This window comes from Rhizobium sp. Leaf321 (genome assembly GCF_001423215.1).
Lineage (GTDB): Bacteria > Pseudomonadota > Alphaproteobacteria > Rhizobiales > Rhizobiaceae > Neorhizobium > Neorhizobium soli.
Window position 1 is genome coordinate 200669 of record NZ_LMOF01000007.1, and the last position, 54574, is coordinate 255242.

Consider the following 54574-nt stretch of genomic DNA (forward strand, 5'->3'; position numbering starts at 1 on the left):
GTCGAGGAGTTCGGCTGCCAGCCAATCCTGTTCGTAGGGTCAGGTCTGTCGAAACGCTATATGGGCACCCCGAATTGGGAAGAGCTGCTCGCATACCTCGCGGACAAATGCTCCGACATCGACAAGGGCCTTGGGTTCTACAAGCAGTCGCTCGGCACACCGATCAAGATCGGGGAAGAATTTGCGAAGCTTTACCAGGCTTGGGCTTGGGACAAAGGGCACAATGAGTTTCCCGAGGACATGTTCGGTGACGATATTGGACCACAAGCCTACGTTAAGTTCATGATAGCCGAACGCCTTGAAGCGCTCAGACCAGCAATCATTGACGATATGAATCCTGAGCACCTCCACGAGATCGAGGCGCTTTCGAAGATAAAGCCTCACGCTCTGATCACGACGAACTACGACGAGATGCTAGAGATGATTTTTCCGGATCACGAACGCATCATTGGCCAGCAGATTCTCAAAGGACAGCAGGTTTGCGTCGGCGAGGTCTACAAGATCCACGGCTGTGTGACCGACTACAACAGCCTAGTGTTCACAGCGACGGACTACGAGGAATTCGCCAAGAAGAAAAAATTTCTCAGCGCGAAGCTACTCACGTTCTTTAACGAGCATCCCCTGATTTTCCTCGGGTACAATGCCGGCGACCCAAACATTCGGGGCATTCTGTCCGATATTGACCAAGCGCTTCCGGATAAGGGCGGGGTGATTCCCAACGTCTACATTCTACAGTGGAACCCTGACTTGACTGCAGACAGTTGGCCTGCGAAGGACAAGGTAATTCCGACAGAGGATGATCGCAACGTCCGCGTCAAACTTATCGAGGCTTCTGATTTCAAGTGGGTGTTTGACGCGTTCGCCGCGAACCCAGCCTTGAACCACGTCAATCCAAGGGTGCTGCGGTCTCTCATTGCCAGATCTTACGATCTTGTCCGGCACGACATTCCCAAAATGACTGTCGAAGCAGACTTCCAGATGTTGAACTCCGCCGTGGAAAGCTCGGAGTCATTCGCGAAGCTGTTCGGGATAGCGAACATCAGTGACTACACGACCGCATCGGCTCAGCATCCCTTGAGCGCGACAGAGGTCGGCAAGATGCTCGGTACCGGTTCTTGGCACATCACAAATCATTTGATCGATACGATCGAAAAACAGACGGGCACCAACATCAAGAAGTCCGACAACCGATATCATCGAAGTGACAAAATCAACACGACGAAATTCCACAAGTATTCGAACGAGGCTGTCGAGCTGCTGAAGAAAGTCCGTGACGCTCAGGAGTACGTGGTTGATCTCGGGCACGAAAAGAAGAAGTGATCAAGCCGGTGGCTTGAAGGTGACGTCCGTGTTCGTCTGACACGCTGACGCGTCCACCAGATTCTGACTGCCGATGATCAGCCCTGTGTCGTCGGTCACGTCCCACCGTGCGAGAACATCGGACGTCACCGTCCGGGGACGTCCGTCGATCTCCGACCGGACTGCTTTCTGTACGTATCCTGCGAATGTCTTCTTGATGTCAGGCATGGTTTCGCTCCTAGATCTGGTCTGAAGTTGAGTTGCTGAGGCAGAACGATCGGTTCGCAGACGAGGGCCATCCGGCGACGCAACAGATCTTCCTCACGAAGCGCTTTGAAAGCAATTTTGAGCCTCGTCGGGTTTGCTCCGATAGCCGCGATGGGGTCGGGAAGATGAAGATCCTGGTTGATCGAAACCTGGTAGTCTTCTCTGCCGAGAATTTGTCGCATCTAGCAGGCAGCCCCGAGCTGGGTGTCGCCTTCGTCAAGAACAACGTTGACGACTTTTTCCAGGCACAGAACGAGTGTGGCCTGGACGACGACTTCAGGCAGAAGCTCCTGATCGTCTGCAAGATCCGATATCTCCGGCGAAGAAAAATGAAGCCCCCGCAGGGAGGGGCTATCATGTGTCAGGAAGAAAGCTTGGATGCGTATTTCACCATGTCCTGAAGCTGTAAGATGACGGCTTCCTTCAGCCTCGGCGGCAGCGACTCATAGTCGGCTAAGACCGATGTGATAAAGGCCGCCGCCAGCGCTTCGGTCTGAGCTGGCGTTCTGGTGTCTGCGGACTGGCTCATGTCAGTACTGTCCGCGCGCTTGTCGGTAGATGATCTCATCTGCGATGTCCTCGAGGCGATCCAACGCTTCTGACGACCGATAGTAGTCGGCGGTCTCTTGCCACGTGTTGCACGTATACTGCCGCGAAACGACGTCGATGTCGTCGCTCGGGCGGCCGTCGACATAGAGGTAGATTTCCGGAAACTTACCGAGACTGCCCCGGAAATAGAACGCGACCTCGCCGTATTGTTCCTCTTGATCACGTAGTCGTTCTTCGTCAGACATCCCATCGATACCCGACAACAGATCGTCGATCTCGGAACGGAGGATGGCGAGGATTTCTTTCCGCGTACGCACTGAATGAGCACGGGGATATTGGACCTCTTCTTTGTTGAGGGCGCAGTTGAACTGACGCTTCTTGATAAAGGAAATCCACGTAGGGTGCGTCAAAAGGCGGCTGACGGCCGAATACGTCGGCTCCGTCTTGAGCCAAGTCTTGACTGGCGACGTCCAGTCGGAGACATCTCTGGAGTTGCGTTTATAGAGCAGCATCAGAGCTGGGCGAAGGTCTTCGCCACGGCCGAAACCGATTGCGAGATGCATATCCGGTTCAGCCCGATCACGGATGTAGTCCGGTTTTGCGGCGAGGACACGGGCGAGCAATGCCGACTGTTCTAGCAAGCTCTCGACTGTGGGGTCGCTGGCGATGATAGTCTTTTGTTCATGCGTGGTCATGCTGTGCGTAGTCCTTTGTGTTGCGGGAGAGATAGTTGCCGATCAAGAGGGTCACTGCCCGGCGCAGTTGAGCTAGTGGCCCTTCGGAGTGCATGATGATGAGTTCGGCGAGGAACTGCCTGGCGAACGGGTCGGACATCAGACCGACGTCGTGCCTGCCGTCCGCCCACCGGATGAGGAGATACTCCCCGTTCTCGGTAAAGGTGTAAGTCGGCAACAGCGTCAGCTTGAGCTTCACACCGACACCTGCTCGGTCCGCTGCAGCTTGAGCTGACGCTGCTTGCGCTGCCGCTCCATCGATCCCCGCACTCGATCGTAGACGACCTGTGACGTCAGCGGGTATTCGACAACCCCAGTCGAGCGGCCAAATTCCACGCGCATCACGACGATCGGGCGTTCTGATTTGGCGCGCGTGTCGCCATGTTTGATGACGCAGTCATCGACATTCAAGCCGGCAGCTTTCACTGCATCGAGCATGATCTTCGACCAGACCTCCGGTCTCCACCAGCGGCTGTCGTCAACGACGCGGACGGGCAGTTTAGTGCGGACGGTACGGACGATGCCGTTGGGCGAGCGGTGGTTGGCGTAGTGGAAGAAGTCGATGGTGGCCATGCGTTGTCTCCTTTTTTGCTAAGGCGACGATTCATATGACGTCTTTCAAATCGGGCGTCGAGCCCAAAGTCGATAGAATATTTAAAATAAAGCGAAAGGCATCGGCGGCGTTCCGATGCAACGCACTCCGTCACGGTTCCGTAATTGTTGACAATATTGCGTATTGCAAGAGAAGGGCTTCCGAATCCCCGTGTTGGTACGCTGACTTACATTGTTGACAATTCATAAAACATCGGAGTTGCTCGCGTAGTGCGTATATCGGTCGAGCGTTGCTTCACGAAGAAGTTCGTGAGTGACACATGTCCGCCGTCATCCGGCGGACACGATGCTGCCAGCGTCGGAGGATTCGCCGTCGCTGGTGATGTCCTTGATCTGATCTGCAGTGAGCGACGCGGCAAGGATTGCCGCGAAGTCCAAGGAGGCAAGCGCGGGGTAGACCGGATGCTGCCGGCCGAGACGCTGAGCGCGTGCCTGGTTGAGTGCATTCTCTTCGTCGATGTCCTCAACGTCTTCGCCGAAGGCGGCTGAAACGCGCTTGCGGGAGATGAAGCCGTGCTTCACCGCCTCGATGAGTGCTTTCGGCTGAGGCTTTGTCGTGGGCAGTTATGGATACAGTGCCCTGAAGGGTCATGCGATCCTGCCACGGGCGGCAATTGCCACATCGGTAAAATCAGCAAAGCTGACGCTGTGCGTGAGCTGTCGGGCTCCATCACGATCGTTCTTAACATTCACATCGTCGATATCCTGGCCCATCATCTCGGCAGCCTCGACTATCGCTATCGTCGCATACATGCGAACGATTGAAGCTGGTAGCGGCAGGAGCTGGGGCAAGGCCGTCTCAGCATTCGGCGGCCTGATCCCTTACGTTTATTCTCTCTACGTCATGGGCTATGTCGGCGTGTGGTCGTTGATTCAGCTTTTCACCGTGAGCTTCACGTGGTCGGGCCTGATCCTTGGCCTTTTCGGTATTGGTATCGGCTACCGCATCCTGCAATCGTTCTACGCCATCACGGAACTCAGCGCCGCACAGCTCGCGTCAGAGAAGGCCTAATCCGCACTTTCTACGATCTGGAAACCATACCTCGGGCGGAGTTTGGTGCCGTCCAGATGGTAACTGAAGACGATGGGGAGCTCGAACTGATACAGGCTGAAGATGTCGTCCATCGAAAAACCCTCTGCCGTCTTCTCAGTCACAAATTCCATGACACCGGCTTCGACTGCGGCGAGCTGGCTGCGGATAGCATCGCGCAGCGCGATCTCGTCACGTGTCTTCGGCGACATGGCTGCCGTCGAGATGGGTGTCAGGACGTAGGAATAGACAGGAGCCTCTACGACTGACTCGGCGGCCGTCTGGGTGAGGGCAGGGCGCTTCGCCATCACGCAACCTCCCTGTCAGCCAGGCGGACGACGTTGTCAGCAGTGATGTCCATGATGCTGTCAATGATGATAAGTGCTCGACGCGCATCATCGAGTTCCGTGATCGGCTGTGGGGCATCGTCCTTGCGCGTCCAGTGGTTGAGGAACGCCGTCCACTCGTAGTGGTCATCGGCATGCTCATCAGCGACCATCGTGTAGAACCAGTCGAGGCCGTCGCGGAGCTGCTTGAGCTTGCGACGGTCGATCTCCACGGTCATCTCAGTGACCCGGACGGTTCCGCGGCGACTGTGCTGGACGAGCACGTTGAGCAGATCCCAGTAGATGTCGCCGTTTTCGGGAATGTCTTGAAAATTGAAGCGGAGCATCAGCTCCCACGTGCGGAGCAGGTGTCGCATGTCTGGCGCGGAGCCGACGGCAACCCATGACCGTGAGAATGGCTGTGGAATGCGGGTGACGACTATGTCGTCGATGGTCCACGATTGTGTCTGCATGTCATCCTCCTCGATCTCGTAGGAAAATCTTGCGTGCCGGCGACGACAGAAGCAAACGCCGGCAGGATTTCACGCAGATGGGCGGCGACCAAAATTCGGCATCTTGTTGACCGAAGTGTAGGGGCTGGGTGCGCGTGGCATCTCGGCATACAGCGTCAGAGCCTTGCGCAGATCGGAGCGAGCAGATTCTATGAGCTGCACAAACGTAGGATGTTCCTCGAGGTCGGCCAGTTCCGTGCGACGATCAGAATATGTGCGGCCGTGGAGCAGTTTGCGTGCGCGGTTGACCTGGCTGCGGATGTTCGCGATCGTCCGCGGTTTCTTGCCACGCGCGGCCAGGAACTCTTCGAAGCCCGCATCAAGATCAGGAATCGAATATCCGCCAGCTCGGGCGAGGATCGCCTCACCGATGACACGGGCAAGTGGCGGCGGGACGGCGTTCGCAATGACAATTGAAGCATCGGTCTTCGTCAGCCCCTCGAAACTGTGGTCTGCAGGGAACCCCTGAATGCGGGCGACCTGGCTCATCGTGAGATCGCCCGTCAGTTCCAAGGCCACAGCGTCCTTCGCGTTCGGTTGATAGTCCGCGGGCATGGGACGTGAGTACGTCGACCGAACCGTTGGAGCAGGCCTGTCTACACTCCATAGCCGTCGCTTGTCGCCCTCCGACGTGACGCGTGGGTGAACGTAGATGGCATCACCGAGCTCATCGCCGAAGGCATCCCTCAACGTCATTTCTGTCTTCGACCGGGCGGCAAGCAGTGCTGACTCTAGGAAACCATCTCGTTCGCCTAGGCGGCCGATGCAGATGAAACGCTTGCGGCGCTGGGGCACGCCGTAGTCCGATGCGCGCAGCACCATTTCGGTCAAGCCGTATCCAGCCCGAACCCAGTATCTTCGAGCAGTCTTGTAAGCCTCGCTCCGAGCGGCTCCGCCAACGTTTTCGAAGACAAACCACTCGGGTCTCGATACGCAGATGGTCATTGCGAATGTCGGGGTTAGAGCCGCATTCGCTCCCTCGATCTTCTTTCCAGACGAACTGAAGTCCTGACAGGGCGGGCCGCCAGCGATGAGGTCAGGCCATGCCGCGTTGATAGCATGTGACGCGGCGGCGATGTCCGACAGATCGATGTCATGGGCTTCCATGCGGTTCGCTTTCAGAACCCTGAGCGCCGAACGCATGATCTCGATGTGCTTGTCCGGCTCTAGCCCGGCTTGTTGCAGACCCAGTCCCAGACCGCCAGCCCCAGCGAATAGTTCTACGAATCTCAAGCTCATCACGACAATCCCATCACGTATATCTTCGTGATAGGGCGTGGTGGTGAATCCTGCGTAAAAGCGGCATAACTCATTTCTTCAGCTTCGACATCGCGCGCTGGGGTTCGGCAGCGTCCGCTTTCGACGGATAGTACTGGATCACTGCGGTATCGACTTCCTTGTCCCAGAGGAAGGTCGCTTTGTATTTCGGGCTGTCGCTGAAGCGGCCTAGAAAGGTGACCTTCTTTGCGTCGCATGTGCGCAGCAGATATCTGCGGAGCCCGTCGAGTTCGCCGAAGAAGATGCTGGACGATGTTGGGGCGCCCTTCGTCTTCCACGAGAACTTTCTGACGTCCTTGCCAGCCTCGCGGGCTTTGTCGGGCTGAGCCTAGCGCGTTTCGTCCTTTCGGCCTTGCCTGTCGCGAGGTCTTCCTCAGGAAGCCGCGACGTAGGTTCAATTTCAACAATGCCTACACATGTTAAGAGCGGACACTGGAGCAGCGGGCAGGGAGTATCGGGCGCCTACGGCGTCCTTTCTCTCTTTGACGTCGACACGGATTGGTGATGAAGGAAGGCGTGTTCTAATATTGTCGCGCCGAACTATCGTCTCGGCGTCACCCGGAGGGCCTCACCGAGAAACAATTGGCTGAGAAGGGACGCCTGGGCATTGTTCTACCCGGAGCACGGGTGACGCGCCAGGCATTTGAGCGCCTATGGCCGCGACATTTATCGCTACCAGATGCTCAGAGAGTAGCGCTTCGTATAAAGTCGAGAAGGAAGGGCTCTCGCGACGGGTCGTCAAGCGGGAAGAGGAGCTGGCACTCGCAAGACTCTTCGATTTGTACCGCGTAGCGACAAGCACATCGATCGCCTCTTCGGCAGGCCGAAGGCCGCCACCCACCTACCACGTCAGCGGCTAGAGCTTGGCTAGTTCCTGGAGGGTTGCGCACTTCTCTTTCATCGAGATCAGCTCTCGTTGGAGGAACGCTTTACCCTTCGTAGCAGTCGCCTTGATCTTTGTATGTACAGCGGTTGGAGCCTTCTCAATCATGTCATCGGAGGCTCCGGCGTTTTGAGCAGTTCGGAACATGTCCTTCATCACTCGACCGATGCCCTGCTGCTGATCTCGTGGAGCATTGTCGAGCATGATCTTATAAAAACCACCACACTCCAGCGCGTTTTGCATCACCAGCTCCTCGTTATCTGATAGGTCGGACGAGCCAGGCTGAGGAAGCATTTCGGCGACGGAGTGGCCAGAATTTGGGATGTTTGGAGCATTCGCTGCTACTCGGGCCGTTTCCGTTTGCGCCTTTGCCACTTCGCCCACGATCGTCACAGCCGCTGCTGCATTGGTCCTTGCAATTTCAGTCTGTGCCGTAGCAGCAACTTTCTCACGTTCTATCGACGCGTTTTCCTGAACCGAGACGATGTCGGCAAGCTTGCCCGCGATCTGTACATTGGCAACGGCTTCCGCTTTCGCGGTCGTGGAGTTCACCTTCGCGACCTCAACTGCGACCTCCGCGTTCTTCTGAATGCGCAGGCGATCAGTATCGGACTGTATCTTCGAAAGATCGAGTGATGATGCCGCGCCGATTTTTGTTTCCTCAAGGCCGACCTTGAGCTTCTCGTGCTCTAGCTGAGTGCCGGTTGTGATCTTCAGTCGTTCTGTCTCGGCGTTGATCTTCGCCACTTCGAGTGCATGTTGTTTTTCCGCAGCGAGTGCTGCTTGCTGCACCGCCTGGGCCTCCTTCAGCCGCAATTCGACCTCTTCCCTTGCTTTCCGCGACGCGTCCTCCTTCAGTCGCGCCACCTCGGCGACGCGGAAATCGTCCGCTTGATAGACGAGCTCACGGCACTGATTTGTTAGCGCCTGAACCTTGAGACGAGCGTCCATTGGGTTTCGCTGGAGTTCGATGGTAAAGCTCTGCCGCATCTCGTCGATGATCATGCGACGCTCGGTGTTGATGCCCTTTCCCTCGAACAGGTAGCTCAGGGCGCCTTTAGACGAAACGCGTGCACTCTCGAAGCCATCGGCTGTCTGCCCCGCTACCGAAGCGGCCTCCAGCTTTGCGGTACAGGCGGTCAGCCCATCGACCAGCTCAAAGCTAACATCGGCCGGAGCCGCAATAACGCTTGCGGTAGTGCTGAAGAAAATGGACGCAGAAATGTAGAAGCTTAGGTTCTTTTTCATCTTTGGCTCTCGGTTGCCGTTTCACGCATATTCAGCAAACAATAGTGAAATGAGCGCAAACGCTGATGGTTAAGCTTTTTCGTTAGTTAACCAGCGGTTATGCGCCACAGCATACGTACACACGCGCATAAGCAAATCAGAGAAGTTCCACGGCTGCCCGCATCATGTCATCACGAACGTCGAGGTAACGTTGCGTAGTCGTCAGGTTCCGGTGGCCCGCAAACGTCATGACCTTGGAGCTGACGCCGGAATGCGCAAGCCGGGTGATGAACCAGCGCCGACCGCTGTGCGAGGTCGCGCCTTTGAAACCGGCAATCCTATATAATTTCCCCATCAATTGGCAAAGCGTGTTTGCCGAAAACGCTGTCCGCTTCTGTGTCAGGAGCAGCGGCGCGTCGGCCTCACGCTCTTCGGGCCATTCGTTGCGGTGTCTTTCGATCTCGTCGAGAAGGTAAAGTGAGAGATACACGAAATGCTCGAAGGTTCGCCGACCAACTTGTAAATATGCATTCCGATTGTCGACAGGTCGGGCACGGTTCGCACACCATCGATAGGGGGGCAGACCAAAGCAAACCCTCGGAAAGTCTGACGGCGATAGTCCACGACGGGCGGGCGGCCTGTGACGGGAGTGTTTCAGTCCGTCGAGAAGCCAGCTCAAGTGTAAGCGCTCATTTCCATGCGCGTTGGGTCCAGAACGACAGGCGTGTTGATTCCGGTGCGGTCGCAATGGCGGAGGCATACCGCGAGTGAAATCACTCACGAAGAAGTACGTGCAATTTCATCCAAGTTATCTTCGGTAGTGACGTGGTGCAATGCGTCATTACCGCCGAACATGACGATAGTCAGTGTGATGGAGAATGTTATGCCGCGTGCACGTAGTGAACGGAATGAAGCGGGTCGGACGAAAACCGAAAGGTGGAGGAAGAGAAGACTGGCTGTCGGGAGGCCGGAATCTTCCATCATTGATCGTGCCGTTGCAGCTTCGTTAGCGGCCCACTTCCGAATGGATGTCGAGATGGATACAGATCGGGAGCTTTACCACCGGATCTTGCGAGGAGCGACTAGGCTGCTCGTTGATCGAGGTTTCCAAAAAGCGGAGACCAACTTGGCGATGGTGCAAAGGCTTACGCGTCGTATAGACTTGTATTCGCTCACGGATATAGCAGTCGGTCGAGACGTTGAAAATCACTTCTCCCCATTACTCCCTAGTTCTGAATCGGAAGTATAGGTCGTTGGTAGTGCGCAGTTATACGGGCGCGGAGAGCACCGCCGGGAACCAACGCAAACAAAAACTGTCGAGGGCGCGCATGTCTGCATTATGGTTAGTTGCGGGGAAGTCGTCGCTGGCTCTAATCCGATCGAAATTGCGGTCGATGAGGTTCGACCGCAACTCGGCATGTTTGCGAGCCAGCGATGCCTTACCGACGACGGCCAGACCCTCGAAGCTAACGTCATCAATCTTGCAAAGGATATTGGAGATACCGCCTGGGTTTGGTGACAATCGATGAGCGGCGCATGGTGCGGGGGGCGACACCGGCAGCAACAAGCACCTCGTCGACTTCGATCTACGAACAGTTCATGAGATCGGCTTTTGGGACAGGCCGGTGCCTAGATAAGCTCAAGCGGCGGACGGCAATGATGACGACAATCAAACAAATCCGGTGCTTAATCTACCGACATTGCAGTAAGACGAAAACGCGCTCGGTGCCGAGCCAGTATGGTAAGCGGTGTCTTCCTGACTCAGTACCCAGGCGGTCGCTGCAAGCGTTGCGGAACATGCCTTTGGGTGACCTTGGTAGAAAGTACATCGCTCTCACTGATCAACACCTTGCCACCAATATTCTCCCCTCGAGATATGGCGGCTGCAGCGAGGTCGGTGAAGAACTCGGCGTAAAGCGCCAGACGCCGCAACGACATCTCCGGCGGGGAGGCAACCGCCCTGATCGCCTCGCACGTCACGATCACAAGCCACACTTGCGAACCGTCCGTCACCGCGATCTGTCCGTTTTCGTAGTAGAGAAACGGTGCGGGTTCGCAGAGGGTTATCTCGGGATGGTCGATCATATCAGCTCGCCTTCCTGCTCTTGAGGTCGTGCGCGACAGATTTGCGCAACGCGTCCATGATGTTGACTACGTTCGACGTCGGAGCAGGCGCTTCCTTTGTCTTCGAGGCCTTCCGTGTGGGCTTCAGGGTTCTCTTCTTCTCCTCGATCAGCTTCAGCAGGCTCTCCTGGATAGGATCGCTCACCATCTCAGGCGACCATCTCGCAGACTTCTGTTTGATCAGTTTTTGCACGAGAGGGATCAGGCCGGGTTCTGCTTCGTCGTCTATGTCTTCGAAATACACCTCTTCCGGCCGTACCTCGTCCCCAAAGCGAAGAGACCAGAGGACAATGCCGTTGTCGCGTGGCTCCAGCACGACCGCCCGTTCGCGACGGCCGATAACCAGCTTGGATACACCGACGACATTGTCGGCCTTCATCGCATCACGGATGACGGCGAAAGCCTCGTGGCCGACGGCATCGTCAGGCATCAAGTAGTGCGGTTTTTCGAGGTAGATCCACTCTATGCTTTGCGACGGTACGAACTTATGGATGTCGATTGTCTTCACCGTGTCGAGCTGGACGGCGTCGAGGTCATCGTCGCTCAGGATAACGTAGTCGTTCTCACCACGGGCATACCCCTTCGCTTCGTTCTGGTCCTTCACGGGTTTCCCGGTGACAGAGTCGATGTACTGCGAGACGACACGGTTGCCCGTCTCGCGGTTCAGCGTATGAAACCGCACCTTCTCGCTCTCGCTTGTCGCCGGGGTCATGGAGACCGGGCAGGTGACGAGAGAAAGCTTGAGGTAGCCTTTCCAGTAAGGACGGATCGCCATCGTCAAACTCCTAGCTTGCCTTGCGTTGTGGGGCGGCCTTCGAAGCGGCGGACTTCCCGACCGCCCCACGCGCCGCACGTTTCCGACCCGTGCCAGCGTTGGCATTGGCGGCAGTGCGTTCCGGTTTGGTTTCGGCAGCCTTCAGCAAGCCAGCGCTCTCGCGAAGGGCGGCTAACAGGTCGCTCGGCTGCGAGACCTCTATCTTCTTGCGCTTGGGAAGCGCCTTGCCCTCGACCTTGGCCTTTACCAGTTCGGCGAGCGCCGCCTCATATCGGTCGTCGAAGGTTGCGGGATCGAATGTCCCCTTCTTCGTGCTGATGATGTGCTTGGCGAGATCGAGCATCTCGCCTTCGATCTCCAGCTTCGGCATATCCTCGAACGCCTTCTCGCTGGACCGGACTTCGTAGTCGTAGTTCAGCGTCGTGGCGATCAGGCCCTTGCCGTGGGGACGGATGAGAACCGTGCGCATTCTCCGGAAGAGGACAGTCCTCGCGATGGCTGCGACCTTCGACCTCCTCATGCCGTCGCGCAGTGCGGCAAACGCGTCGGAGCCCATGCGATCTGGAGTGAGGTAGTAGGGCTTGTCGAAGTAGACGTCGTCGACGTCGGAGCAGGGGATGAACGCCTCGATTTCGAGCGTCTTGTCGCTCTCCGGGATCGTGGCGGCCACCTCGTCTGGATCGATGACGAGATATTGTCCGTTTTCGATTTCGAAGCCCTTGGTCTGGGCTTCCTTAGGCACCAGCTTTTCGGTCTCGCTGTCGATGAAGACGCGATTGACGCGGTTGCCTGTCGCCGAATTGATCGTGTTGAAAGTGATGCGGTCGGAGGTGGAGGCTGCCGTATAAAGCGCTACACCCGCTGTGACCTCTCCGAACTTGAGGAAGCCTTTCCACTGCGCTCGATGACCTGCCATACGCTTTACTCCGAATCACCTGGTTGGCGACTCCAATCGGATTCGAAGTGATTCGTTCCGAGTCAAAACGAATCATTTTTCAATGGCTTGAGCGGATATCTTGCGAGTTTGATTCAGCGTGGTTTCGTCATGCAGGCTTACCGTTTGATCTCAATCGGTTTCCAGATCACCTGGACGCTTTTGGGATCGGGGTCGAACAACTCGCACGTGATTTTCATATCTGTCCCTTCGCACGCGCTGCACCGGAACTTCAGTTTCCAAGGGTTAGCGTTCCAACCTTTGTACTGGGCGAGATCACGCGCCAGAAACCTGCCCTCGCGGCCACATGGTCGGCACGTCGCAACGACCACCATGTTGTGTCTGACAGCTTCGGCAAGCGTTCTGAGATTCCCGACCATTAGGCATAAGTGGAACAGATGAAGAACGACGTCAATCTGTCACTGCCCGCTGCGGTCATATGTTTACCGGGCTGCGGTTATCCGAACAGGTCCTTCGTCTGTGCCGGAAGTCCACCGAGGCCTCCGACCTCCGTGTAGCGTGGCAGCACCTTCATCCGGTCGGCGGGTAGGGGGCGCTGCAAGGCCTTCGCCTCACTCCACGGTGCTGTCATCCACATCTCGCATTCTTCCTTCGTCGTCAGAAGTACGGGCATGGCCTTCGGGTGGATGGGCTTTACGATCTCGTTGGGATCGGTCGTCAAGAAGGCGAAGAGGTCGTGTTCTCCTTCGCGCGGCGCCTTGATCGGTCCTCGTGATCCAATCCACTTGGTATGAATGCCCGCGAACATGAACAGCGGCTGATCCTCGCCGACGACGAACCATCGAAGCGGCTTCTTCCCCGTCGCAGGATCGGCGGCCTGTTCGTACTCGCTGAATGCAGTCGCGGGAACAAGGCAGCGGTTCTCGACGCGGAGCCACTGCTGCCAGTGGGGAATGAACGTCTTGCGGACGTTGGTCACGCCCCTGTCGGGCTTGCCGTCGAGATGCACTTCAGGCGTCGGCATGCCCCAGGTAGACATTGTCAGCTCGCGCTCCGCGTTGGCGTCCACGCGGATGATCGGCCCCTCGCGATCGGGGTGGACGTTGATTGACGGCAGCAGGTTTCCTTCCCGAAACCTCGTGATGCTGACGAAGTCCCTGATGGCCTGCTGGTTGGTCGTGACATTGTAGAGGTTGCACATGCCCGTCTCTCCCGTGTCCTGCGTAAATTGCTGACTTGATTTCGAAAATCCCTGAAAAGGCGACAGAGTCACAGAGTGCGGCTCCCGTCATCACGCATTCGTTTTCGGGAAATTGGGCGTCGAACTTTGTTCATGTATGCCAGATAGTCAATGCCGCGGGCGGCAAGTGCAGAGCCGGGGCCTACGTCAGCTTCTCTTCTGGCTGGCCGCGATCGGTTGCGCGTTCCTCAACTATCTCGGTTTCGACTTCAGTCACGTCATGTGGGTGCCTAAGAAATAAAAGACCCTGCCGACTAGGACGGGGTCTACACATCCAAGTGATTCATGAGCTTGCTCTCGATGCTCGCCCGGAACTGATGCATGGCCTGATTAATGGAGTTGTTGACTCCCATGACCACGAAGATGACGAACGAGAACAGGACCATGTGCGGGATGGTGCCATAAGCCCAATAAGCGAGCGCCGCACAAATCACCATGGAGATCACAGTGTTGATAATCTGGTCGCGGGCTTTCACCTGGGTCTAAGCCTCCACCATTCTCATGTAGTCGTCGAGTTGTGACTGAGACATCGTGCGGTCCTGTTCAAGATATCGGTGTCGGACACTCTCATGGCTGTGCCGCCTCGATCAAGTCTCGGGCGGCGGCGCTTATGCGCGACGTTAGCTTTTGCATGCAACCAGAAGCTGGGCAACATGGCAGAAATCAGCCAAACACCGCGCCACCGGACAGGGGCAGATTTGCGCCCTCAAGTCGGTCATACAGGCCATCGTCGAGCGTGACTGAAAGCAGACATCATCAAAGCCGCTGCATCACGACGTCTGAGCGCCTGGAGGAGACATTCTGCAGACTAAGACGACCGAGAGCTTGTCGATGGGGACGACGCGGGCAGCATACCCGAGCTTCAGCGCTCGAAAGTAGCAAATCCATGAAGCGCCTGTTGCAAGCCCCGACAGGACGAGAAAGAACCAGCTTCGCGCCGAGACCGAAGACGGTTTTTGCCAGTTGCCCGTAATATAGAGCATCAGGCCTGCGGCCATCAGGATAACGATGGTGCGGAAGAAAGTGGCGAAGTCGGAGCTGACGTTCTCTACACCTACCTTAGCAAAGATCGCGGTGAGTGCCGCAAATCCTGCCGAGAGAAGCGCCCAGAATGGCCAGCTCGTGAACAATGTCTTCATGATCAGCTCCCGTGACCTGTGAGGCGAATGAGGGAAAGTCCGAGGAAGAGGCCGACTGTTGAGACGACCAGCGACGTCGCGATGTAACCTGCCGCCACCCCCCATTGTCCGCGCTCCCAGAGGCTGACGGTGTCGAGCGAAAAGGTGGAGAAGGTCGTGAACCCGCCCAGAAGTCCTGTGGTCATGAACAGGCGCACCTCTTGCGGCAGCCCGGTGCGGACCAAGAAGAACTCCGTCATGAGACCCATGACGATGGAGCCAAGCACGCTGATGGTCAGCGTACCCCACGGGAATCAGTAGCCCATCATCCGGGCGGCAGCCGTGTTCACGGCATGGCGTGCCGCACCGCCGATGCCTGCTCCGAGGAAGACGATCAGATAGGGCATAGCCTGTTCCTCACCGCTTCGTATCCGTCAAGGCGTCTTCGGCCGTCAGAGCATGGTCCAGCAAGGCCCAGTGCTCGATGTGCTTGTAGATGATTACCTTGTTCTTCAAAAGCGCGCCGTGTGTCCGGCAGAACTCTTCTAGCAGATCGCGGTTGGCGATGAGTTCGACGCACATGGTGAGGTCCGGGTTTGGTATCTCGAAACCCTCGTCCTGCAGCTTGCCGCCGTTAGAGTAGCCGAAATGGGTGTGATGGGCGACGGCGTTCATGATGCCGGAGGCTTTGGCCTGGATGACCAACTCCCGGTAAAGTGGCCTGCCACCTCGGAACCACCCTCCCGTGCCAAGCGCCTTCTCACGAGGCTTCATATAGATGCGGACCATCCCGATCTCGCGGGAAGAAAGCTTGTGGCTGGTCATGACGATGGGCCTTTCTGCAAGGTTTGCTGTGCTCCGGAGCGAGCGCAAACGCACCTGCGCCAGGAGGTCGCCTCTGGCCTGGGCGCTCATCTCGCGCATGTGGCGGACGGAGATATCAGGGGGAATGTCGTTGGCGGCGGCCGTCTTCGGCACGCCGACCCGCTGCGAGAGATAGATGCTGGAATGGCCGCTGCAGAGATAGGCAACGAAGCAGGCGACCGCGATGTAGACGGAATGGGTCGCTCCAAAGAGTTCGATCCCCATGATCATGCAGGCGAGCGGCGTATTGGTCGCGCCTGCGAAGACGGCAACGAAACCGAGTGCTGCGAACAGGTCCGGTGGCGCGCCGAGCACGCCAGCGACCGCACTGCCAAGAGCAGCACCGATGAAGAAGAGCGGTGTGACCTCACCGCCCTTGAAGCCCGCGCTCAGCGTTACGATGGTGAAGAGGCCCTTCCAGGCCCAGCTCCAGTAATCGACATGCTCGGGCCGAAAGAAGCCGAGGATGGTTGCGTCCTCAGGGTTCGGAGACCAGACACCGAGGCCGAGATACTCACGGGTCCCCAGAACATAAACGAGGCCGATGAGGATGGCGCTCGCCAACACCGGCCGCAGCGGCGCGTAGGGCAGGATCGCCTTGTAGGCCGATGATGCGAGATGGGAGAGTTCGGCGAAGAAGTGAGCGGCAAGACCGAAGGCGACCCCTGCTATCACCACCTTCAGTATGAGAAGCGCATCGAGATGAAAGCCAACCCCTTCGCCCGAGAGGTAGACAATCGAATACTGGAGATGGCCGATGCTCCAGGCATGGCAGGTCCAGTCGCCTACCACGGCGGCGAGCATCGACGGAAGCAACGCTTCATACTGCATCCGGCCAATCGTGAGCACCTCCAGCGCAAAGACAGCGCCAGCAATCGGCGTCCCGAAAACCGCCCCAAATCCAGCGGCGATGCCTGCCATCAGCAGAATGCGGATGTCCGAAGGCGTAAGCTTGAACAGCCTGCCAAAGGCGCTCGCCAGGCTGCCGCCGAGCTGTACGGCGGTGCCTTCGCGGCCTGCCGAACCACCGACCAGATGCGTGAGCACCGTGGTGACGAGAATGAACGGAGCGATGCGCAGCGGTACGCCGCCGCCCGGCTCGTGGATTTGATCGACGATGAGGTTGTTGCCGCCCTCGGCTGACTTGCCGAACTTTCCATAAGCCCAGACCATGGCGAAGCCCGCGACCGGCATCAGATAGATCAGCCAGGGAAACTCGAAACGCAACTCTGTCGCCCGGTCGAGGCTCCAGAGGAATAGGGCGACCAGCGACCCGACGGTCATCGCCATCGGGGTAACGATGACAATCCATTTGGTCAGACCGCGGATTTGCTGGAAACGGAGACCGAAAATCGATGCGAGCGTCATGCGAACGACGCTCCATCAAATCCGGCGATCAGGGGAAAATTAAAGGGACTTTGACTTCCAGGCACGACTCTACTCCTTCGCGTGGCTCGCGTTGAGTAGGAGTCATCAGCTTCATCTGAGAAGCGGTTCGGCTTGATGCCCGGCAGAATCCATTACCGTGAGAAATCGATATGGCATCTTAGAGATGATTGTCAACGTCCGGTGCGATGCTGCTCTCTGACAGGACAGTGAGGGGCTGACGTGGTGTCGCAACACCGCTTACATCAGACCGAAAAGCATTCCACGACAGGCAGCCCGCGGCCCATGGGACAGCGCGGTGCCGTTGTCGCGGACACGGTGGCTTTCTCTTCCGGATAGACGGTCAGTCCGACCGCGGTCTTATCCTAGGGGCGTAGACTGCCCCTGTTTAGCAACCATTTTTTTCAAAACGCCAATGACGTCCACGCGCCAATAGAGGTCATCTCGTGTGCGACTTAACATTGAATCCACCATACTGCTCTGTGCGTGACTTCTGCATTGGTGAGCGTCGAAAATTATGGGCAACGATTCCCCGTGGCGTTGCCTTCCTGCAGCGCTGTGCAACATCACTTTTATCGCTTAAATTCATTATGAACATTTAGAAAAATCGATTGTTGAACTGGATGAACTCGAGACTGCGATCCCTATGACCCTAGACCAGTTGCGCATCTTTGCCGAAGTCGCACGCCACCAGCACATCACCAAAGCCGCAAAGGCGATGCACATGACGCAGTCGGCCGTCAGCGCGGCAGTTATAGCGCTTGAGGAGCGGCATGGCGTGGCGCTGTTCGACAGGATCGGACGTTCGATCGTTCTCAACCAGACGGGATCGATCTTTCTCAAACACGCACTTCAGGTGCTCGCGGAGGCCAAGACGGCCGAAGCCGCGCTCAGCGACCTGGCGGGTTTGTTGCGCGGAGAGCTGTCGGTGATGGCCAGCCAAACCGTTGGAGCCTACTGGTTACCGTCACGGCTCGCTAGGTTCCATGCGCTTTATCCAGGTCTCGGCCTCGAGGTCAGGATCGGCAATACCGAGGCGGTGGCCGATGCTGTCGAGGCAGGGCGGGTCGAACTCGGCGTGGTTGAAGGCAGGGTCGATCGCCCGACCTTGTCGTCGCGCATGATCGCCACGGATGAGATGATCGTCGTTGTTTCGCCAACCCATCCCTGGGCCAAAGGCAAAAAGCTCGGCAGACCGGATTTTGCCGAGGCGACATGGGTGCTGCGCGAACCCGGATCAGGCACGCGTCTCGCCTTCGAGGCAATGATTGTCAGTGAAAAATTAAAGCTGCAGGCCTTAGATGTTGCGATTGTCCTGCCTGGGAACGAGGCAGTCCTCGGCGCAGTCGAAGCGGGCATGGGGGCAACGCTGACCTCGCGAAGTGCTGCCCAGACCGAACTCAATAGCGGGCTACTGGTGGAGGCAATCCATCCCCCGCTTCCACGCCCGTTCTTCCTGATCAGACACAAGGAACGATATCGCTCGAAGGCGGCCGATGCGTTTGAGGCGCTGCTATCGGAACAGATACGTTGACCTATCGCGGACCCGAGACGCTTTGGCACGAGCATCGACGCAAGGAGCGATTGGCTGCCCTCCACAACTCGAATATGGGCGCATTGAATGACTTCCGGGCCCGTCTTCAGCTCGCGTCCGCCAGCGATATCCCGAACTTCGATCCATTCGACGGCGGTGTTGGCGCGCGACTGCTGATCCTTCTGGAGACACCTGGACCAAGTAGGGCCGAATGCCGCCGTCGCTTCGTTTCGATCGACAACCCGACCGGCACGGCAAAGAATCTGCGACAGGCGCTGGCTGGGGCCGGGATATCGAGAGAAGACATCGTCTTGTGGAATGCGGTCCCTTGGGTCCATGCGACCACAAAACCGATCATGGCCAGCGAGCGGCACGACGGGATAGAGCAACTGCATGGTCTTCTACCGCTGCTGCCGGACCTCAAGGTCGCGGTTCTCGCGGGATCGGTGGCGGGTGCCGCGCGCGACCTGCTGGAAACTGCTTGTATCGAGGTGATCCTGTCTCCTCACCCAAGCCCGACGCTGATCAATACTTCGCCGGCGCTGCGCGACCGTCTGCATGCGGCCTTCGAAACAGCAGCCGCGATACTCAATTAATCGAAAATGTCGAACGAAATAACCTGAACTATGCGTTGGAACTGATTGACGTCGTCACCTATTTTCTCCTCAATGATCAGGAGAGAAGTCATGCAACAAGTTGTTGCCTTCCAGAAGCCCATCACGCCAGCCGCGGATGTTCCCATGCAAGGCCATGTCATACGAAACTTTACACCAAACTGGTTTGCCACCACGATGGGAACCGGCATCCTGTCCGTGGCCCTTGCTCAGTTTCCGGGCCATCCATGGCTGTTTGCCGTGGGGCTAGGTCTCTGGCTGTTCAATATCCTGCTGTTCGCCACCTGCACGGTACTCTACGCAGCAAGGTGGACGCTCTATTTCCATGAGGCGAGCCAGGTATTCTCTCATTCGGTCGTGTCGATGTTCTTCGGCTGCATCCCTATGGGGCTGGCCACGATCATCAATGGCTTTCTGATTTACGGTATCCCGCATATTGGCGACACAGCGGTTACGATCGCGACGACACTCTGGTGGATTGACGTCATCCTGTCGCTCGCCTGCGGTCTGGCCATTCCGTTCATGATGTTCACGCGCCAATCGCACTCGATCGACCAAATGACGGCGGTCTGGCTGCTGCCGATCGTGGCCAGCGAGGTAGCGGCCGTCAGCGGTGGTCTGCTACTGCCCCATATAACTGGTGCCCAGACGCAATTGACGGTGCTAATGACCAGCCTAGTTCTCTGGGCTTGCTCGGTTCCGCTGGCCATGAGCGTCCTCGTCATCCTCTTCCTCCGCATGGCCGTCCACAAGCTTCCGCACGTCAACATGGCTGCCTCGAGCTGGCTGGCGCTTGGCCCGATCGGAACCGGAGCCCTCGGCCTTCTCGTGATGAGCCAGACCGGCCCCGCTGTGCTCGCGGCCAATGGATTGGCCAGCGTTGCTCCGGCCTTCGGCGGAGCCAGTTTCCTGGGCGCGATACTTCTGTGGGGCTACGGCATCTGGTGGCTGGCCACTGCCGTCTTGATCACCCTGCGCTACCTTCGCGAGGGCCTGCCCTTCAACATCGGCTGGTGGGGCTACACCTTCCCGCTCGGCGTATTTGCGGTCGCCACGCTTCGTCTGTCGACGGTGGTGCCGATATCGGCGATCGCTGTCTTCGGCGCGGTCCTCGTAACTGCCCTTGCCTGCATGTGGCTGCTGGTTGCGGCCAAGACGACCAAGGGTGCACTCGACCGCTCGCTCTTTATCGCGCCCTGCCTCAAGGCAGACTGATGATCGAAACACTCCGGCGTCTGCCCATGTTGGAGTGTTTTCTCGAACCGAGCAGGAGAAGATATGACGCTTCGTATTATGGCCATGATTGTCGGCGGCATTGCGTTGGGATGTGTAGGGTCCGCCAAGGCCGACCCCGTGCAGGGCTTGATGAATCCGGCTGTGTTCCAGGACAATATCGTTGGAGTGAAGACGGCCCCGGTCACGCTGGTCGTCTATTCCTCCCCGACTTGCAGTCACTGCATCGACTTCCATGAAAATGACTTGCCGAAGCTGCAGGAGACGTATGTGGCACCGGGCAAGCTGAAGATCGCCTACCGGCCCTTCGTGCGAAATTCGGCGGATTCCGTCATCTTCATGCTGGCGAATACGCGGGGCCAGGACAGATTCGATGAGACGGTATCGACCTTCATGTCGAAGTTCGACGAGATCGCCGCGGCTGCCAATCCCGAGGAAGTGCTGCGCGAGATCGCCGGCAGTTTGGGCATCGACCGCGCGGGCTTCGATCGCGCTGTTGCCGATCAGGCTTATCTGGACAAGCTCAATGCCGCGACGACCGAGGCCAGCCAAAAGTTCGGTGTGGCCGGCACGCCATCGTTCTTTGTCAACGGCGAGCGGGTCGAAGTGAAGCGAAGTTTCGACGAGGTCTCCGATGCTATCGCCGCCGCACAAGCCGACTGATCAGAAAGGCCCGATGCAGATCACTTGGAGCCCAGTCACGGGAACGTGAGCACGGATTGTCCGTCACGTGGGAATGAATCCCGCCTCCATGGGTTCTTACCCACTCTTGTCGAAAGGAAGACCTCATGCGCGCCAAAGTCACAGTTCTTATCGCAACGGCGGTCGGCATAGGCCTCGGTTCCCTCAGCCCCGCCTTGTCAGAACAGCAGCACCAGCATCATCAGCCCGAACCGGCGGGCAAGAATGAAGCAGCAGATGCGTTCTTGGCAAGCATGAAGGCTGCAATGGAAAAGATGCATGCCGGCATGATGTCGGTTCCGGAGAGCGGAAATCCGGACAGGGACTTCCTCGCGCAAATGATCCCGCATCATCAGGGCGCTGTCGATATGGCCAAGGCGGTTCTGGTCAGCACGAAAGACCCGCAAATTCGAAACCTCGCTCAATCGATCATCACCGAGCAGACCTATGAGATTCAACTGATGCACACGATGCTCGATCAGTCGGGCAATCAACCTGCCGCAACTCTGGAGACCGTAAAATGAAACGTTCCATCCTGGTTCTGATGTCCGCACTCGCAGCATCTCCCGCCCTGGCTCTTCCGGACGCGAAGGATCGAGTCTATGCCGCCGACCAGAACAGCAACACGGTTTCCGTCATCGATCCCTCGACGAACACGCTTCTGGGTTTGATCAAGCTGGGTGATCCAAGGCCCAACGTCCTGAGCCCTCTCTACAAGGGCGAAGTCAATGTTCACGGTCTCGGCTTTTCGCCGGACCATAAAACAATCGTTGCTGTCTCCACCGTTACCAATTCGGTGACCTTCATCGATACCGCGACCAACAAGGTGAAGGGTGTGACCTATATCGGCCGCAACCCGCACGAAGCCTTCTTCACACCCGATGGCAAGCATGTCTGGGTGACGGTGCGTGGAGAAGACTACCTGTCGGTCATCGACGCCAAGACGTTCAAGGAGACCGATCGGATCAAGACGGAGAGTGGCCCCGGCATGACGATTTTCGCGCCCGACGGCAAGCGCGCCTTCGTCGCAAACAGCTTCAACCCCGTCGTCCAGGTCTTCGACGTGGCGTCGAAAAAGCTGATAGCTGCCATCCCGGTCGTGTCGCCCTTCTCGCCGTTCATACAGGTCACGCCCGACGGCAAGGAAGCCTGGCTGACCCACAAGGACGTCGGCAAGGTAACGCGGATCGATACCAAAACCCTTGAGGTCAAGGGTGTTATCGATACCGGCCCGATTACAAACCATCTGGCCTTTGCCAAGACACCCGCTGGCACCCTCGCTTACGTGACCATTGGCGGCGAGAATGTCGTGAAAGTCTACACACTCGATGATGAAGCCAAACTGGTCTCCACCATACCGGTCGGGGCGCTTCCGCATGGCATCTGGGGCTCCGGAGACGGCAGCCGTATCTATGTCGGACTGGAGAATGGCGATGCGATCGATGTCATCGACACCGAAAAGCAGACGAAGATCGCCCACATCCCCTCCGGCCAAGCTCCGCAGGCCCTGATCTATGTTCCCGACGCAGTTGTGGGCGGTGATGGCCGTCAAAACTTGGAGCCGCAAAAGGATATGCCCGAGAACATCACCCTCATGCTCAAGCCCGCAGAGAATATGGAGGGCAGCGGCATGATCGTTTCGCGCAATCTCGGTTTGATCGATATCGTCGACGTCAGCGTTTCCAAGCTGAAGCCGGACACCACTTACACGCTGCTCTTCGAAGGCCAGCCGGAACCGATCGTCGCCTTCAAGACCGATGCCAAGGGGGCCGCGATGGCATCCGCAACCAGCCCCACACGCGCGATCGTCAATGCGGGTGAAGCGTCAGCATCTCCCAACGTGATCCTGGTCGAAGGTGCCAAACCATCAAAGGATGCCGTTTTGAAGTCTCGATAGGATTGTCGGTTGGAGAGCCGCAGGCGTAGTGCTATTTTCCTTGAACGGCGTGCGCTTGCCGCTATTAGAGCAAGCAGATGACCTGTTTGGCCGACTGCAGACCAAGGCCTCGGCAGGGCTACGCCAAAAGCGACTATTCCCCGTAGAATGCAGAATGATAGCGCACCAGCCCATCACGCTTGTCATCTGAGAAAGCTAGGCGTTGGAAATACTCTTGGGGAACGCCTGGAAACTGGAGCGAGGTGTCAGGATGAAACCCGAAGCGACCATGATAAGCAGGATCACCCAGAACAACCTACCCCCGCGCACCCAGTGCTTTTATCTCGTCAAGTCCAGCTTCAATGAGTCGAGTACCAACACCTTGCCGCTGTTGATCAGGTTTTACAGCGACGGGCCCAAGACCGTACCAATCGACAGATTGTCCGTTGATCTCGACCGGTGAGAAGGCAATATGGCCTGAGATCACGCCATCCCGTTCTGCCACGAGGGATATTGTCAAAGCACCTGTTGCTCGCAAGGCCTCGACAATCGCTCCTTCTGTTCCGTCACTGTGAGCCGCGTTTTCGAACGCGTTTGCGACAAGCGTTTGGATTTCTGGAATGTCGAGCGAGGTTTCCGAGCGTATTATCATAGGAGATTTCTAGCAAACGACCTTTGCTAGGCCAATAGCAAGTCCGCTTCGGGCCAACAGCCGCTAACACGTCTCGGCAGGAATGCGCCTTTATTTCAGTCGTTCCGAGTTGGTGCCCCCGCCTCGGTTTCGTAGAGGCCGAAAAGTCAGGCCTAATCGGTGCGACTACCATTCGGCCCATCTCAAACCCGCCTCAATTAGGAATGCCCGAAGGAGACTTGCGTCGCGTTCGGCGTAACGATCAAGTACGGACCCGCTTACCCCAACCGCACGTGTGTGTTCTTGCTGTGCTTGGCCGATTTCGTTACGTGCTCAACCCATGTGCGAGTCGCCGAAGAATGCACCTTGAACGACTGCTGGCACCAGTCTAATAGTTAATATGCGGTAAATCGCCGTGGGGCATTATTCATTCAGGCTCGTCGGTTGCGACGCACTCGGTCCGGCTTCGGGACAAAGCCATCCGAGCTTTCGGACGACATGCGCCTTCTGGCGCGAGCGCCGATGGTCGTGCTCATCAAAGGGTCAGCAGGATGAGGGCGCGATGGTTACGATTACCAAGGAAGCAGAGGGCTACCTCGAGGCATTGGCGGACGAGCTAACGATCTCGCCCACCAGGTACGAGCAGGCGGTCGCCCGGTACGAGTCGCTGGGCAAGTGGCTGCATCGCGATGCTTCAACGGTGAAACAGTACGACCCCCAAGTGTATTCGCAGGGTTCGTTCCGGCTGGGCACGGTCATCAAGCCCGAGGACGAAAACGGCCAGTATGATATCGACTCGGTTTGCGAACTGGCCGCTCTCAAGAAAGACCAGTTGACCCAGTACACGCTCAAGGAACTGCTTCGGGTCGAGATCGAGGCTTATCGGATAGCACAGGCAATGGTGAAGCCACTCGGGGAAGGCCGTCGTTGCTGGACGCTCGAATATGCCGATGGCGCCCAGTTCCACATGGATATCGTGCCGGCGCTACCGAACGGCACATCCATGCGGTTGTTGCTGGAGTCCCGCGGCCTGGACGCGCAGTGGGCCGGCACCGCCATCGCCATCACCGACAACAAGCACCCCATCTTCTATCAGCCCACCACCGACTGGCCCCGATCCAACCCGAAGGGTTATGCCGCATGGTTCCGCTCGCGGATGGCCGTCGCCTTCTCTCGCAAGCGCCGGAAGCTCGCCGAAGCAGCCCAGGCCAGCATTGAGAGCATTCCCGAATACCGGGTGGTCACCCCGCTGCAACAAGCAATCATGATCCTGAAGCGCCACCGCGATCAGATGTTCGCGGAACGCAAGGGCGTCAAACCCATCTCGGTGATTCTGACGACCCTGTCCGCCCACGCATATGTGGGTGAGGAGACTATCGGCCAGGCCCTGGTCTCCATCTTAACGAAGATGGACAGGTTCATCGACTTCGATGGCGTTCGGTCATATATTCCCAATCCGTCTGACCCGCTCGAGAACTTCGCCGACAAGTGGGCCGAGCACCCTGAGCGTCGTGCTGCATTCTACGAATGGCTGGAAGCAGCCCGGCGTGACTTCTTCTATGCAGCCCAGGTCAGCAGCCGCCAGATGATCACGGACTCGGTTGCACCCCGCATCGGTCGTGGCCTTGCCGAAAGGGCCAGGGACCGTGCGGAGCCGAAGTCGGCTTCATCGCTCCTGCGGACTGCCACGGCAGCATCTGCTACGGCGGCTGCTACACCGACCTTCCCCACGGAGCGGCGCGTTCCGGGCAAACCTGCAGGATTCGGCGGCATATGAGCTGGTGGATTTCGGACCCGGACCGGGGCTTATCGGAACGTCTGAAGGTCGCTCGCCTCGAGCAGTCCGCAGACTGGCTCCATAATGTACGGTGGCGCCTTGACGGCCTAAGATTGTTGCTGGATTTCGACATTGTCGAAGGCGATTCTATATGGCGTCTCGTTACGCACTACCCGGACTTCTTTCCCTCCATCCCGCCGCTGGTCTTCAACGCAGACGGCGAACGTCTGTCGGGACATCAATACGGTCTATCGGGCGAACTTTGCCTGGAGTATCGGCCCGACAACTGGCAGCTCGATTGGACGGGCGCCATGATGATCGAAAGCGCCCATCGGCTCCTCGTCGGAGAGAGCGTCGAGCTGGCGGGCCAAGGGGTTCCCTCAGCTCATGTCGTATCCGAAGGACAGCGTCTTCGCGGGACTTATCTCAGGCTGGTCATACAGGAAGAACCGTTGCGCCTGATCCAGGCCATGGCCGACGGCCACGTGGAGCCTATCGAGATCGACGAACACTATTACGGCGAAGCCGCGGTGGCTCATCTGACTGCCCTGGGCCCTGATGGGGCTCGAATCTGGCATCGGAGCAAGCCGGTGTCGACGGCGACTAACTACAGGGGTACCGCCATCCGCGTCCCTCGAGGGCTGAAGTTTCCGGGGCCGATCACCGTGAAGACCCTCGAGATCGCGCTCGAGGCTGCGGGCGTTATGACCGACTATCCGGAGTGGCCGCCTGCCAACTATCTGCTGGTGGATGACACGACTGCGTGGTTGGCGATGGTGTATCGAAAGGCGGATGGTGGAGTTAAGGATTACGGATACTCCACGTTTGTCATCGACGCCGACCAACAGCGACTACCGACCGCGAACGCGGCGCTGGCCGACAAGCGGATAGCCCTGATCGGATGCGGTTCACTTGGGTCGAGGATGGCAGCGATGCTCGTACGATCAGGAGCCCGGAAGCTCGAACTGTTCGACGACGACATCCTCTCTCCCGGCAACCTGGTGAGGAACGAACTGGATTGGCGCGGAGTCGGGGCACATAAGGCCAAAGCTTTGCGGGCCAGGCTGCTCGAAATAGCCCCAGACGCGGAGGTCACGGTGCAGATCGTGAACCTCGGCGGTCAGGAGAGTTCCGAGTGGACCGCCATCGCGCTCGATACGGTGGCCAATTGTGACCTGATCATCGACGCCACGGCGGACGCCACCGTTTTCGGCCTCGCATCGGCCGCCGCGAGATTCAAGGGCAGACCGATGGTGTGGGGCGAGGTCTTCGGGGGCGGGATCGGCGGCATCATTGCCCGGTCTCGACCGGATCACGATCCGTCCCCAGACGTGGCCCGCCGCCAGATCCTGAAGTGGTGCGAAGACAAGGGCGTCGAGTGGGAGGTGCCCTCCCGCCATTTAGAATACGGCGTCATGCGGGCGGACCAGCCGCCGTTGATCGCGGACGATGCCGACGTTTCCGTGATGGCCGGCCACTTGGCGCGTCTCGCGATTGATACGTTGCGGGGTGGCGGGAGCCAGTTCCCTGCTCCCGCGTATGCGGTCGGCCTCGGTGAGGGCTGGATATTCGCCGCCCCGTTCGATACCCACCCCATCACCTATACAGGCACCGAAGGTTGGAACGCGGGATCGTCGCCCGACGAGGTGAAGCTGAAAGAGCTAGTGAACCTTCTTTTCCGTAGACAGGCCGAAGATGCAGATCGCACTGCCTAGCGCCGTCCGCAAGAAAATCTGCAGGCAACTAGCCCTGTCTGGACGCCGGGAAACCGGTGGCTTGCTGCTCGCTGAGCAATTGGACGACCAAGGGCGATTTCGTGTCGTGGACGTTACCGTTGACCCAAACGGCGGTGAGAGCGCCTACTTTGAGCGCCGCCCGGAACTGCACGCCGAGGCACTGGAAGCATTCTTCGAGAGGAATGGCAACGACTTCGGTCGTTTCAATTACTTAGGAGAATGGCATTCCCATCCGAGCTTCCCGGTGGACCCAAGCATCACCGACATTAGGACCATGCAGGCGATGGTCGAAGACGTCGGCAACATCGACTTCTCGGTCTTGATGGTCGTCCGGCTGCGGATGTTCGTTATGCTGCAGGTTGGAACGTACCTGTTCATGCGTGGCCAACACCCGCAACGCGTCGAGATGATCGACGACCCGATCCCACGAGCGAAGAAAAGATTCATTTGAAAGGGGTCGCCTTGGTGCGGCAATTGAAGGAGCGACATGTCTAAGACAGCTATCCCGGCAAAGGTTGCAAACGCCCTCTGGGCGAAGGCTGCGGGGCGGTGCCAGTTCCGAGGATGCAACAAGCTTCTTATCGGTGATCTCATCACGGGCAAGAAGACGGGCAAGTACGGCTACATCGCCCACATCGTCGCCGACGAGGTAGGCGGCCCTCGGGGCGATGTGGTGAGATCGCCGCAGCTTGCTCAAGACATCGACAACCTGATGCTTATGTGCCCGGTCCACCATAAGGCGATCGACGTGGACCACGTGGCCGACTACGACGAAGCCGTCCTTCTGACTATGAAGGCCGAACATGAGGACCGTATTGAGATCGTCACCGATATGGATATCGACCGCGTCTCCCATGTCGTTAGGTTCGCGGCGGACATCGGTCAACGCGACGCGGTTATCACGACACGAGCGATCTTTGCCGCGATGCCACCTGATCACCATCCGGCGGATTTTCGTACGATTGACATCGAACTCATTGGCTCCGAATTGAAGGACCACGAGGAGGCGTACTGGGCCGGACAGGACCGGAACCTAGAGATGGCCTTCGCCCGGAAAATCAAGGAGCGGATCGAGCAACGGGAAATCCGCCAGTTAAGCGTCTTCGCTTTGGCTCCGCAGCCGTTGCTCATCCGTCTCGGGACGCTCCTCGGCGACGTGGTACCGGTCTCCGTGCATCAGAAGCACCGCGAACCGGACACTTGGAAGTGGCTACCTGACCAGCCGCACATCGCCTACAAGGTCAACGAATATAGTGGCAGGAAGGACGTGCCGGTCGCGTTGAAGCTCGCCCTGAGTGCCACGGTAAACGACGAGCGCATCACATCGGTATTGGGTGAGGATACCGCAATCTGGTCGATCACCTGCGAGCAATCTGGCAACGACATCATGCGAAGGAAGGACGACCTCGCCGCCTACAAGAAATTGGTGCGGAACCTGTTCGACCGAATCAAGGCCTATCACGGGGAAGGCGTGATGCTGCATGTTTTCCCGGCGTTGCCAGCGTCCGCGGCGGTGGAGACGGGACGCGTCTGGATGCCGAAGGCTGACCTCACGATGAAGATTTACGACCAAAACCGTACTGCGCAGGCATTCGTCCCAACGATCGCCATCGGATAGGATACAGCGGCTATCCTGGCATCCCCCTACCTAAGCTTGCACGTCCGCTTTTCGTCAGTCGGCTCCTATAAGCCGCTAGTCTGCATTCGGCCCCGAAGCGGTCATTCAGGACAGGCACTTTAGGAAAAGCTAAGGGCAAACCTTCACGTAGCCATGTGTCCAATAGCTGTGACGACCAGCGCACGGAACTTACCGAATCCTTGTCGCGTTCTTCTGAGCCAAATCAATCAGGAGGATATACAATGGCGACCACATCCCGAGGACGTGCTCAGGACCGCGAACGTGTTGCAGGCGGACAGGAACATGAAGTCAGATACGAAGCCGACAAAGAAAACGTATCCAAAGATGAGGTAAAATCCGCAGTCAAAAACGCTGGCAACAGCCGTAACAAGGTCGAGGACGAACTGGAGAAGAAAAGTTGAGCGTGCGTAGGCTTCCTACGGTTTCCGACCAGGGCGCCACTGAGCCATTTCAGACGCGAGACGCGTCCAGGAACGTGTCTCACAATGGTGGCCCGCTCGACGAGTTCTTAGCAGACAGACAAACGGCAGACGCATCTCTCATGTTCAATAAAGACGTGGGCATGAAAGCCAGGGTTGACATCTCAAACGGCGGGTTGCTTTCGGTGGCAGCGCTTGTCTCTGGCTTTCTGCTTGCGACTTCAGTGCTCGTACACGTCGCCGTCCGAGACGGGAAACGGCCTTGGTGGCGAACCTGACTGCATAGTCGGCCAGATCTCGACAAATACCGTAAGGTCGTCCACACGGATCATGGGTGACGTTTTGGCAGAAGTCGACCTCCATGTGCGCTTCATTCCGAAGACGGAGCGAAGTCGCTGACGTCATCTACGAGGCCCGACGCGGTCGTGGTATGGAAAGCGATGGACCTGACTCGACAACTGCCGCTCCCGCTTCGGCTTGCCGGACTCTTCCGAAGCAACATCATGGCAGGCTTCGAGTGCGGCCTTGTTCATCGCGGTCGTCATGATCTCCTGATTACGACCGGGCACACGGCGGATGCGCGGTTGGCCGACCATTTCCGTATTGTTCGCAACCACGGACTTCTCACAATCCGCGACGGGCTCGTCCCCGGACACCACGCGCTCGCTCGCCTCGCAGCAGCACGAGACGCGGGCGTTCAAGCGATCTGGGATCTCTCCCACTACCACCGCAATCAGGATCCAGTGCGTTGTGCTCGTATCGCGTCCGAGGCGGCACTTACGGTGAATGGAAATGAAAAGCTGTGGCTTTGTCCTGTCAACGAGCCTTCGCTTTATCCGATGATCGCCGGGATGCCGCGTCACGAGGCTGTCGAGATGGCAGTACTAATGGCTAAGGTCGCTCGGGATCATCATCCCGATGTCGGAATTCTAACGAACGACCCCATCACAGGCGTGGGCGAGCGCCAGTTCGAGGCGACAGATGCGATCGTTTCCGCGGTCGATGTGGACGTCGTCGGGGTGAACTACTACCCGCATACAGCCCGAACATCGCTCGTGAAGGTCTTGCTCGCGACATGGAGACGTTACCGCAAGCCGATCATGGTGTCGGAGACAAGCTGGCACGACGGACATCCCGTCCACCANNNTCTCAACAAAGGCGGCTGGCTCCGGCACGTGCTGGAGCAGGTCGATATCGCGGTGTTCCATGGTGCTGTTATAGCCGGGGTGTGCTGGTATCCCATCGTCGACTGCCCTCCGTGGCATCGACCATTCTCTGGTGAACGTTGGAGCCATGGTCTCATACGTTCTGACCTCTCTGTCGACCAGAACCTCTCGGCTGAACTTGCCGCCCTACGCTTTCGGGCGGCGGCATAGTCCTCGCTGAAACCTGACCAGGCCGATGGGCGTTAACATCTCGATGAGCGCCAAGTCTAAACCAGACGACGTCGAACCGACCACTGAAGCCGACACCAGGCTCGGTGCTGATGTCAGCTTTCCGTTCGATAGAATGACCGTGGAGCAGTTCCGGAAACGCTTCCCCCGTGCACGGTGGAGTGAAGCCCGCCAAGCATGGTTCGTCCCAGGCCCCACTGCCTCTCGTCGGTTCACGCGGTGGCTGGCGGAGCTGGAGGCGGAAGCCGATGCATTTGCCGACGCGAAGGGCAGGGACGCATTTGAGTTCGATCCGATCGCGAGCGTCTATCTTGAGCTTGGAAGAGCGGGCTTCCGGATCAACACTCCCTATTCCAGGACAGTCGTCGAGAAGCTTCGCGAGATTGCCTACTCGCGGTGGGATAGCGACCTCAAGTTATGGCACGTTCCGTTTCGGTCGTACGGAGAGCTCAAGGATCGATGGCCGGAAATCGAGGAAGCGGCGCGCCGGAACGAACCAGAAGAAAGGCGACGCCGCGCCGAAGAGAGGAAGGGTACTGAACAGGAAGCGAAGTCGAAAGCGCGGACGACAGAGCGGAAGCGGCGACGCTACCCGGTAAACATCGACAAGCTACCGCCACTCGGCCGTGTCGTCGCGATCCAGTATGGACTGGTTGTCTTCGAAGAGATCACCGGGGAACTCGTCGAACCGGAAGTCGTCGGCGAATTCTACCCCGGCGCCACCGATGGCCACGTCTGGGGAACCTGGCGGAAACCTACGTTTGAAGAGCTAGTGCAGGCGTGGCCTTCGAAGACGCCCGTGGCCGAAGGAGCTGAATGGTGGCAACCGACTATTGAGGAACTTCGGCCTGCTAGGCGGGCGGCGAGCCGGAAGAGGGTGGATCCGTCATCGCAGTAATGCGGTCAGGTGACGATGTCATGCCCTTCTTCCCAAGGCGCTTAAGGCTACGGGAAAGCGTACTCCAGATCCATATTTGGTGCCGGTAGTATTCCGGCACCTCTGGAAACCGCTAACTTCCGACGTTCTAAACTGCTTCGCAGAATACGCGGCACGCTTCGCTGTCGCTATCCGGTCATGCGCCGGGTAAGTCCATGCATTTGCGTGCCGCGCTGATCATGTCTGTCGCGATAACGGATCACAGATTAGGTTGTTCCACTTGTTGTCCTTCTCCGCGGGCAAAAGCCGAGCGATTTCCATGACCTGAATGACTCAGTTGGCCTCGAGCGTGGTGAATTTTACAAGGTGAGGTTCAAGCATCCCAGGCGAGATATCCACGCCAAGGCCAGGTTCATCCGGGACTTCCAAAGTGCTTCCAGCCGTGACTTTCGGTCGCCCCGCCAGATCGAGTAGCGGGTTCGGACCCACATCGAATTCCATGTAAGGAAACGGCGTCGTTCCACCTGCCCGGTGAGAGGTGAGCGTTGCCGTGAGATGCAGTGCCGCCTGGAAGTTCACGATGCTTCCCCATACGTGTGGAATAAGCGGCCTGTTGAAGAGATCGGCAAGCACCGCGACCTGGGATACGCCAGTCAGTCCTGCGCAGATGGCGATATCTGGTTGAAGCACATCCATTACCCCAGCGTTGAGAAATGGCATGAAGTCAGCGGGCCCACTGAACGTCTCTCCTCCTGCTATGGCGGTGGAGATGTGTGCCGATGCCTGGCGGTATCCGTCGAGGTCCATGGGTATCGTCGGTTCCTCGATCCACAAAGGATTGGCCGCCTTCAGGAGACTATAGGTCTTGATTGCATTCCGGGGTGTCGTGGACTGATTAAAATCGACCATCAGATCCGCTTCGTGGCCGATCATGCCTCTGACCATTAAGGCTGCTTTGGCATCATCTGAGGGACTGAAGCCACTGCGAAGCTTGATCGATCTGAAGCCCTTTCGGAGGTATCCTTCGACTTCTCGCTCGAAGTCACGATAGGGATGGCCGTTCGGTTTGAAAAACGGGCCGCTTGCATAGGTCGGTACACTGTTGCGGCGAGCACCGCCCAACAATGCATGAAGTGGAATCTCACGCTCTCGCGCGGCGAGATCATGGAGTGCCATGTCGACTGCGGCTACGGCCATCATCGCGACGCCGCTTCTGGACTCGAACGCGCGCGTCATGTCCTGCCATAGCCGACGGTAGTGCTGGGGATCCTGGCCGAGCACCAGGGGCGCGAGATGGGACTCGATCAGACTGGAAGCAGCGGCGGGGAGAGCCCAGGTCTCACCCCATCCGGATAGCCCGCCGCCGACGATCTCAACGAGTAGGGTATCCCGGCGATCGAAAAACACTTTCGCATTTCCGATCGTTTCCGGAAGCTTCGCACTCAGATGGTACAGATTAATACGTTTGATCTTCAACAACGTTCTCCCTTACGCCTTGCGAGCGTCAGCGGCCTGCATCATCTCGCGCATTGAGCGGCCTAGTATCAGGATAGCGATCGATGTCAGGAGCATGGCGAAAGCCAGGAACAGCAGCGAGCCTTGAAAGCCGCCTGTGGCATCACGAACCCAGCCGATGATCGACGGGCCGAAGAACCCCCCGGTGCTTCCGACAGAGTTGATCAGGGCGATGCCTGCCGCCGCGGCACTACCCGTCAGCAGTGTCGACGGGAAAATCCAGATGTTCGGAGATGCTCCGCCGATCCCCGCAGCTCCGATCGTGAGGCCAAGCAGGCTGATCAACGAAGACGGTGCGAAAGCGGCCAGCGTGAAACCCAAGGCGCTGACAATAAAAGGACCGGCAGCATGCCAAACGCGTTCACCGGTGCGGTCAGCACTGCGGGCGACGAGGATCATCGAGAGCGCCATGAAAATGGCGGGGATGGCCGTGACGAACCCCGTCTGCATGTTGGTAAGACCGAATTCCTTTACGAACTGAGGCATCCAGATGGCGATCCCTGTCGTTCCCATGACGAGACCGACTGCGATAAAGCACATCAGGAGGACGCGAGGATCGCGCAAGGCCGAGCCGATCGTAAACTTCTCTTTTGCCTCACGTGCGTTCTTCTCGGTCTCAAGCCGTTTCATCAGAACCGCTTTTTCATCCGATGTGAGGAACGTCGCTTTCTCCGGGGTTTCCGGAAGATAGAAGAAGACCACGAATCCCATGATTAGGGCCGGGAGAGCTTCCAACATGAACATCCACTGCCATCCGCTGAAACCGCCGAAGCCGTTCATGGCTTCGATGATGTAACCAGACAGCGGAGCTCCGATGATCGTCGAAAAGGGCACCGCGATGTTGAAAGTCGCAAACATTCGGCCGCGATACTGCGCCGGGAACCACAGCGTCATGAAGAAGATGATGCCGGGGAAGAAGCCTGCCTCGGCGGCGCCCAGTAGAATCCTGACGACGTAGAAGCTCGCAGGGTTCCAGACGAAGGCAGTTGCTGCAGACAGGATCGCCCAGGTGATCAGGATACGGGCAATCCAGCGCCTTGCGCCAACTTTGGAGAGGACGATGTTGCTGGGTAGTTCGAACAGGACATAGCCAAGAAAGAAAATCCCGGCTCCGAAGCCAAACTGGGAAGCAGTAAACCCCAGGTCCTTGTTCATCGTCAGTGCGGCGAACCCGATATTCACGCGGTCGAGGAACGCGGCGAAATAGCAGACCATGATGATAGGCAGAATGCGCCACGCGGCTTTGCGGACGATCGCGCTCTCGAAATCCATATTGTCCTCCTCCAAGGGCTTAGTCGAAATTCACCTAGTCATAATTGTAATTCACGATCAAATCTGATTTTCTGACGTGGCAACATTTGGAAAACGAATAATGCGTTTGACGGTCGCTCAACTCGAGACATTTTACTGGACCGTGCAGTTGGGTTCGGCACAGCGCGCGGCCGATCACCTCAAGCTCGCCCAGCCGACGGTGTCGCTCCGACTGAAAGAACTACGAGATGTGTTGGGAGAAGACCTGTTCGAGCGGACTAACCGCGGCCTGTCAGTGACAGAGAGCGGTAAGGCTTTGCTCCCGCACATCACCAACATTCTCGGCGAACTCGAAGAGATCAGGCAGAAGCACTCGACACAGTCGCTTGTAGGGCAAATCAGGGTGGGTCTCGCCGAGGGGTTTGCTGTGAACTGCCTGCCTCCGCTGCTGGAAGCGATGCGTATCGAGCACCCGCATTTAAAGCCCGAATGGAACGTATCGACGAGCACCAACCTTGAAGCTGCGATTCTCGAGGATCGTCTCGATATGGCAGTAATTCTAAATCCGATCGGTCATGAAAAGATGTCGCTCGTACCTCTTGGTACACAGCCGACGACCTGGGTGGTGCCGAAGGCCTGGGAGATTGCCGAGCCGATCACGCCGAGGGACATGTGGCTGCTTCCCGTCGTCACCAACCCGGCACCTTCCGCGATGTACCGTCAAGTCACTGGCTGGTTTGCCGGAGATGGGCTGATGCCCACGCAGATGAGCGTATGCACCAGTGTTTCCGTCATTGCTGAACTGGTCGCCGGCGGTCTGGGCGCCGCGCTTCTCCCCGTGCGCATGGCCGAGCGCTACGTCCGCGATGGCGGCGTTCGGGTCGTTAAGTCATCGCCCCCGGCGGACAATGGCAGGCTCTATATTGCTTCACGTGCGGTCGTCGACGATGTCAAGATCGGTGCGATGAGCAAGCTGATCCGACGTGTTGTCGAGAAGATGGGGTATTTGGGGTAAAACCGTTGCTCCAGATATCTGACACGAGGCTTCGCAGAATCGTAGTCGGCGCCTTCAACGCGTCGAACATGCGGGTCACATCAGCGGAGTTGCTGACATCCGCCTCGATCGCAACGGCCTTGCCACTGCTACGATAGATACAGTAACGGGATCAGCTCTGACAACGATTGGCAAGCCGACTAAAAAGCTCGATGCTTCCTTGCTTCCGGTCCGACAGAGGCATGGAGGCGACACGAGTTGCTTGCGCAACTCGCTGTTGGCTGATCCCCCATATCCTGGATACGCATCCTTAAGCAGAAGACTGATTAACCAATGCATCGACAGGCACATTATGCGGCCTGCGACGCTCTATCTGCAGGTCGCCGATAGGGCCGGTGCGGCCGTCCGGTGACATCAGTAGTGGGGCTGTCATGTGGTTTTATAGGGTGCCGGTCATGCCGATTGGATTGACTACGAACTTGCCGTTCTTGATACGAGCAGCCTAGGCATCGCTTGAAAGCATCTCACCAGCGTGGGCGTAGGTCATCTGTTCTCGGGCACTACCGACGGGCACAGACCAGCGGCACAGGTGGCCTACGGCCGCCGCGTCGTAGATGACGAAGTCCCGGATGCCTGAGTCCGGTTCAGAAGTCAGCCCTATCCGGAGTCCGGGTGTTACGAGGTTGCGGTCGTCTTCCGACATCTCGGCGATCTCCCAGATGAGTTCAGCGGTAGAACGACATAGATCAACAGAAGCGCCGCCGGCCAGGTAATCAGCGATGCTAGACCTGGCGATGGCAGCCAGACGATCGTTCCTCAACGACGGAAAGAACGTGGCCAAGATCGCTCGCGCGACACGGATACGTCGCGCGATAGGGCCTTCTGCTTGCATTCGGACAAGCTCTGCGTAGATCCGAATGGTGCCAGGATTGTCCATGGGGCTCACGTTGCAAGTACCGTCCGGAAACAGCACGATCAAAAACTCGCCGCGCTCCGTGAGTGAGAAAACAGGCAACATCATTTGCCAACTTTTGTGGTGAAGCCGACACGCTTGCATTTGATCTCGAGCATGTAGTCGTCCGATACTGCAGCCTGACGGCAAGTGTTCGACTTCCCCGAGACTGGCACGCTCCTGATCTTTCGGTAGATCGCATCATGGACCTTGTCGATGTCCACTTCGACAGGTATGCGCTGCCCTGCTGTGCGGCGCATCAGAGTGATGTGATCTTCTCCGTCGCGAAGGACGACCTCGATTTCCGCTGTCGGCGAACTGTACCCGACATATCGGCAAAATTCACTCTTGCTTGCTGCCGTCTCAATCCGATTAGACCAGTCTTCTGCCGTCCAGTCTTCGAAAAAGGGGTGGTCGATCCGCACTCGAAGACTCCCCGAGGCTCCGATATTTTTCGTGGCGTCGTTGATGCGAATATAAACGATCAGCGACTGACGGTGCGTCATGACGAAAAAGCTGTCGGGATAGTCGGTATCGAACAAGACTGGATAGATCATGCGGCCGCCCCTTCACGTGCCGCCTTACGCGCCAGTTCGAGCTGACCGCGCAGTCGGGAGGTGACTGCAGGATGGTCAATCGGATACGACACGGGCTCGTGGCGGCGGTCGTACATGCGATATACGATGAGAACTTTTTGGTGCCGCGCACGAGTGTCCCCGACCGCGACATGGCAGAAATCCCGCTCGAAACCAGCAGCCGCAATCGCGTTGTCGATAGCCTGATGCAGGTACTGCCGCGTCCAATGGGTCCATCCTTCGCGGACCTCGACGATGAGCGGGCGACGGGTGGGGCGACGGCCGGAACCGCGGGGATCGCTGTAGTACCAGAGCTTCAGTTTGATCATGTCCATCTCCTTTTTCCGTTTGGACTAGGGGATGCATGTCGTCGATCTGTATCAAGATCCAGCATTATCTGCAGTAACATCGAAAATAATTTCGACGTTAACTGTCGTAGCGGAGCGCTTAACATAGCGATTTCCCAGATTCGTACACTCCGTTAAATTGTTGACAATTGATGTACCATGACTTTGCATACATAATAGTTGACAATTTAGAGTATCGTCTAACGAACATATACGTTAGACCGATTACTCCTCGAATCCTTGAGCTCCGCCGCCAGCGAAAAGACTCGAGGGTGCTGTCCCAGCGAGCGTGATCGGCTGGCGGTATCCGGACTGCGAAGATCAGAGTTCTTGAACGGCCGGAGACATGTCCGGGAGTCCCAGCGACTTCCTGAACCGGGCCTCGTCTTCAACCTGCGGTGTGATCGCACCGGCTCGAACCGCGATACCGAAATCGTTGATCTTGTCAGCCAAGTTGCCGCCGTTGCCGGGGGCGGGGTGGCGTCAACAACATCGCCATTCTCGTCGACGCCGATTTCGATATCCTCGTCGTCCTCGGCGAGCGACTGGCTGAGAACTTCCTTGAAGTCGAGGCCGGGATAGACAGGGTAACGGAGGCCGAGCAGACGCGCGCGTTCCTGATCGATGGCGTTGTCTTCGTCGATGTCTTCGATGTCCTGTCCGAACGAGTTCGCGACGTGCTTGCGGCTGGTGAAGCCGTTGAGTACGGCCTCGGTGAAGGCTGCCACTTCTTGTACCGGGTTGATATGTCCACGTGCCGGAGCGACCATTCTACGGTCATGTAGTCGTCGATCGTCTTGCCGTCTTCCGGCGTGAAGAGGCCGAGCAGCACGGCAGCCGACACGAGGCGCTCCCAGATCGGCTGAAGGAATTGGTGGACGAGGACGTGAAACTGAATGGACTCGATGCCGCGCTGTACCTCGAGCATCACTGCACGGTAGGTACGGTCGGACAGTTTGTCGAACTGCAGGTTGAACTGCTCCACGGCCAGGCCGAGCGACACAGCAAAGCCGGACAGACCTTCGCGACGGAAAATGGGATAGTTGGCATCGTTCTGCTGCGGCTGCGACAGGAGGACATCATGACCTTCCGGCACTTCAACGAACGTGTTCGGCTCCAGTGTCTGAAACGCCACGCCTTCGCCGTTGACCGACTTGCCAGCATACGGATGTCCTGCAGCGCACAGTACGCAGGGGAACTCGGACTCGCCTTGGTCACGACGCCGAATATCTTCCGCATCAGATTCTGAACCACTTGCTCCTCGAATTCTTTGCTCATTCCCCACCTCCCACACGCGCAGCTTCATCGGCCGCGATGATCTGCTTGGCGAATGCGACCCAGCTCTGCCACGACATCCGAGGATCGCAATAGGGATCACTGGTCGTGATGCAGTAGAAGTCTTCTCGATGGGGGATGAGGTCAGTCTCCGCTGCCCTGCACATCTCCACGAACCCGCCGTCAGAGCAGTGTATGATGTGATCCGGCAGTCGTTTGATGAATTCGATGTGGCTCATGCCGCGATCTCCCTAGGCACAAGCCGCATCACGATCTTGGGTGTCTGTCCCCAGAACTTCGCAGCGGCCTCGTATCCCTGAACCTTGAGTTCGTCGTTGTATGCCCGGATCCACGCTTCCAACGATGCCTTCTCGGTGACGTCGGTCGAGAGTCCGAATGCCTTTACCGTCGCGCTGAAGAAGGAACCTGGGCTGCCAACACGGGCATCTGCTATCGCCTGTCGCTTCGGGGTCCACTGTTTCTCGCTCATCACATCCTCCTCGATCTGTACGATCATGATGTGTGTCGGCGACGCACCGTGCAACTAGGCGGCAGCTCTCAATTTACGTCTGGGGAGCGGAACTCAAGTTCTTCACGACCTTGCTAATCTTCTCGTTCCCGAATTCGTAACAACTTCAGGATACAACCTTGGGGATTAGTGTGGATCTATTCGGGGGGTCGAATGCGAGTGGTAGTGACGGTAATACTAACGAGTATGTTCGTGGCAGACACGGGGTCTATCAGTTTTGCCGCCACTCCATACGGTTCATGCTCCGAGACGGCCCAAGTTTACCAGGAACGGTACGAGAGCCGTGGCCAAGTGCAGGATATGGTTTGCATGCAGAAGGCGTTGGAACGGGAGATGACCGACGGGCCTAGTTACTCCTGTTCACGTAGCGCTCAGTCATACCAGACAGCCTACGAAACGACAGGGCGCACAAGCGACCTCGTTTGCATGCAGGAAGCTTTGGAAAGAGAATTGCAATGAAATCCGTTCTCGGTATTGCCGCTGTCATCGGGGCACTGCTCTTGCCCAACCTTGCTCGTGCCGACTTTATCGATACGACGTGGACCGTGATTGGCTGGTCGGGCGAAGCATGGTTCTCGAATACCAAAAATATCGTCGGGAAGAGCCAGAAGTTCTATAAAGGCGAAGCATCTGGCATTTTCTACTCCTGCGACAACGCTGGCCAATCCAGCACCTACACGACATACGAAACGGTCGACGCCTTCCTGGCAAATCCCGAGTTTGAGCTGTTCAAGCCAGCGGAGAAGGATCTGCGCCTGAGTGGCCCTAAGGTCTTCGTTCACCGCATAACCTGTGACGGAGGTTCAAATCCAGCCAAGCGCCGAGTGCTGTACCCGTTCGTGACAACTGAAAAACGACATTCGGCCTACTATCTGTACGAAGGCGGCTACTTCTCGATGTACGCGCCATAAGCCGGCAGCCATCACTCCATGATCAACGCGATCGATCGATCCCCAGACGCGCGCACCGCAGCTTCGACCAGATCACCCACGCATGCCGATTGGCCATCGAGCTTGAACGCCCTTGGCCCCATCAGATCGACGCGGCGGCCATGGGTGCGTCTTGAGTTGCAAACGTTTGCTATTTCGTCGCATGATCTGTGCAACACGTTGCATCGCGTCGTTGCTTCCGTCCCTTTGTGCTCCGATACCATTCGTATTATCAACGATTATACAGTTCGTATTAATCTACCAGTGCGCACATTTAATTCACCAAGTGCGTCATCAGGATTTTTATCCGTTTCGTATCGACGTCTGTCCAGTAATCCGGCCCACCTCTGTACTACACATGGTTTTAGCGTTTTGCCTGCGATTGTCGCGTTTTTCGCGTTCTCGCGATTCCAATGGCAGCCAGCCTGCAGGTCGTCGGTCGTATTATCTGTCTTGTGACTGTTGGGGAAAACTGTAGTTTCCGTGAGACGCATAAGATTTAGGATTGCGCAGCCGGGTGAGATCTGATTTAACGAGCATCATGAACGACAAGGTTAACGAATCCACTGAAGAACATGAGCTGCTGCGCAAGATTGGACGGCTTCGCAAGAAGCGTGCTGAGTTACAGAGCGAGATAAACTACATCTCGATCCAACTCGAGAGCTATGAAGATGCCGCCGTCATGGTCTACGGCCAGGCCCAATTCACCGCGTTTATGGCGGCGCTGATGGGTGAGGCGCTACCGTCGAAGGCTCCGGCATACGGTCCGCAGCCGCAGTCGAAGTTCCAGAGGCGTAAGCGCTCGATTTCGGTGAACTGGGCGGTGATGCTGACGAGTCTCAACGAGATGCCAACTTTTGGATACCAGGAAATTGTCTCCGTATCCGATCTGAAGAACCTGGATATTACAATCGCGGCCGCTCGCTCGCAGATGAAGACGTACATTGATGGTGGTCTGGTTCAGCGGGTAGGGGACGGCAAGTTCTCTGTGACCGATCAAGGACTGCGCGTGGCGATGGAGGCGTTGAGTAAAGTGACTGCCGATAGCACCCAGTTGCCCTCAGAGCAGCAATCGAGTGCGCCGCAGCGCTTCGACAATCTTTTCGACGACGACGACGATGTGAATCCGAACGAAGTTCAGAGCACGTTGTCTGCCGCCGAAGCCTTCGGATCAGCTTACAATTATAAGAGCTGAGACGAAAAGAGGCTCCCGCAAGGAAGCCTCTTAAACCGGAAGAGTAAGCCGTTCGCAGCGGCCCAATCTTCTAAACGTAACCCGCGTCGCGTAGGCGCTATGAGAAAGGACACATCATGGCATGGCATCGCCAACCAAGAAGAACGGCATCCGCCTAACGGCGGCTCCGCCTGTCCCCCTTCCATAAGGGGCTAAGGAAGCGCACCGCAGAGTCTCCAAAACTTTGCGGCGCGCCGCATAGGTATATGATTAGCTACATCATCTGTCCAGAGTTCTGTATGCCGGCCTACGCTTTGGAAAATTCCGAAATTGTAGTGCGAGAGGTGACTGATGAACCCGCGTAAGCTGACCGATGGCCCCCTTGGCAAGCTGTCGGATTTCACCCCTGAAGAGTTGGCGGAATATTCGACGGCTTCGTGCACGAGCCGTCAGATTTCTTCTCATCGAAGCGTGAGATGCTTGACGGATTCATGTTGCTGAACACCGACTCGGAAGAGCGACCGACGAAGTCGATATCGATTGAAGATCAGCTCAGAGCTATCCAGGCCGTCATCAGGGCAAACGAGAGAGCAGATACTTCTTTGTCCGCAGAAATCGATGAGTTGGCATCTCTCCCTAGTCACACCGAACGCGACGAGGACGAATACATTTTCCTGCGGCAGCAGTCGACGTACATGGGCAGTGCCATGAGCCTCACGGTTGCTGCGCTGTACGTTTCCTTCGTGGAAACTCTGATAACCACCTTTATCCAAAAGATCGGCGCCGATTATGGCCCTCAGCACCGACGGATAAACCCATCATACGCACGGTGGAAGAAGGACCAGACAAACCACTTTCAAATCAAAAAAAGGGGAAACTGGGAGTTGCGCTCGAAATCGCGGAGAATGTCGGGCTTGAGTTCGATACGGCGGCGCTGGAAGTGCTCGATTTGCTTCGTGTCTACCGCAACAGCATGATCCACAACTCTCTTGAGTGGCCGGCCGATGAACTTCTGAAATTCCAGGAGAAGATAGCCGCGCTGCCTCACGACTTGTTTGGAATAGCGACTACCGACGACAATCCCACGTTCTTCGTCATCAATAGATCGTTCGTGGACGCAGTCGAAAAGTCCATCCACCAATTGATAGAAGATATGGCTGGGTTTCTCTACTTCCTGATGTATCCTGGCTCGAGCGCAATGACTCAATAACGAGACGTTAGTTTGCCTTTTAGCGAACCGGGGATCAAATGAATCCGCAACTCATAGCGATGGGCGTTTTAGTCGCGTTAGGTCTGTCGTCGGCATCGATGGCACAGCAACTCGACGTCAAAACACTGAAAATCAGCAGTGTGAGAGGACTCAAGTCAGTGGATATCGCTGTCGACCGTCCAAGCGAACCTAAGGCGAGTTACAAGGTCATTGCGATCGGCAAAGGTCCCGAGGGTTCTGTGGTGTCAATTAACACTAGATACTCGGACGCATCCGGCTGGGTCTACACGACCCGAGCATTCCAATGCGACAGCGGTCGGCTGAAGACGCTGGCGAGTGGGGAGACCGTTGACGGGATGCTGAAGTCGAAAGCAGATGCATCCTGGAGTCGCCTGATGGACGGGTCGTCGGCAACGCAAGTCGCCGAAATCGCATGCGCACAAAGCGGGAAGCGCCTGTCGGGGGTCGCAGGATGAGAGATAAGCTTCGAGCTGGAGCACGTAAAATGGGCGCAGCCGCCAAAGCACGTCCGGCAGAGACGATATGGTCGATCATCGGTGCGGTAGGAGGCGCTATCCTTGGACTGATGATTGGCGGGGTAGGGATCGCGGCCATGGGTGGAGCAAAGGGAGTCCCTGCCGCTATCATCCTTGCCTTACTATTCGGCGTGATCGGCAACCGCTACGGCATTAGCAAGGATAGACCCGTCCTGTAACGCAGTCGGAACGGCTACATGAGTTCAGTCAAGGAATACATGCACGAGATCTGGTCGCAGGTTGACGTCGAAGTCATCTTCACCTGCCCGCACTGCCACAACACTATCTCGAAGTGGCTGAGGGTAGCAGGAGACGAAGAGGAGCAGTTCGTAGAGGTGTCATGCGACTTCGATGACGACGAAGACGCATGGACCGTCATTATTCGGAATGACGATAGTGGATGGTCGGCCGAGCTGGAGGATGCCCCTGAAGTCGACGTCACTATCAATGTCGATGACAGCCGATACGATCAGTGGGAAGAACCCGATCCGGAACCAGGTGCTTACGGAATTTTCCAGAATGCCATGGGCGAATGGAGGAGGAACGTCTTCGAGCTGAGTACGACGGACGGCGCAAGCAGCCGAAACAGGATGCTCTTCACGACGTTGTATTCGATTTTTGAAGCTTACTTGTCAGATGCCATCATAGGATCCGCACTCGCAGACGTTCCGGTACAGACGCGGCTTGTCAAGGTGAAGGAGCTGGATTTACACGACAAGCAGCTCAGCCTCGACACCGTCTTGGAGAACCCAAACGTCGTCCGCGACATGCTTCGCGCAGTCCTTCAGAAGTTTTCATTCCACAAGTTGGTTCCAGTGAGCAGGATCGCAGAGGTCGCCTTCGGCAAGCCTATTCTGCCGCCTCATCAGGAGGATCGAGCACTCGCGGTCGCGTCTGTCCAGAAGAGGCATGACTGTGTGCATCGCAACGGGTTCGATACGCAAGGCAACCAGCACACGGACATCACCCAGGAATACCTCAATCGGGCGGGCAAGATCTTCGAATGCATGGCGGCGGCTCTTGAAGACGCAATCAGGCATGCAGAGGCAAAGAAGTGGTTAGAGCCTCTCGATGCCGGGGACGACTTGAAACCGGATCAATGACGGCAGCAAGATGTCAGGCGGCGATGGTTATCCTGCGCATACCGTGATCAGCCATGGTCGTGAACAGCGATTTAAGTCTTTCAATCAACGCATTCTCTTCGATTGATCTGCCGAACTCTTTCGTGAAGAAGCCAGGGCCTCTCCGGGTCCCGTTCTTGATTCCCTCTTGTTCGTCGCTGAAACCCCTGCGGATGTTCCGGACGAGAACGAGAAATTCATTATTCCCCACGCTCGCGCCATTGTCTCTGTAGTCTTTCGTGAACACATTTCGAGCGACGTAGTCAAATGCAGGACCGAGACGGCGCATCAGCGTACCGATAAAGGCAATCCGCAACGGCGCCTCGCGACGGGCTAGGGCGAATTCCGCCACTCTTCTTATGTCCTCCTTTGTGGGTGCCGTGATGACCGAGGCTTGTATGGCAACTCCGACCACTCTCACATCAGTAGACTTCAGCAGGGCTTCGATCGCGGAATGTAGTCGCGGATCCCTGCGAAGTCTGGATTTGCCGAGTATCCCGATTGTTTTGGCGATCAGGTGAACGTCTCCCGAGGAATGGTTGATGATGTCGAGCATGAAGGAGTAGAGCTGGTCATCATTTCCTGTTGCTGACTTCTCAAGGTATTTCAGCATTTCTCCTTTCAAGAACGAGTCCTGAGTTTGATCGAAAACCGCCGCTGCCACAGCGCGATTACGTGCGAGGTCAGGAGCGTCCGCGCGCAAGTTCTTCATCGCCCATACAACCTGCTCCGCCCACGGATAGCCACGCACCTGTTTGTGTAGCAGTCGGCCCTCGTCGCTTGCGAGTGTCTTGCGCACAGCCATTCTGTGTTCAAACAGAGACCCTTCGAGCAGTGCGTCGTCGAGGACTGTCGTTTCGGGGCTCCAAGCCACCCGAATGCCATGAGCGCCACGTAGGTCGCACCCCGAAAAGTCATAGCCGCTCAGATCTGTGTCCGTTAAGTCTATGTCTCGGAGATCAGCGTGGCGGAGATGTCGCTTCGGGTTCAGCCCGGCAAGCCTGATCAACCCGCCGAAGTTGGTTGCCTCACTATCAATAACCCGTTCAATTGCGGAGCTGGATTCCAGACTCAGCATGCCGTCGAGGACGAGGTCATCCTTCATATTCGGTCTTCGAAACGCTGAACGTGACAACGCCATTGTAGTCCACCTGCGAAGAGGCTTCGTGCAATCCCTTGGCCACTAAGATGCCGATAACTTTTTCTTTGTTTGCTCCGACGCGGTTGAACAGCGGCCGTCCATCCTTGATGATTTCCACGTTCATATTCCTCGCAGAGGCATGCAGGGACAGGGTAGTTGCTATCTGATTGGGTCTTGCTGACTTCATACGGACACCACAAAGCACGTCGAAGTTCAGGAACGTCCGGTCAAGATTGGCTCCTGCAGCGTCAGTGATCCGCCACGCGTCATTACCAATAGCTTTGACTGGGTAGTAGTCCGACTGTGTCTCTCGATTTTCTTTCAACGACGCTACAGAGGTGTCAGTCTGTTTCGCAGATCCGCTTGCACTGATCTTCGCCGACTGGGTTATCGCGGACATTTCACCAGCGACAATGGCTTCCCGCGCCTTCACGTTCTCGACAGTCGTCTGCAGAGTTGATTCAGACGTCATCTTCACTGTCAGTTTCGATGGTGCGTGGTCCACTCCGTACTTCGATTTCTCGATTATCTCGAGTCCGTCGATGTCTAGTGAGAGAATTGCCTGCTTCAAGCTGACCGCGATAGTCGCGCGGTCGACGGTGACTTCGTCTTGGAATATGCCGAGCTCAACCTGTAGGTCGAACTGGCTCGGCTCGTCAGGCCGCTCCGTCACCTGGCTCTTCAGTCCGACCAACTGTGGAAGTGGGTTTATATGCAGCGGATGGAACGGCACGAAAGTCCTCCCTGAACGTACTGAATTATATGGTTGTAAAGACTGACTGGCACAAGTTCTTGTATCAGTAATCCCCAAGCGTTGACTGGGTGACACTTTTCTGTCACCCAGTGGGTCAGCGATTGTAGGCGGGGTGTAACGATGCCAAGGCGAGTATGGACTAACAGTCAGTTTAGGCTCTGGTTGGCGGCAACAGGCCTGTCTGTGCCGCAAGCCGCCGCCGTCCTCGACGTCTCCGAGCGCACGCTCAAGCGAATCCGGACGGACGAAGAGGTCAGCATCAAGGATTCGATCACCGCCGCTGCGCAGTCCTATCTCCAAGCCAGCCGGACGACCGTCGGCACGGATGCCGAGCAGGTCGACAGTTGGGCATCACAAGCCGGACTGGCGGATCTCTGCGTGGCGTTGCCGTATGCTCACGTCACCGCGATCACGTCTGCGATCGCAAGAGGATGGACATCGGCTAACTCGGCCAAGCTGCGTCAGGTCGCGCAGCCTATCCGCATGCCGCAGCCGGAGACCGTCAGCGAGTTCCGGTTGGAATGGTATGCGACTTCCGATCTGCCCTGGGGCGTCGAGTGTCGTGTTGATTCCGATGGGCGGCCGTACCGCATCGCCAGTATCGAGCGCACGCTTCTGGAACTGGCAGCCTATGAGGGGTTCCTTGGTGCCGACGACGTCGTCGAATGTTTTAAAGGCGCTCAGGCGGCAGAACAGCGGCCTGACATGCAGATGGTTAGGAGGAAGGCTCGCGAACGTGGGCCGGAGATCATCGAGAAAGTAGAATACTGTTTCGCGTCACGACCATGGGAGAGCCTCGAATGACCGATATCCAAGTTGCAGTATCCGAACGTGAGGCGTTGCACCTTCAGCTCGCAGCGGAGGCGGCAGGTATGGACGTGTCCGATTATGTGGTCCTGCTCACCGACATCGCCGACGGACTGCCTCGTCCAATTGTCGACCTTCTCCGACTGCCACCGGATGATCCAAGCCGAGTGGCGTTCCTGAAGAGCATCATGGAAAAACCACCGGCGGTTTGAGATCTGCGCCGCCGGCACACATCATCCTCCCATCACTACGTGATCACTACGGGAGGCTACGATGACAGCACAGGCACCAGAACTCGGCGACCGCATAGCCGACAAGCTCAAGTCGTAGGCTCGCAACAAGGGTCTGGACGTTCCCCAGTACCTGCAGAAATACATTCAGGAGAGGATCGCTGTCAGACTCTTCGCGTGCCGGCTGCCGAGCTGCTTATGTTCAGGGGCGGCACTATGTTTCAATGGTGTGATGAAATGGCCGACGTGTCTCGCTCGACCTCGGACATCGACATCCAAGCCCACGCTCGCATGAGCCACGACGACATCCTTGGTCTGTTCGTGACGCGGCATCGATCGTAGACGGCGATGGTGTCCGACTTGAAGTCGGAAAGGTTCAGGAGCTGGAGCACACAAGCCTTGACCAGCCACGTCTTCGCATCAACGTCGTCGGATGGGTCGGCAAGATGCGCGTTACGACCCACCTCGACTTTTCCATCGGTGGCAAGCCGCCTATCGGTCTGCGCGAGCTGCTGCCGACACCAATTATTGCAGGACAGTCGGTTGTCAGAATCCGAGCGCAGCCATGGGTCTACAGTGCGGCCGACAAGCTTCACAGCATTGTCATCCGGGGTTGCGACAACACGCGGCTCAAGGACTATCGCGATCTGCTGACGTTGGTGCGTAAGGGCTATGGGTCGAATGCTGGGATGAGGGAGGCCGTGGAGACCACGTTCGCCCAACGTGGCACCGAACTGCCAACCGCAACGCGCGAGGGTCTGACGGTCATCTATTCGGCCTTGAGACAGTCAGACTGGGAACGCTACCTCGACAAGAACGCCATCAAGAACTTGCCGCGCTCGCTGGCTGCTGTTGTTGCTAAAATCGAGGCCGCATTCGGAGAGAGCGTCTGGGCAGAGGCAGCACACGGATACCGGGTGCGTGCCTGATCAGTCAGCGCGTTCGACAATCTGGAATCCGTACCGGGCGCGGAGCTTGGTGCCGTCCAGATGGTAGCTGAACACGATCGGCAGCTCGAGCTGATACAATGCGAAGATGTCGTCCATCGAAAAACCTTCTGCCGTCTTCTCAGTCACAAATTCTACGACACCGGCTTCGACTTCCGCGAGCTGACTGCGGATAGCATCGCGATGCGCTATCTCGTCACGCGTCTTCGGCGACTGGGCTGAAGTGCTTATCGGTGTAGGGATATAGGAATAGTTCGGAGTCTCGACGACGACAGGCTCGGTGGCCGGAAGGGTAAGGGTAGGGCGCTTGGCCATTATGCGACCTCCCTGTCGGCCAGCCGCACTACGTTGTCGGCGGCGATGTCCAGAATGTCCTCGATGATGATCAGCGCACGTCTGGCATCGTTCAGTTCCGTGATCTGCTGCGGGGCGTCGTCCTTGCGCGTCCAGTCGTCGAGAAACGCGGTCCATTCGTAATGATCATCACCGTGCTCATCAGCAAGCATGTCGGCGAGCCAGTCGAGGCCGTCGCGCAGCTCCTTGAGCTTGCGGCGGTCGATCTCGACCACGTGGTTGGTGACGCGGACGGTGCCACGACGGGCGCCCTGGAGGATGACGTTGATCAGATCCCAATAGATGTCTCTGTCTTCCGGGATTTCCGACAGATTGAAACGGAACATGACCTCCCACTGGCGCATCAGATGGCGCAAGTCAGGCGCGGAGCCGATGTGACCGGGCATGTGCCGGGGCAACCGAGTGACAACGATAACGTCGATAGTCCAAGACTGTAAGTTCTGCATGTGACCCTCCTGTTAGAAGAATCATGTGTGCCGGCGGTGCGTGATGCAAAGGCCGGCAGGTTTTCATGCGTCGACGTCGATGTCCTCATGTTGCCTGAGGCGCGCATTCAGATTTCGAGGTGGCTGCCGCGGTGCGTTGGGATCGTATGACGGAACCACGGGAGGTATCCGGCTGATGTATCCGGTCTCAGGTTTGATCTTGGGCTTGCGCCAGACACCGATGAGAGGATGCGGGGCGCGTTTGGGCGGGATGTAGTATTTCGGCGGTGGCAGGGGCAGATCTGCGTGAAGTCGGCACGCGTTGCGTAAATCAGATTTCGATGCCGTCTTTAGTTCCTTGAACTCTGGCACGTCTTCCAGCGCCCGGATCTCATCGTGTATGTCTGAATATGTGCGGCCGCCAAGCATTCGCCGGGCACGTTTCAGGCGTGACAGGATATTGGCGATGTCTGCGTCCGCGTGCTTGCGAGTTACCAGCATATTCCGGAAATCGGCGCTGATCGGCGGCGACGTTTTTCCATGGTGCCTGTCCATGATCGCTATGCCGATAGCTTTTGCCAATGGCGGTGGGACGGCGTTTCCGAGCATTTGGTTGATGTCCGCAGACTTGGATCCTTTCCAGACCCAGCTCGCGGGGAAGCCCTGAATGTCGGATACCATCCGCTGTGTGAGCACGGTGATCTTGCCGGGTGCGTCGGCCGGGTGGCGGACATAGTTCGGCGGGACACGCTGGTGATATCGATTGCGGACTGTCGCGGCGGGTTCGTCAGCCCCCCACAGTGCCCGCCGATTTTTATACGCGGGGCGGATGTACACTGCGTCGGCGATCTGAGTCCCGAAAGCATCCCGGAGCGTCATCGGTTGAGGTGCGGCTGCCGCGATCAGGTCAGCGTCTAGGAATCCATCAACTTCACCACGACGGCCGACACAGAAAAACCGTTCTCGGGCTTGAGGAACTCCGTAGAAAGACGCGTCGAGAATGAGTTCCGTAAGCCCGTAGCTATGGGCTTTCCAGATGGACCGCGCATCTTGGTACGATCGCGACCGTGGTGCGGGCTTCACGTTTTCGAAGATGAACCACTCGGGTCTCACCACGGCGATCAGCATCGCGAAATCGCGTGTGCGGTCTGCGCGCGCGCCTTCTTTGCGTTTGCCGGCCGAGGAGAAGTCCTGGCACGGTGGTCCTCCAGCGATTAGATCGGGAGCTTGCCGCAGGATCATAGGTGCCATTTTCGAGAAATCCTCGATCGATCCGATGACTGCATGGTCAGCCCAAAGGTTGCGGCCATAGGTTTCGACGGCTGGCAGCCACGAGTCATATCCTGCAATCGGTGTCATGCCAGCTTGATGCAGACCGCATGACATGCCTCCGGCTCCGCAAAAGATATCGACTACTTTCATGATGCCCCCGTAACGTATGTCTACGTGATATCCGGGGGCGGTGAATCCGGGGTAAAGCGGCGGGGACTATTTCAGCTTCTTCAGGGCGCGCTCGATTTCGGACTTGTACATCTTCGCCAAGTCAGCGGACTGTGAGCGGTGTTCTGCCCCCACATTGTGTGCTGTCGCCTGATTTGTGATCGACGTTCCATGGACAAGCGATAAGGAGTTTCTCCATGGAGTCGACATTGGAGGTTCTCACGACGCGGCGCGGTCGACGTGAGACGCATCGCTACTGGCCTGATGAGGTGAAGGCGCGGATCGTTTCGGAGAGTTTGCGTCCGGGCGTGACGGTGAACGAAGTGCCGGACCGCTACGGGATGAAGGTCAACCACCTGTCGACTTGGCGGACGCTCGCGCGTTAGGGCAAGTTGCTTTTGCCGCAGCCGGAAGACGTGGTCGAATTCGCACCCATGATCGTCGAGCCGCCTGCGTCGATGACACGCCGGAACGGCCATCTGCCAGATCATTCTCCCGCGCGGAGATCGTAGTGGGGCCGGTCACGATCCGTCTTGAGGAAGGTGCGTCCGCAGCCCGGATCGCTGCCATCGCTCGTTCCCTGGCGGCAGCAACATGATCTTTCCGTCGAGCCGCGTTAGGATCATGGTGGCGACCAAACCCGTGGATTTCCGCAAGGGTCATGACGGCTTGGCGGCGCTGCTGAAGAACGAGCTGCACAAAGACCGGTTCACCGGAACGGTATTCGTGTTCCGGTCACGAAAGGTGGTCCGGCTGAAGCTGATCTACTGAGACGGTTCCGGGATCGTCATGGCTTACAAGAGGCTGGAAGAGCACACGTTCACCTGGCCAGGCATCAAGGATGGTCTGATGACATTGACCCATGCCCAGTTCGAAGCCCTGTTCGCGGGGCTTGATTGGCGACGGGTTCATGCGGTCAAGGCGAGGACACCGCAGGCCATCGAATAGCTGCGGCACGATGACTCAGCACGGTAAATTCCGAGGGCAATCGGCTCGGGATTTGGTAGCTCGGCTATGCTTGATGCCGCCAACCTTCCCTATGATGTTGCCGCCCTGAAGGCGATGCTGATTGCGGGACAAGCTCGTGAGATGGCGAAGGACGTCGCGATAGCCAACAAGGACGAGCATATCGCCCGCAAGGATGAGCGGATAGAACGGCTGGAGAAGCTGGTTGCGGCCTTCAAGCAGGCAGCCTTCGGACGCAAATCCGAGAAGACCGAACCCGACCAATTCGACCTCGCATTTGAAGACCTGGAGACGGCTATAGCCGTGATCCATGCCGAGGATGAGGCGGACGTTCCTTGTGGAAACAGGGTTGCCAAGCCGCGCGCGATCCGCGGTCACCGCCGCCTTCGCCGTCGCCGGGTCCTTCTTCCTGGATTTTCTCCTTGAGCCACTCCGCCAGGTCTTCGAGATGCGACAGACGCGGGGCGAGAGTTGCAAAGTCTGCAGATTTGACTGTCATCTCACGACTCCCGGCTTCAGGCGACGATCTTTTTTCTTCGCGTTGACCGGCGAGATCGGAGTATCCGGCTGTGCCTCAGGCTTTTCTTCTGGTTCTTGCTGATCGGTCATCGTCATACTCCGCGTTGTCATGACGATGATGCGGTATGACGGCTGCAAGATTCAACGCACCGGTCAGTTCCCGGCTTTGATGTTGGCGATGGACGCTGCCTGTCGACGGTAACGCTGTGCAAGCCTGAGAACGTCACGCTCAGTTTGTCCGTCACGAGACACATCGGCCGTGGTCAACTTTGAAAGTCGGTGTCCGGCGGGGCTGTCGGCCTTGCTGAAACCACGCCCGTTGACGGCTCGGGCATGGTCTTCGTCCTGTCGCGCGACAGCGCCGAGAACCTCGAGAGACGCAGCAAGGCGTTCTCGGCCGTCGAGCTTCGCTCGTAGTTTAGTCCAGCCCCAGGTCGACAGTGGCAACCGAAGCGTCTCTGGGCTCGCTGGATGATCATGCTCCATATCGATGACGTAGGTCGTGGAACTTGCAGCGAGACGGTCAAGCAGCCGAGACCGTGGAAACGGGGCGAGAATGTATGTCATCTCTAAGGTCTTTCCTCACTACGGATTTCTGCGGGATACTGATTCTGAACGGTGAAGTAATGGGGGGAAACGATGTGTATCGACTGGGTCATAGTGACGTGTCTCAGTCGACCGCACGGCGGAGTTCCGCCAGATCCTTACGGAAGAGGAGACGGCTCATCAGCTTCTTTGCCGACGCTTTACCGTCGTAGCCTCTCGACTTCATCAGTCGCTTCGAGAGAGCGAGAACGGCTTCCAGGTCTTCTGAAGATTCCCCTGTCTCGCGAAGACGGTTTAGGACAATGGAAACAGCCGCAGCTACGGCAACGTCGGCATGGCATGACTCCGGCTCGCGCTTACCGCGCAGACCTTCACGCCAGCGTTCAGTGGCCTCACGGCCTTTGTCGTTTCTTTCATCAGCAACTCTCGGCATGACCGGTCTCCTCCGTCCCATCTCATCACTACGGTATAATGTGGACGGGAGGAGCAACCGACAAGCGCCGGCAGGCATGGCTTGTTTATCCAGCGAGCGTAGCGCTACACGTGTTCGATCGGGAGAGGTATTAACCTTCCACCCGACGTTTCGGGTGGGCCTTTCATCACTACGGGATGGTCGGGAAACCTTTTCTTTATACACCGTATCGGCACGTGAAATGACCTATTTTACCAGTATCTACTGGACCTCTGAGTATCGTCTAACACGCAGGATGTAAATTCCAACCCGTCTAACACGCAGGATGTCACTGCGGCAAACTCCCTCAGATCAGCCTGAAGCACGTCCTATTTCACAGACGATGAAGAGCTAACCAATCCTTTTCTATATACACCGTATCGGAGCGAGAATTCCCGATTGTTCCCAGTCATTCCTACCAACTCGCGTGGTGTCTAAAACGCACGATGTAAATCAGACGTGTTTAAAACGCCGATTGTCACGTTGCGTTTTAGTCCTTGCATCTCGCCGCCGGCCGACTGACCATGATCATAACAAGGAGATCAGCCATGCCAGTCGCAACGAATTTCAAAGGGGTCAAAGTACCGTATCATAACCCGTTCGAGCTGGCTGCTCACGACAATCTTGTCCAATCCCGCGACTTCCTGGCGGCGCTGAAATCGAAGACGGAGATGTCCACGCAGGAAGTCGCACACAAGCAGCCTCGTGACCTCATTGAGACAATGCGTATCGTCGGATCAGATCTGCTCACTGCGTCGGACTCGGCTCTGTACGAACTTTTGCTCGCTAATGCGAAACACTCTGGCATCGACAGACTAGAGCACACGATCGCTGTGTCGCATGTGCAGTCGTTCTTGGGCATCAGACATCTCGAGCGCATCGTCGACAGCGTAAAACGGATTTCGCGGACGCATGTGGAGTATGACATCAGAAGCGAGAAATCACGTTTTAGAGGTACCGTACCGCTCATCCTTGCTGAAGTCCGAGAGAACTATTTCTCCGGCACATCGGATCTGACTTACTCCATCCCGGAGCGAGTCCGTAAAGCCGTTCTGGCCTCGAGCGAGTACGCAATGGTCGACGTAGCTCCGTTCGCGGAATTTAAGGGTAAATATACTGGAAGAATTTTCCAGCGACTGTGCATCCGTGCCGGGTACGACGCCTATTTCAATTCCGACTGGAAGATCACGCCCAAGGATCTGGCGTTAGAGATCGGCTATCCCCATCCCGAACGGACGCATGACTTCATGAAGCGCGTCGTGCTGCTCGCTGTGCAAGAAATCAACAAACACAGCACGCGCTTCAAGGTGCTCCTCGACCAGCCGGAGAAGAAAGGCACCCGCGGCAGAGCGATCCAGGAACTTGTCTTCCACGTCGAGCCCGCGCCGAAAGACGACGATCGCAAGAAGCGAGCAACATTGAACTCCGAGGAGCTGCGATTCATCAAGCGGGCCGACACACGTCACAGCCCAGGGGAGTTGCCGTCGGTGAAGATCGTTTCGATGGTGATGGAGATGTATCCGAACAACCGGAAAGTCATCAACGCGTTCACGCTGACCGACGGCTGGCGGTGCCTGCTCGATAGAGCGAAGGACAACATCAACAATCCGGAGAATATATTTCTCAACATGAGTGGGTCGTACTTGTTGGACAAAATCGCAGAGAACGGTGCCGACGCGGTGTTCACAAGCTACGCGTACGCTTTGCAGACAGGCCGCGAACGGGTTGCCCGTCGTACAGCGCAATCCGTTGAACGACGTCCATACTCCGCGGAAGATCTCGCAAGACTTCAAGAGGACGATAGCACTATCGGTCGTCGAACGTACCGATGGGCTCAGATCAAGAATGAAGTCGCTCAGGCTCAGGAAGCGCTCGATGGATGGCTGCCTGGCTCGTCGTCGCACCGGAAGTGGACACGAGATGAGTTGGCAGTGTGGCTAGATCCAGAGGCCAAGTTGTTCCGGCTCCTCCGGGATGACCTCAGCACACAGTTCGGAACTGTTGAAGCCGCGCTCAAGATTGCTACCGGCTTCGATGATGTGCCTTTCCGAAAGAC

General features: G+C 57.3%; 61 protein-coding genes, 4 pseudogenes and 1 riboswitch (2 of these 66 cut by a window edge). Of the genes and pseudogenes, 31 read left to right on the plus strand and 34 right to left on the minus strand.

Annotated features, from left to right (window positions below; translation table 11 throughout):
• A protein-coding gene (locus tag ASF70_RS13795) for an SIR2 family protein (protein WP_062580455.1) crosses the window boundary here: on the plus strand, window positions 1-1320 show its 3' portion. The gene continues 90 nt to the left of window position 1, outside the view; only the last 1320 of its 1410 coding nucleotides appear in the window; its start codon lies off the left edge, out of view; its stop codon occupies window positions 1318-1320.
• On the opposite strand, the gene ASF70_RS13800 is transcribed toward ASF70_RS13795, so the two are convergent.
• The gene (locus tag ASF70_RS13800) at window positions 1321-1527 is read right to left on the minus strand and encodes a hypothetical protein (protein WP_062580456.1); all 207 of its coding nucleotides are present in this window, start codon (window positions 1525-1527) and stop codon (window positions 1321-1323) included. It abuts the gene before it with no gap.
• A gap of 164 nt (window positions 1528-1691) precedes the next feature.
• Here ASF70_RS13800 and ASF70_RS13805 point away from each other — a divergent pair, with 164 nt between their 5' ends.
• Entirely contained in the window at window positions 1692-1967 is a 276-nt protein-coding gene (locus tag ASF70_RS13805) for a hypothetical protein (protein ID WP_156461833.1), read from the plus strand.
• 129 nt (window positions 1968-2096) lie between these two features.
• Here the strand turns inward: ASF70_RS13805 and ASF70_RS13810 are convergent, their stop codons facing one another.
• The 5 genes from ASF70_RS13810 to ASF70_RS24750 form a co-directional block, all read right to left on the minus strand.
• Window positions 2097-2810: a hypothetical protein gene (locus tag ASF70_RS13810; protein ID WP_062580460.1), complete on the minus strand. Its 714-nt coding sequence runs from the start codon at window positions 2808-2810 to the stop codon at window positions 2097-2099.
• The gene (locus ASF70_RS13815; RefSeq protein WP_062580462.1) at window positions 2797-3048 is read right to left on the minus strand and encodes a hypothetical protein; all 252 of its coding nucleotides are present in this window, start codon (window positions 3046-3048) and stop codon (window positions 2797-2799) included. The genes ASF70_RS13810 and ASF70_RS13815 overlap by 14 nt, the downstream gene beginning before the upstream one ends.
• A complete protein-coding gene (locus ASF70_RS13820) occupies window positions 3045-3422 on the minus strand; it encodes a hypothetical protein (protein ID WP_062580465.1) in 378 nt (125 codons plus the stop codon). Before ASF70_RS13820 ends, ASF70_RS13815 begins: the two co-directional genes overlap by 4 nt.
• Before the next feature lie 309 nt (window positions 3423-3731).
• Entirely contained in the window at window positions 3732-3983 is a 252-nt protein-coding gene (locus tag ASF70_RS13825) for a hypothetical protein (protein ID WP_062580467.1), read from the minus strand.
• Window positions 3984-4049: 66 nt separating this feature from the next.
• On the minus strand, window positions 4050-4178 hold the full coding sequence (locus tag ASF70_RS24750) for a hypothetical protein (RefSeq protein ID WP_280136592.1): 129 nt from the start codon (window positions 4176-4178) through the stop codon (window positions 4050-4052).
• A gap of 34 nt (window positions 4179-4212) precedes the next feature.
• On the opposite strand from ASF70_RS24750, the gene ASF70_RS13830 reads away from it, so the two are divergent.
• Window positions 4213-4473, plus strand: coding sequence for a hypothetical protein (locus ASF70_RS13830; RefSeq protein WP_062580468.1), 261 nt, complete (start codon window positions 4213-4215; stop codon window positions 4471-4473).
• Here ASF70_RS13830 and ASF70_RS13835 read toward each other — a convergent pair.
• The 13 genes and pseudogenes from ASF70_RS13835 to ASF70_RS13915 all read right to left on the minus strand — a co-directional run bounded on the left by ASF70_RS13835 (window position 4470) and on the right by ASF70_RS13915 (window position 17101).
• Window positions 4470-4799, minus strand: a complete 330-nt coding sequence (locus ASF70_RS13835; protein WP_062580469.1) for a hypothetical protein — start codon at window positions 4797-4799, stop codon at window positions 4470-4472. The genes ASF70_RS13830 and ASF70_RS13835 overlap by 4 nt on opposite strands.
• Complete coding sequence (locus ASF70_RS13840) at window positions 4799-5290, minus strand: hypothetical protein (RefSeq protein WP_062580471.1); 492 nt, start codon at window positions 5288-5290, stop codon at window positions 4799-4801. Before ASF70_RS13840 ends, ASF70_RS13835 begins: the two co-directional genes overlap by 1 nt.
• A 69-nt stretch (window positions 5291-5359) precedes the next feature.
• Window positions 5360-6568: a DNA cytosine methyltransferase gene (locus tag ASF70_RS13845; RefSeq protein WP_082471905.1), complete on the minus strand. Its 1209-nt coding sequence runs from the start codon at window positions 6566-6568 to the stop codon at window positions 5360-5362.
• A gap of 895 nt (window positions 6569-7463) precedes the next feature.
• Window positions 7464-8738: a hypothetical protein gene (locus ASF70_RS13855; RefSeq protein WP_062580476.1), complete on the minus strand. Its 1275-nt coding sequence runs from the start codon at window positions 8736-8738 to the stop codon at window positions 7464-7466.
• Between the two features lie 136 nt (window positions 8739-8874).
• Window positions 8875-9477 (minus strand): site-specific integrase, encoded by a 603-nt coding sequence (locus tag ASF70_RS24755; protein WP_082471906.1) that lies wholly within the window; start codon window positions 9475-9477, stop codon window positions 8875-8877.
• Window positions 9478-10478: 1001 nt separating this feature from the next.
• Entirely contained in the window at window positions 10479-10802 is a 324-nt protein-coding gene (locus tag ASF70_RS13875; protein ID WP_062580485.1) for a hypothetical protein, read from the minus strand.
• Between the two features lies 1 nt (window position 10803).
• A complete protein-coding gene (locus ASF70_RS13880; protein WP_062580486.1) occupies window positions 10804-11616 on the minus strand; it encodes a Ku protein in 813 nt (270 codons plus the stop codon).
• A gap of 10 nt (window positions 11617-11626) precedes the next feature.
• Entirely contained in the window at window positions 11627-12532 is a 906-nt protein-coding gene (locus tag ASF70_RS13885; RefSeq protein ID WP_062580488.1) for a Ku protein, read from the minus strand.
• A gap of 475 nt (window positions 12533-13007) precedes the next feature.
• A complete protein-coding gene (locus ASF70_RS13895) occupies window positions 13008-13712 on the minus strand; it encodes an SOS response-associated peptidase (RefSeq protein ID WP_062580492.1) in 705 nt (234 codons plus the stop codon).
• A 305-nt stretch (window positions 13713-14017) separates the two neighbouring features.
• Window positions 14018-14227 (minus strand): hypothetical protein, encoded by a 210-nt coding sequence (locus ASF70_RS13900; RefSeq protein WP_062580494.1) that lies wholly within the window; start codon window positions 14225-14227, stop codon window positions 14018-14020.
• Between the two features lie 336 nt (window positions 14228-14563).
• Window positions 14564-14890, minus strand: a pseudogene (locus ASF70_RS13905) (EamA family transporter); the annotation flags it as partial.
• Window positions 14891-14892: 2 nt separating this feature from the next.
• Window positions 14893-15156: a CrcB family protein gene (locus ASF70_RS13910; protein ID WP_348270995.1), complete on the minus strand. Its 264-nt coding sequence runs from the start codon at window positions 15154-15156 to the stop codon at window positions 14893-14895.
• A gap of 130 nt (window positions 15157-15286) precedes the next feature.
• On the minus strand, window positions 15287-17101 hold the full coding sequence (locus tag ASF70_RS13915) for a voltage-gated chloride channel family protein (protein ID WP_062580495.1): 1815 nt from the start codon (window positions 17099-17101) through the stop codon (window positions 15287-15289).
• Window positions 17102-17190: 89 nt separating this feature from the next.
• A riboswitch (Fluoride riboswitch) is annotated at window positions 17191-17267 on the minus strand.
• 498 nt (window positions 17268-17765) lie between these two features.
• Here ASF70_RS13915 and ASF70_RS13920 point away from each other — a divergent pair.
• The 6 genes from ASF70_RS13920 to ASF70_RS13945 all read left to right on the plus strand — a co-directional run bounded on the left by ASF70_RS13920 (window position 17766) and on the right by ASF70_RS13945 (window position 23078).
• Complete coding sequence (locus tag ASF70_RS13920) at window positions 17766-18653, plus strand: LysR family transcriptional regulator (RefSeq protein WP_062580497.1); 888 nt, start codon at window positions 17766-17768, stop codon at window positions 18651-18653.
• Entirely contained in the window at window positions 18650-19249 is a 600-nt protein-coding gene (locus tag ASF70_RS13925) for a uracil-DNA glycosylase (protein WP_062580499.1), read from the plus strand. Before ASF70_RS13920 ends, ASF70_RS13925 begins: the two co-directional genes overlap by 4 nt.
• 90 nt (window positions 19250-19339) lie before the next feature.
• Window positions 19340-20482: a TDT family transporter gene (locus ASF70_RS13930; protein WP_082471908.1), complete on the plus strand. Its 1143-nt coding sequence runs from the start codon at window positions 19340-19342 to the stop codon at window positions 20480-20482.
• 78 nt (window positions 20483-20560) lie between these two features.
• Window positions 20561-21163 carry a thioredoxin domain-containing protein gene (locus tag ASF70_RS13935; RefSeq protein ID WP_162237985.1) on the plus strand — a complete coding sequence of 201 codons (603 nt, stop codon included), beginning with the start codon at window positions 20561-20563 and terminating at the stop codon, window positions 21161-21163.
• Between the two features lie 125 nt (window positions 21164-21288).
• On the plus strand, window positions 21289-21705 hold the full coding sequence (locus ASF70_RS13940; protein WP_082471909.1) for a DUF305 domain-containing protein: 417 nt from the start codon (window positions 21289-21291) through the stop codon (window positions 21703-21705).
• Complete coding sequence (locus ASF70_RS13945; RefSeq protein ID WP_062580504.1) at window positions 21702-23078, plus strand: YncE family protein; 1377 nt, start codon at window positions 21702-21704, stop codon at window positions 23076-23078. The genes ASF70_RS13940 and ASF70_RS13945 overlap by 4 nt, the downstream gene beginning before the upstream one ends.
• Before the next feature lie 133 nt (window positions 23079-23211).
• Here ASF70_RS13945 and ASF70_RS23660 read toward each other — a convergent pair.
• Window positions 23212-23709 (minus strand): annotated as a pseudogene (locus tag ASF70_RS23660) (N-acetyltransferase).
• A gap of 541 nt (window positions 23710-24250) precedes the next feature.
• On the opposite strand from ASF70_RS23660, the gene ASF70_RS13955 reads away from it, so the two are divergent.
• From ASF70_RS13955 to ASF70_RS13990, 7 genes are all read left to right on the plus strand, one after another.
• Window positions 24251-25465 carry a nucleotidyltransferase gene (locus ASF70_RS13955; protein ID WP_062580508.1) on the plus strand — a complete coding sequence of 405 codons (1215 nt, stop codon included), beginning with the start codon at window positions 24251-24253 and terminating at the stop codon, window positions 25463-25465.
• A complete protein-coding gene (locus tag ASF70_RS13960) occupies window positions 25462-27180 on the plus strand; it encodes a ThiF family adenylyltransferase (RefSeq protein WP_062580509.1) in 1719 nt (572 codons plus the stop codon). The genes ASF70_RS13955 and ASF70_RS13960 overlap by 4 nt, the downstream gene beginning before the upstream one ends.
• Window positions 27161-27652, plus strand: coding sequence for a Mov34/MPN/PAD-1 family protein (locus ASF70_RS13965; RefSeq protein WP_062580511.1), 492 nt, complete (start codon window positions 27161-27163; stop codon window positions 27650-27652). The genes ASF70_RS13960 and ASF70_RS13965 overlap by 20 nt, the downstream gene beginning before the upstream one ends.
• Before the next feature lie 36 nt (window positions 27653-27688).
• A complete protein-coding gene (locus tag ASF70_RS13970) occupies window positions 27689-28819 on the plus strand; it encodes an SAVED domain-containing protein (protein WP_062580512.1) in 1131 nt (376 codons plus the stop codon).
• 242 nt (window positions 28820-29061) lie between these two features.
• Window positions 29062-29241, plus strand: a complete 180-nt coding sequence (locus ASF70_RS13975) for a DUF3606 domain-containing protein (protein ID WP_062580514.1) — start codon at window positions 29062-29064, stop codon at window positions 29239-29241.
• A 521-nt stretch (window positions 29242-29762) separates the two neighbouring features.
• On the plus strand, window positions 29763-30403 hold a 641-nt coding region (locus tag ASF70_RS13985; protein ID WP_210166806.1), incomplete at its 3' end, for a glycosyl hydrolase 53 family protein.
• A 275-nt stretch (window positions 30404-30678) separates the two neighbouring features.
• Window positions 30679-31551 carry a hypothetical protein gene (locus tag ASF70_RS13990; RefSeq protein WP_062581399.1) on the plus strand — a complete coding sequence of 291 codons (873 nt, stop codon included), beginning with the start codon at window positions 30679-30681 and terminating at the stop codon, window positions 31549-31551.
• 312 nt (window positions 31552-31863) lie between these two features.
• On the opposite strand, the gene ASF70_RS13995 is transcribed toward ASF70_RS13990, so the two are convergent.
• Together ASF70_RS13995 and ASF70_RS14000 are read right to left on the minus strand one after the other, a co-directional pair.
• The gene (locus ASF70_RS13995; protein ID WP_062580520.1) at window positions 31864-33006 is read right to left on the minus strand and encodes a mandelate racemase/muconate lactonizing enzyme family protein; all 1143 of its coding nucleotides are present in this window, start codon (window positions 33004-33006) and stop codon (window positions 31864-31866) included.
• Window positions 33007-33018: 12 nt separating this feature from the next.
• A complete protein-coding gene (locus ASF70_RS14000) occupies window positions 33019-34317 on the minus strand; it encodes an MFS transporter (protein WP_062580521.1) in 1299 nt (432 codons plus the stop codon).
• Window positions 34318-34417: 100 nt separating this feature from the next.
• Here ASF70_RS14000 and ASF70_RS14005 point away from each other — a divergent pair, with 100 nt between their 5' ends.
• Window positions 34418-35311: a LysR family transcriptional regulator gene (locus ASF70_RS14005; RefSeq protein WP_062580523.1), complete on the plus strand. Its 894-nt coding sequence runs from the start codon at window positions 34418-34420 to the stop codon at window positions 35309-35311.
• Window positions 35312-35792: 481 nt separating this feature from the next.
• Here ASF70_RS14005 and ASF70_RS14010 read toward each other — a convergent pair whose 3' ends face one another.
• The 4 genes from ASF70_RS14010 to ASF70_RS24635 all read right to left on the minus strand — a co-directional run bounded on the left by ASF70_RS14010 (window position 35793) and on the right by ASF70_RS24635 (window position 37934).
• On the minus strand, window positions 35793-36311 hold the full coding sequence (locus tag ASF70_RS14010; RefSeq protein ID WP_156461834.1) for a hypothetical protein: 519 nt from the start codon (window positions 36309-36311) through the stop codon (window positions 35793-35795).
• Window positions 36308-36799: a hypothetical protein gene (locus ASF70_RS14015; RefSeq protein ID WP_062580527.1), complete on the minus strand. Its 492-nt coding sequence runs from the start codon at window positions 36797-36799 to the stop codon at window positions 36308-36310. Before ASF70_RS14015 ends, ASF70_RS14010 begins: the two co-directional genes overlap by 4 nt.
• On the minus strand, window positions 36796-37146 hold the full coding sequence (locus ASF70_RS14020) for a hypothetical protein (RefSeq protein ID WP_156461835.1): 351 nt from the start codon (window positions 37144-37146) through the stop codon (window positions 36796-36798). Before ASF70_RS14020 ends, ASF70_RS14015 begins: the two co-directional genes overlap by 4 nt.
• Before the next feature lie 218 nt (window positions 37147-37364).
• Window positions 37365-37934 (minus strand): hypothetical protein, encoded by a 570-nt coding sequence (locus tag ASF70_RS24635; protein ID WP_062580529.1) that lies wholly within the window; start codon window positions 37932-37934, stop codon window positions 37365-37367.
• On the opposite strand from ASF70_RS24635, the gene ASF70_RS24640 reads away from it, so the two are divergent.
• The gene (locus ASF70_RS24640) at window positions 37919-38413 is read left to right on the plus strand and encodes a hypothetical protein (RefSeq protein WP_244474040.1); all 495 of its coding nucleotides are present in this window, start codon (window positions 37919-37921) and stop codon (window positions 38411-38413) included. The two genes, ASF70_RS24635 and ASF70_RS24640, sit on opposite strands and share 16 nt — an antisense overlap.
• A 25-nt stretch (window positions 38414-38438) precedes the next feature.
• On the opposite strand, the gene ASF70_RS14035 is transcribed toward ASF70_RS24640, so the two are convergent.
• Together ASF70_RS14035 and ASF70_RS14040 are read right to left on the minus strand one after the other, a co-directional pair.
• Window positions 38439-38678 (minus strand): hypothetical protein, encoded by a 240-nt coding sequence (locus ASF70_RS14035; protein WP_062580532.1) that lies wholly within the window; start codon window positions 38676-38678, stop codon window positions 38439-38441.
• Complete coding sequence (locus ASF70_RS14040; protein WP_156461836.1) at window positions 38675-38956, minus strand: hypothetical protein; 282 nt, start codon at window positions 38954-38956, stop codon at window positions 38675-38677. The genes ASF70_RS14035 and ASF70_RS14040 overlap by 4 nt, the downstream gene beginning before the upstream one ends.
• Before the next feature lie 467 nt (window positions 38957-39423).
• Between ASF70_RS14040 and ASF70_RS14050 the strand changes: the two genes are divergently transcribed.
• From ASF70_RS14050 to ASF70_RS14080, 5 genes are all read left to right on the plus strand, one after another.
• The gene (locus tag ASF70_RS14050) at window positions 39424-39879 is read left to right on the plus strand and encodes a hypothetical protein (protein WP_062580539.1); all 456 of its coding nucleotides are present in this window, start codon (window positions 39424-39426) and stop codon (window positions 39877-39879) included.
• Between the two features lie 559 nt (window positions 39880-40438).
• Window positions 40439-41092 carry a hypothetical protein gene (locus ASF70_RS14055; RefSeq protein WP_062580541.1) on the plus strand — a complete coding sequence of 218 codons (654 nt, stop codon included), beginning with the start codon at window positions 40439-40441 and terminating at the stop codon, window positions 41090-41092.
• Between the two features lie 808 nt (window positions 41093-41900).
• Entirely contained in the window at window positions 41901-42281 is a 381-nt protein-coding gene (locus tag ASF70_RS23990) for a hypothetical protein (protein ID WP_156461837.1), read from the plus strand.
• A gap of 38 nt (window positions 42282-42319) precedes the next feature.
• Window positions 42320-42757 carry a hypothetical protein gene (locus ASF70_RS14070; protein ID WP_062580546.1) on the plus strand — a complete coding sequence of 146 codons (438 nt, stop codon included), beginning with the start codon at window positions 42320-42322 and terminating at the stop codon, window positions 42755-42757.
• Window positions 42758-43014: 257 nt separating this feature from the next.
• Window positions 43015-43920: a hypothetical protein gene (locus ASF70_RS14080; protein ID WP_062580549.1), complete on the plus strand. Its 906-nt coding sequence runs from the start codon at window positions 43015-43017 to the stop codon at window positions 43918-43920.
• A 13-nt stretch (window positions 43921-43933) separates the two neighbouring features.
• On the opposite strand, the gene ASF70_RS14085 is transcribed toward ASF70_RS14080, so the two are convergent.
• Window positions 43934-45043 carry a pentapeptide repeat-containing protein gene (locus ASF70_RS14085; RefSeq protein ID WP_062580551.1) on the minus strand — a complete coding sequence of 370 codons (1110 nt, stop codon included), beginning with the start codon at window positions 45041-45043 and terminating at the stop codon, window positions 43934-43936.
• Window positions 45033-45812 carry a hypothetical protein gene (locus tag ASF70_RS14090; protein ID WP_062580552.1) on the minus strand — a complete coding sequence of 260 codons (780 nt, stop codon included), beginning with the start codon at window positions 45810-45812 and terminating at the stop codon, window positions 45033-45035. The genes ASF70_RS14085 and ASF70_RS14090 overlap by 11 nt, the downstream gene beginning before the upstream one ends.
• Before the next feature lie 204 nt (window positions 45813-46016).
• Here ASF70_RS14090 and ASF70_RS14095 point away from each other — a divergent pair, with 204 nt between their 5' ends.
• From ASF70_RS14095 to ASF70_RS14110, 3 genes are all read left to right on the plus strand, one after another.
• Window positions 46017-46637, plus strand: coding sequence for a hypothetical protein (locus tag ASF70_RS14095; protein ID WP_062580554.1), 621 nt, complete (start codon window positions 46017-46019; stop codon window positions 46635-46637).
• Complete coding sequence (locus ASF70_RS14100; protein ID WP_062580556.1) at window positions 46634-46852, plus strand: hypothetical protein; 219 nt, start codon at window positions 46634-46636, stop codon at window positions 46850-46852. The genes ASF70_RS14095 and ASF70_RS14100 overlap by 4 nt, the downstream gene beginning before the upstream one ends.
• A gap of 353 nt (window positions 46853-47205) precedes the next feature.
• Window positions 47206-47799: a nucleotidyl transferase AbiEii/AbiGii toxin family protein gene (locus ASF70_RS14110; RefSeq protein WP_082471913.1), complete on the plus strand. Its 594-nt coding sequence runs from the start codon at window positions 47206-47208 to the stop codon at window positions 47797-47799.
• Here the strand turns inward: ASF70_RS14110 and ASF70_RS14115 are convergent, their stop codons facing one another.
• The 3 genes from ASF70_RS14115 to ASF70_RS14125 form a co-directional block, all read right to left on the minus strand.
• A complete protein-coding gene (locus ASF70_RS14115; RefSeq protein ID WP_062580560.1) occupies window positions 47800-48132 on the minus strand; it encodes a hypothetical protein in 333 nt (110 codons plus the stop codon). It lies immediately after the preceding gene.
• Window positions 48132-48497 carry a hypothetical protein gene (locus ASF70_RS14120; RefSeq protein WP_162237988.1) on the minus strand — a complete coding sequence of 122 codons (366 nt, stop codon included), beginning with the start codon at window positions 48495-48497 and terminating at the stop codon, window positions 48132-48134. The genes ASF70_RS14115 and ASF70_RS14120 overlap by 1 nt, the downstream gene beginning before the upstream one ends.
• Before the next feature lie 183 nt (window positions 48498-48680).
• Window positions 48681-50018 (minus strand): DNA cytosine methyltransferase, encoded by a 1338-nt coding sequence (locus tag ASF70_RS14125; RefSeq protein ID WP_062580563.1) that lies wholly within the window; start codon window positions 50016-50018, stop codon window positions 48681-48683.
• A 215-nt stretch (window positions 50019-50233) separates the two neighbouring features.
• Between ASF70_RS14125 and ASF70_RS23670 the strand changes: the two genes are divergently transcribed.
• The 4 genes and pseudogenes from ASF70_RS23670 to ASF70_RS23995 all read left to right on the plus strand — a co-directional run bounded on the left by ASF70_RS23670 (window position 50234) and on the right by ASF70_RS23995 (window position 51938).
• The gene (locus ASF70_RS23670; RefSeq protein WP_082471914.1) at window positions 50234-50422 is read left to right on the plus strand and encodes a transposase; all 189 of its coding nucleotides are present in this window, start codon (window positions 50234-50236) and stop codon (window positions 50420-50422) included.
• Between the two features lie 208 nt (window positions 50423-50630).
• Window positions 50631-50984: pseudogene (gene tnpB / locus ASF70_RS14135) on the plus strand (IS66 family insertion sequence element accessory protein TnpB).
• A gap of 66 nt (window positions 50985-51050) precedes the next feature.
• Window positions 51051-51377, plus strand: a pseudogene (locus tag ASF70_RS14140) (transposase); the annotation flags it as partial.
• Between the two features lie 423 nt (window positions 51378-51800).
• Window positions 51801-51938, plus strand: a complete 138-nt coding sequence (locus tag ASF70_RS23995; RefSeq protein WP_156461839.1) for a hypothetical protein — start codon at window positions 51801-51803, stop codon at window positions 51936-51938.
• Between the two features lie 253 nt (window positions 51939-52191).
• On the opposite strand, the gene ASF70_RS24205 is transcribed toward ASF70_RS23995, so the two are convergent.
• Window positions 52192-52500 (minus strand): hypothetical protein, encoded by a 309-nt coding sequence (locus ASF70_RS24205; protein WP_062580565.1) that lies wholly within the window; start codon window positions 52498-52500, stop codon window positions 52192-52194.
• Window positions 52501-53066: 566 nt separating this feature from the next.
• Here ASF70_RS24205 and ASF70_RS14150 point away from each other — a divergent pair.
• Window positions 53067-54574, plus strand: partial view of a replication initiation protein gene (locus ASF70_RS14150; RefSeq protein ID WP_062580566.1) — the 5' portion only. 184 nt of this gene lie beyond the right edge of the window; the window shows 1508 of its 1692 coding nt (coding positions 1-1508); the start codon lies at window positions 53067-53069; its stop codon lies off the right edge, out of view.

What these genes read in the sequence shown, in the direction of transcription:
- ASF70_RS13800 (WP_062580456.1), bottom strand. Translation starts at nt 1,527, where the DNA reads ATGCCTGACATCAAGAAGACATTCGCAGGATACGTACAGAAAGCAGTC.
- ASF70_RS13805 (WP_156461833.1), top strand. Translation starts at nt 1,692, where the DNA reads ATGAAGATCCTGGTTGATCGAAACCTGGTAGTCTTCTCTGCCGAGAAT.
- ASF70_RS13810 (WP_062580460.1), bottom strand. Translation starts at nt 2,810, where the DNA reads ATGACCACGCATGAACAAAAGACTATCATCGCCAGCGACCCCACAGTC.
- ASF70_RS13820 (WP_062580465.1), bottom strand. Translation starts at nt 3,422, where the DNA reads ATGGCCACCATCGACTTCTTCCACTACGCCAACCACCGCTCGCCCAAC.
- ASF70_RS24750 (WP_280136592.1), bottom strand. Translation starts at nt 4,178, where the DNA reads ATGATGGGCCAGGATATCGACGATGTGAATGTTAAGAACGATCGTGAT.
- ASF70_RS13830 (WP_062580468.1), top strand. Translation starts at nt 4,213, where the DNA reads ATGCGAACGATTGAAGCTGGTAGCGGCAGGAGCTGGGGCAAGGCCGTC.
- ASF70_RS13835 (WP_062580469.1), bottom strand. Translation starts at nt 4,799, where the DNA reads ATGGCGAAGCGCCCTGCCCTCACCCAGACGGCCGCCGAGTCAGTCGTA.
- ASF70_RS13840 (WP_062580471.1), bottom strand. Translation starts at nt 5,290, where the DNA reads ATGCAGACACAATCGTGGACCATCGACGACATAGTCGTCACCCGCATT.
- ASF70_RS13845 (WP_082471905.1), bottom strand. Translation starts at nt 6,568, where the DNA reads ATGAGCTTGAGATTCGTAGAACTATTCGCTGGGGCTGGCGGTCTGGGA.
- ASF70_RS13855 (WP_062580476.1), bottom strand. Translation starts at nt 8,738, where the DNA reads ATGAAAAAGAACCTAAGCTTCTACATTTCTGCGTCCATTTTCTTCAGC.
- ASF70_RS24755 (WP_082471906.1), bottom strand. Translation starts at nt 9,477, where the DNA reads ATGCCTCCGCCATTGCGACCGCACCGGAATCAACACGCCTGTCGTTCT.
- ASF70_RS13875 (WP_062580485.1), bottom strand. Translation starts at nt 10,802, where the DNA reads ATGATCGACCATCCCGAGATAACCCTCTGCGAACCCGCACCGTTTCTC.
- ASF70_RS13880 (WP_062580486.1), bottom strand. Translation starts at nt 11,616, where the DNA reads ATGGCGATCCGTCCTTACTGGAAAGGCTACCTCAAGCTTTCTCTCGTC.
- ASF70_RS13885 (WP_062580488.1), bottom strand. Translation starts at nt 12,532, where the DNA reads ATGGCAGGTCATCGAGCGCAGTGGAAAGGCTTCCTCAAGTTCGGAGAG.
- ASF70_RS13895 (WP_062580492.1), bottom strand. Translation starts at nt 13,712, where the DNA reads ATGTGCAACCTCTACAATGTCACGACCAACCAGCAGGCCATCAGGGAC.
- ASF70_RS13915 (WP_062580495.1), bottom strand. Translation starts at nt 17,101, where the DNA reads ATGACGCTCGCATCGATTTTCGGTCTCCGTTTCCAGCAAATCCGCGGT.
- ASF70_RS13920 (WP_062580497.1), top strand. Translation starts at nt 17,766, where the DNA reads ATGACCCTAGACCAGTTGCGCATCTTTGCCGAAGTCGCACGCCACCAG.
- ASF70_RS13930 (WP_082471908.1), top strand. Translation starts at nt 19,340, where the DNA reads ATGCAACAAGTTGTTGCCTTCCAGAAGCCCATCACGCCAGCCGCGGAT.
- ASF70_RS13935 (WP_162237985.1), top strand. Translation starts at nt 20,561, where the DNA reads ATGGCCATGATTGTCGGCGGCATTGCGTTGGGATGTGTAGGGTCCGCC.
- ASF70_RS13940 (WP_082471909.1), top strand. Translation starts at nt 21,289, where the DNA reads ATGCGCGCCAAAGTCACAGTTCTTATCGCAACGGCGGTCGGCATAGGC.
- ASF70_RS13945 (WP_062580504.1), top strand. Translation starts at nt 21,702, where the DNA reads ATGAAACGTTCCATCCTGGTTCTGATGTCCGCACTCGCAGCATCTCCC.
- ASF70_RS13955 (WP_062580508.1), top strand. Translation starts at nt 24,251, where the DNA reads ATGGTTACGATTACCAAGGAAGCAGAGGGCTACCTCGAGGCATTGGCG.
- ASF70_RS13960 (WP_062580509.1), top strand. Translation starts at nt 25,462, where the DNA reads ATGAGCTGGTGGATTTCGGACCCGGACCGGGGCTTATCGGAACGTCTG.
- ASF70_RS13965 (WP_062580511.1), top strand. Translation starts at nt 27,161, where the DNA reads ATGCAGATCGCACTGCCTAGCGCCGTCCGCAAGAAAATCTGCAGGCAA.
- ASF70_RS13970 (WP_062580512.1), top strand. Translation starts at nt 27,689, where the DNA reads ATGTCTAAGACAGCTATCCCGGCAAAGGTTGCAAACGCCCTCTGGGCG.
- ASF70_RS13975 (WP_062580514.1), top strand. Translation starts at nt 29,062, where the DNA reads ATGGCGACCACATCCCGAGGACGTGCTCAGGACCGCGAACGTGTTGCA.
- ASF70_RS13990 (WP_062581399.1), top strand. Translation starts at nt 30,679, where the DNA reads ATGAGCGCCAAGTCTAAACCAGACGACGTCGAACCGACCACTGAAGCC.
- ASF70_RS14000 (WP_062580521.1), bottom strand. Translation starts at nt 34,317, where the DNA reads ATGGATTTCGAGAGCGCGATCGTCCGCAAAGCCGCGTGGCGCATTCTG.
- ASF70_RS14005 (WP_062580523.1), top strand. Translation starts at nt 34,418, where the DNA reads ATGCGTTTGACGGTCGCTCAACTCGAGACATTTTACTGGACCGTGCAG.
- ASF70_RS14010 (WP_156461834.1), bottom strand. Translation starts at nt 36,311, where the DNA reads ATGATGTTGCCTGTTTTCTCACTCACGGAGCGCGGCGAGTTTTTGATC.
- ASF70_RS14015 (WP_062580527.1), bottom strand. Translation starts at nt 36,799, where the DNA reads ATGATCTATCCAGTCTTGTTCGATACCGACTATCCCGACAGCTTTTTC.
- ASF70_RS14020 (WP_156461835.1), bottom strand. Translation starts at nt 37,146, where the DNA reads ATGATCAAACTGAAGCTCTGGTACTACAGCGATCCCCGCGGTTCCGGC.
- ASF70_RS24635 (WP_062580529.1), bottom strand. Translation starts at nt 37,934, where the DNA reads ATGGTCGCTCCGGCACGTGGACATATCAACCCGGTACAAGAAGTGGCA.
- ASF70_RS14035 (WP_062580532.1), bottom strand. Translation starts at nt 38,678, where the DNA reads ATGAGCCACATCGAATTCATCAAACGACTGCCGGATCACATCATACAC.
- ASF70_RS14040 (WP_156461836.1), bottom strand. Translation starts at nt 38,956, where the DNA reads ATGATCGTACAGATCGAGGAGGATGTGATGAGCGAGAAACAGTGGACC.
- ASF70_RS14050 (WP_062580539.1), top strand. Translation starts at nt 39,424, where the DNA reads ATGAAATCCGTTCTCGGTATTGCCGCTGTCATCGGGGCACTGCTCTTG.
- ASF70_RS14055 (WP_062580541.1), top strand. Translation starts at nt 40,439, where the DNA reads ATGAACGACAAGGTTAACGAATCCACTGAAGAACATGAGCTGCTGCGC.
- ASF70_RS14070 (WP_062580546.1), top strand. Translation starts at nt 42,320, where the DNA reads ATGAATCCGCAACTCATAGCGATGGGCGTTTTAGTCGCGTTAGGTCTG.
- ASF70_RS14080 (WP_062580549.1), top strand. Translation starts at nt 43,015, where the DNA reads ATGAGTTCAGTCAAGGAATACATGCACGAGATCTGGTCGCAGGTTGAC.
- ASF70_RS14085 (WP_062580551.1), bottom strand. Translation starts at nt 45,043, where the DNA reads ATGAAGGATGACCTCGTCCTCGACGGCATGCTGAGTCTGGAATCCAGC.
- ASF70_RS14100 (WP_062580556.1), top strand. Translation starts at nt 46,634, where the DNA reads ATGACCGATATCCAAGTTGCAGTATCCGAACGTGAGGCGTTGCACCTT.
- ASF70_RS14115 (WP_062580560.1), bottom strand. Translation starts at nt 48,132, where the DNA reads ATGGCCAAGCGCCCTACCCTTACCCTTCCGGCCACCGAGCCTGTCGTC.
- ASF70_RS14120 (WP_162237988.1), bottom strand. Translation starts at nt 48,497, where the DNA reads ATGTTCCGTTTCAATCTGTCGGAAATCCCGGAAGACAGAGACATCTAT.
- ASF70_RS14125 (WP_062580563.1), bottom strand. Translation starts at nt 50,018, where the DNA reads ATGAAAGTAGTCGATATCTTTTGCGGAGCCGGAGGCATGTCATGCGGT.
- ASF70_RS23670 (WP_082471914.1), top strand. Translation starts at nt 50,234, where the DNA reads ATGGAGTCGACATTGGAGGTTCTCACGACGCGGCGCGGTCGACGTGAG.
- ASF70_RS24205 (WP_062580565.1), bottom strand. Translation starts at nt 52,500, where the DNA reads ATGCCGAGAGTTGCTGATGAAAGAAACGACAAAGGCCGTGAGGCCACT.